Origin of the sequence: Tumebacillus flagellatus, from assembly GCF_000714935.1 — a bacterium.
In the GTDB taxonomy this organism is placed as follows: Bacteria; Bacillota; Bacilli; order Tumebacillales; family Tumebacillaceae; genus Tumebacillus; species Tumebacillus flagellatus.
Map to the genome: position 1 here is coordinate 1 of NZ_JMIR01000044.1, position 46,925 is coordinate 46,925.

At 56.7% G+C, this 46,925-nt stretch carries 44 protein-coding genes; 26 read left to right on the forward strand and 18 right to left on the reverse strand.

The features are described from left to right. Window positions 1-238: 238 nt before the first annotated feature. The 7 genes from tig to EL26_RS21035 all read left to right on the forward strand — a co-directional run bounded on the left by tig (window position 239) and on the right by EL26_RS21035 (window position 9,544). On the forward strand, window positions 239-1,537 hold the full coding sequence (gene tig, locus EL26_RS21005) for a trigger factor (RefSeq protein WP_038093918.1): 1,299 nt from the start codon (window positions 239-241) through the stop codon (window positions 1,535-1,537). Window positions 1,538-1,651: 114 nt separating this feature from the next. Further along, complete coding sequence (gene clpP / locus EL26_RS21010; RefSeq protein WP_038093921.1) at window positions 1,652-2,242, forward strand: ATP-dependent Clp endopeptidase proteolytic subunit ClpP; 591 nt, start codon at window positions 1,652-1,654, stop codon at window positions 2,240-2,242. 17 nt (window positions 2,243-2,259) lie between these two features. Then, window positions 2,260-3,516, forward strand: coding sequence for an ATP-dependent protease ATP-binding subunit ClpX (gene clpX, locus EL26_RS21015; RefSeq protein ID WP_038093924.1), 1,257 nt, complete (start codon window positions 2,260-2,262; stop codon window positions 3,514-3,516). A 112-nt stretch (window positions 3,517-3,628) separates the two neighbouring features. Beyond that, a complete protein-coding gene (lonB, locus tag EL26_RS21020) occupies window positions 3,629-5,326 on the forward strand; it encodes an ATP-dependent protease LonB (RefSeq protein ID WP_038093926.1) in 1,698 nt (565 codons plus the stop codon). Window positions 5,327-5,533: 207 nt separating this feature from the next. Continuing rightward, window positions 5,534-7,879, forward strand: coding sequence for an endopeptidase La (lon, locus tag EL26_RS21025; RefSeq protein ID WP_038093928.1), 2,346 nt, complete (start codon window positions 5,534-5,536; stop codon window positions 7,877-7,879). Window positions 7,880-7,891: 12 nt separating this feature from the next. Further along, window positions 7,892-8,524, forward strand: coding sequence for a ribosome biogenesis GTP-binding protein YihA/YsxC (gene yihA / locus EL26_RS21030; protein ID WP_038093930.1), 633 nt, complete (start codon window positions 7,892-7,894; stop codon window positions 8,522-8,524). 117 nt (window positions 8,525-8,641) lie between these two features. Then, complete coding sequence (locus tag EL26_RS21035) at window positions 8,642-9,544, forward strand: DUF4097 family beta strand repeat-containing protein (RefSeq protein ID WP_038093932.1); 903 nt, start codon at window positions 8,642-8,644, stop codon at window positions 9,542-9,544. A gap of 67 nt (window positions 9,545-9,611) precedes the next feature. Here EL26_RS21035 and EL26_RS21040 read toward each other — a convergent pair whose 3' ends face one another. The 5 genes from EL26_RS21040 to EL26_RS21060 all read right to left on the reverse strand — a co-directional run bounded on the left by EL26_RS21040 (window position 9,612) and on the right by EL26_RS21060 (window position 13,875). After that, complete coding sequence (locus EL26_RS21040; RefSeq protein ID WP_038093934.1) at window positions 9,612-10,532, reverse strand: DMT family transporter; 921 nt, start codon at window positions 10,530-10,532, stop codon at window positions 9,612-9,614. 248 nt (window positions 10,533-10,780) lie between these two features. Continuing rightward, window positions 10,781-11,071 (reverse strand): hypothetical protein, encoded by a 291-nt coding sequence (locus tag EL26_RS21045; RefSeq protein WP_152559355.1) that lies wholly within the window; start codon window positions 11,069-11,071, stop codon window positions 10,781-10,783. A 55-nt stretch (window positions 11,072-11,126) separates the two neighbouring features. Beyond that, complete coding sequence (locus tag EL26_RS21050) at window positions 11,127-11,930, reverse strand: ABC transporter permease (protein ID WP_038093937.1); 804 nt, start codon at window positions 11,928-11,930, stop codon at window positions 11,127-11,129. After that, complete coding sequence (locus EL26_RS21055) at window positions 11,920-12,687, reverse strand: ABC transporter ATP-binding protein (protein ID WP_420802082.1); 768 nt, start codon at window positions 12,685-12,687, stop codon at window positions 11,920-11,922. The genes EL26_RS21050 and EL26_RS21055 overlap by 11 nt, the downstream gene beginning before the upstream one ends. Window positions 12,688-12,843: 156 nt before the next feature. Then, window positions 12,844-13,875, reverse strand: a complete 1,032-nt coding sequence (locus EL26_RS21060; RefSeq protein WP_038093939.1) for an ABC transporter substrate-binding protein — start codon at window positions 13,873-13,875, stop codon at window positions 12,844-12,846. 269 nt (window positions 13,876-14,144) lie between these two features. Here EL26_RS21060 and hemA point away from each other — a divergent pair, with 269 nt between their 5' ends. The 9 genes from hemA to EL26_RS21105 all read left to right on the forward strand — a co-directional run bounded on the left by hemA (window position 14,145) and on the right by EL26_RS21105 (window position 23,429). Continuing rightward, window positions 14,145-15,680 carry a glutamyl-tRNA reductase gene (hemA, locus tag EL26_RS21065; RefSeq protein WP_081857384.1) on the forward strand — a complete coding sequence of 512 codons (1,536 nt, stop codon included), beginning with the start codon at window positions 14,145-14,147 and terminating at the stop codon, window positions 15,678-15,680. Window positions 15,681-15,722: 42 nt separating this feature from the next. After that, window positions 15,723-16,544 carry a cytochrome C assembly family protein gene (locus EL26_RS21070; protein WP_038093942.1) on the forward strand — a complete coding sequence of 274 codons (822 nt, stop codon included), beginning with the start codon at window positions 15,723-15,725 and terminating at the stop codon, window positions 16,542-16,544. A gap of 12 nt (window positions 16,545-16,556) precedes the next feature. Further along, the gene (locus EL26_RS21075; RefSeq protein ID WP_038093944.1) at window positions 16,557-17,195 is read left to right on the forward strand and encodes a precorrin-2 dehydrogenase/sirohydrochlorin ferrochelatase family protein; all 639 of its coding nucleotides are present in this window, start codon (window positions 16,557-16,559) and stop codon (window positions 17,193-17,195) included. After that, complete coding sequence (gene hemC, locus EL26_RS21080; protein WP_038093946.1) at window positions 17,192-18,121, forward strand: hydroxymethylbilane synthase; 930 nt, start codon at window positions 17,192-17,194, stop codon at window positions 18,119-18,121. The genes EL26_RS21075 and hemC overlap by 4 nt, the downstream gene beginning before the upstream one ends. Then, entirely contained in the window at window positions 18,121-19,005 is an 885-nt protein-coding gene (locus EL26_RS21085) for a uroporphyrinogen-III synthase (protein ID WP_052036653.1), read from the forward strand. Before hemC ends, EL26_RS21085 begins: the two co-directional genes overlap by 1 nt. A gap of 2 nt (window positions 19,006-19,007) precedes the next feature. Next, window positions 19,008-19,997: a porphobilinogen synthase gene (gene hemB / locus EL26_RS21090; protein WP_038093997.1), complete on the forward strand. Its 990-nt coding sequence runs from the start codon at window positions 19,008-19,010 to the stop codon at window positions 19,995-19,997. Between the two features lie 19 nt (window positions 19,998-20,016). Next, a complete protein-coding gene (gene hemL / locus EL26_RS21095; protein WP_038093949.1) occupies window positions 20,017-21,306 on the forward strand; it encodes a glutamate-1-semialdehyde 2,1-aminomutase in 1,290 nt (429 codons plus the stop codon). Window positions 21,307-21,389: 83 nt separating this feature from the next. Beyond that, window positions 21,390-22,067: an HAD family hydrolase gene (locus tag EL26_RS21100; protein ID WP_052036654.1), complete on the forward strand. Its 678-nt coding sequence runs from the start codon at window positions 21,390-21,392 to the stop codon at window positions 22,065-22,067. A 42-nt stretch (window positions 22,068-22,109) separates the two neighbouring features. Then, window positions 22,110-23,429, forward strand: a complete 1,320-nt coding sequence (locus EL26_RS21105) for a purine/pyrimidine permease (RefSeq protein ID WP_052036655.1) — start codon at window positions 22,110-22,112, stop codon at window positions 23,427-23,429. A 35-nt stretch (window positions 23,430-23,464) separates the two neighbouring features. Here the strand turns inward: EL26_RS21105 and EL26_RS21110 are convergent, their stop codons facing one another. The 8 genes from EL26_RS21110 to EL26_RS21145 all read right to left on the reverse strand — a co-directional run bounded on the left by EL26_RS21110 (window position 23,465) and on the right by EL26_RS21145 (window position 30,308). Beyond that, entirely contained in the window at window positions 23,465-23,776 is a 312-nt protein-coding gene (locus EL26_RS21110; RefSeq protein ID WP_038093953.1) for a hypothetical protein, read from the reverse strand. A gap of 86 nt (window positions 23,777-23,862) precedes the next feature. Beyond that, window positions 23,863-24,327, reverse strand: a complete 465-nt coding sequence (locus EL26_RS21115; RefSeq protein WP_052036656.1) for a MarR family winged helix-turn-helix transcriptional regulator — start codon at window positions 24,325-24,327, stop codon at window positions 23,863-23,865. Window positions 24,328-24,360: 33 nt separating this feature from the next. Beyond that, window positions 24,361-26,130, reverse strand: coding sequence for a DHA2 family efflux MFS transporter permease subunit (locus EL26_RS21120; protein WP_052036657.1), 1,770 nt, complete (start codon window positions 26,128-26,130; stop codon window positions 24,361-24,363). A gap of 16 nt (window positions 26,131-26,146) precedes the next feature. Next, window positions 26,147-26,794: an HlyD family secretion protein gene (locus tag EL26_RS21125; protein WP_038093955.1), complete on the reverse strand. Its 648-nt coding sequence runs from the start codon at window positions 26,792-26,794 to the stop codon at window positions 26,147-26,149. Window positions 26,795-26,971: 177 nt separating this feature from the next. Next, entirely contained in the window at window positions 26,972-27,334 is a 363-nt protein-coding gene (locus EL26_RS21130; protein ID WP_052036658.1) for an SDR family oxidoreductase, read from the reverse strand. A 48-nt stretch (window positions 27,335-27,382) separates the two neighbouring features. Continuing rightward, a complete protein-coding gene (locus EL26_RS21135) occupies window positions 27,383-28,396 on the reverse strand; it encodes a permease (protein ID WP_038093958.1) in 1,014 nt (337 codons plus the stop codon). Between the two features lie 13 nt (window positions 28,397-28,409). After that, window positions 28,410-29,294 carry a TIGR03943 family putative permease subunit gene (locus EL26_RS21140; protein ID WP_161780768.1) on the reverse strand — a complete coding sequence of 295 codons (885 nt, stop codon included), beginning with the start codon at window positions 29,292-29,294 and terminating at the stop codon, window positions 28,410-28,412. Between the two features lie 15 nt (window positions 29,295-29,309). Beyond that, entirely contained in the window at window positions 29,310-30,308 is a 999-nt protein-coding gene (locus tag EL26_RS21145) for a metal ABC transporter substrate-binding protein (protein WP_038093963.1), read from the reverse strand. A 176-nt stretch (window positions 30,309-30,484) separates the two neighbouring features. Between EL26_RS21145 and EL26_RS26300 the strand changes: the two genes are divergently transcribed. Next, window positions 30,485-31,672, forward strand: coding sequence for a class I SAM-dependent methyltransferase (locus tag EL26_RS26300; RefSeq protein WP_238546162.1), 1,188 nt, complete (start codon window positions 30,485-30,487; stop codon window positions 31,670-31,672). Window positions 31,673-31,734: 62 nt separating this feature from the next. Further along, complete coding sequence (locus EL26_RS21155) at window positions 31,735-32,388, forward strand: uracil-DNA glycosylase family protein (protein ID WP_052036659.1); 654 nt, start codon at window positions 31,735-31,737, stop codon at window positions 32,386-32,388. Window positions 32,389-32,578: 190 nt separating this feature from the next. Here the strand turns inward: EL26_RS21155 and EL26_RS21160 are convergent, their stop codons facing one another. Then, entirely contained in the window at window positions 32,579-33,061 is a 483-nt protein-coding gene (locus EL26_RS21160) for a GyrI-like domain-containing protein (RefSeq protein WP_038094021.1), read from the reverse strand. Between the two features lie 157 nt (window positions 33,062-33,218). Between EL26_RS21160 and EL26_RS21165 the strand changes: the two genes are divergently transcribed. Next, entirely contained in the window at window positions 33,219-34,133 is a 915-nt protein-coding gene (locus EL26_RS21165) for an alpha/beta hydrolase (RefSeq protein ID WP_052036660.1), read from the forward strand. Between the two features lie 22 nt (window positions 34,134-34,155). On the opposite strand, the gene EL26_RS21170 is transcribed toward EL26_RS21165, so the two are convergent. Further along, entirely contained in the window at window positions 34,156-34,605 is a 450-nt protein-coding gene (locus EL26_RS21170) for a hypothetical protein (RefSeq protein ID WP_038093966.1), read from the reverse strand. Further along, a complete protein-coding gene (locus EL26_RS21175; protein ID WP_161780769.1) occupies window positions 34,602-35,546 on the reverse strand; it encodes an RluA family pseudouridine synthase in 945 nt (314 codons plus the stop codon). The genes EL26_RS21170 and EL26_RS21175 overlap by 4 nt, the downstream gene beginning before the upstream one ends. Before the next feature lie 103 nt (window positions 35,547-35,649). Here EL26_RS21175 and EL26_RS21180 point away from each other — a divergent pair, with 103 nt between their 5' ends. Further along, entirely contained in the window at window positions 35,650-36,075 is a 426-nt protein-coding gene (locus tag EL26_RS21180; RefSeq protein ID WP_038093969.1) for a thiol-disulfide oxidoreductase DCC family protein, read from the forward strand. Here the strand turns inward: EL26_RS21180 and EL26_RS21185 are convergent. Further along, a complete protein-coding gene (locus EL26_RS21185; RefSeq protein WP_038093972.1) occupies window positions 36,072-36,653 on the reverse strand; it encodes a hypothetical protein in 582 nt (193 codons plus the stop codon). The two genes, EL26_RS21180 and EL26_RS21185, sit on opposite strands and share 4 nt — an antisense overlap. A gap of 103 nt (window positions 36,654-36,756) precedes the next feature. Further along, window positions 36,757-38,229, reverse strand: coding sequence for a methyl-accepting chemotaxis protein (locus EL26_RS21190; protein WP_038093975.1), 1,473 nt, complete (start codon window positions 38,227-38,229; stop codon window positions 36,757-36,759). 128 nt (window positions 38,230-38,357) lie between these two features. On the opposite strand from EL26_RS21190, the gene EL26_RS21195 reads away from it, so the two are divergent. The 6 genes from EL26_RS21195 to EL26_RS21210 all read left to right on the forward strand — a co-directional run bounded on the left by EL26_RS21195 (window position 38,358) and on the right by EL26_RS21210 (window position 46,755). Then, on the forward strand, window positions 38,358-38,873 hold the full coding sequence (locus EL26_RS21195) for a GNAT family N-acetyltransferase (RefSeq protein WP_038093978.1): 516 nt from the start codon (window positions 38,358-38,360) through the stop codon (window positions 38,871-38,873). A gap of 180 nt (window positions 38,874-39,053) precedes the next feature. Further along, window positions 39,054-39,545 (forward strand): fibronectin type III domain-containing protein, encoded by a 492-nt coding sequence (locus EL26_RS21200; RefSeq protein ID WP_161780770.1) that lies wholly within the window; start codon window positions 39,054-39,056, stop codon window positions 39,543-39,545. Between the two features lie 18 nt (window positions 39,546-39,563). Continuing rightward, entirely contained in the window at window positions 39,564-44,939 is a 5,376-nt protein-coding gene (locus EL26_RS21205) for an RHS repeat domain-containing protein (protein WP_081857388.1), read from the forward strand. Window positions 44,940-44,962: 23 nt separating this feature from the next. Continuing rightward, entirely contained in the window at window positions 44,963-45,607 is a 645-nt protein-coding gene (locus EL26_RS25110; protein WP_152559356.1) for a hypothetical protein, read from the forward strand. A 116-nt stretch (window positions 45,608-45,723) separates the two neighbouring features. Then, on the forward strand, window positions 45,724-46,164 hold the full coding sequence (locus tag EL26_RS25115; RefSeq protein ID WP_152559357.1) for a hypothetical protein: 441 nt from the start codon (window positions 45,724-45,726) through the stop codon (window positions 46,162-46,164). A gap of 12 nt (window positions 46,165-46,176) precedes the next feature. After that, a complete protein-coding gene (locus EL26_RS21210) occupies window positions 46,177-46,755 on the forward strand; it encodes a hypothetical protein (protein ID WP_038093984.1) in 579 nt (192 codons plus the stop codon). Window positions 46,756-46,925 lie beyond the last annotated feature (170 nt).

Sequence of the window (46,925 nt, forward strand, 5' to 3'; positions counted from 1 at the left end):
CAAGCGGTAAGGCAACGGACTTTGACTCCGTCATGCGAAGGTTCGATCCCTTCCTCCCCAGCCAATTTCTTTCAAATGGTAAATCCTCGCTCTCGGGCGAGGATTTTTTGCATGTGTTTGAAAGTTGGTCTGTTTGTGTTATAATGTGATGGTCTATCCAATCAAAATACAACTCGTGGAGCCACGACCTACATATGGACGAGCTTTCGCACGGTATTTTTAAGGAGGAAACATTCAGATGGCAGTTGCTGTTAAGAACTGGGAAAAAGTTGAAAAGAACGTCGGCGTTCTCGAATTCGAGGTAGGCGCAGACGAAGTGAACCAAGCGCTGGATCAAGCGTTCAAGAAAGTTGTGAAGACCGTCGCGATGCCGGGCTTCCGCAAAGGCAAAGTGCCGCGCAACATCTTCGAAAACCGTTACGGCGTTGAGGTATTATACCAAGACGCGCTGGACATCCTGTTACCGATTGCCTACTCCCAAGCAGTTCGCGAAGCGAACATCATCCCGGTCGACCGTCCGGAAATCGATGTTGTTCAATTCGGCAAAGGCGAAACCGCGGTCATCAAAGCGACCGTCACCGTCAAGCCGGAAGTTGAACTCGGCGAGTACAAAGGTCTCGAAGTTGAGAAGAAAGACTTCGCGGTGACCGCAGAAGCTGTAGAAGCGGAACTCTCCAACCTGCAAAAATCCCACGCGGAAATCGTGGTTGCAGGCGACGACGCAACCGTTGAGAACGGCGACATCGTCTTCATGGACTTCAAAGGCTTCGTAAACGGCGAAGCGTTCGAAGGCGGCGAAGCGGACAACTACCAACTGGAGATCGGTTCCGGTCTGTTCATCCCGGGCTTCGAAGAACAACTCGTCGGCATGAAGAAGGGCGAAGAGAAGGACATCAACGTCAACTTCCCGGAAGAGTACCATGTGAAAGCGCTGGCTGGCCAACCGGCTGTCTTCAAGATCAAACTCAACGACGTGAAGCGCAAGCAACTGCCGACCCTCGATGACGAGTTCGCGAAAGACATCTCCGAGTTCAACACCCTCGACGAATTGAAGGGTGACATCTCGAATAAACTTCAAGAGAAATCCGAGCAAGACGCGAAGAACTACATCGAGGAAGCTGTGATCTCCAAAGCGGTTGAGAACGCGACGATCGACATCCCGCAAGCGATGATCGAAAACGAAATCGAAGTTCTCATGAACGACTTCAAACAACGCCTGCAAATGCAAGGCATTCCGTTTGATGCGTACGTTCAATTCACCGGCGCGTCCGAAGAGTCGCTCAAGGACGAATTCCGCGGCCAAGCGGAATCCCGCGTCCGCACCGGTCTCGTTCTCGAAGCGATCACCGATGCAGAAGGAATTCAAGCATCCGACGACGAAGTACAAGCAGAACTGGCGAAAATCGCAGAATCTGCGAAAATGGAAGTGGAGCGCGTGAAGTCGATTCTCGAATCCCGCGACCCGGAACTCTCCAACCTCAAAAACGACATCAAGACCCGCAAAACGGTCGAGCTGCTCGTTGCTTCCGCGAAGTAATTCCTGCAATCACATAGCTTGTTGGATCGAAAACAAGGCACTTTGCAAAAGTGCCTTGTTTTTCCAAACATACATAACCCAACCCATTCCCCACAGTGAAGGAGGATCTCACACATGAACTTGGTACCGATGGTAGTTGAACAGACGAGCCGCGGGGAGCGCGCGTACGACATCTACTCCCGCCTGCTGAAGGACCGCATTATTTTCATCGGCACGCCGATCGACGACATGGTGGCCAATGTGGCGGTGGCCCAGCTTCTGTTCCTCGCAGCCGAGGATCCGGAGAAGGACATTCACCTGTACATCAACTCGCCGGGCGGTTCGGTGACCGCCGGGATGGCGATCTATGACACGATGCAATACATCAAGCCGGACGTCTCCACGATCTGCATCGGTCTTGCTGCAAGCATGGGTGCATTTCTCCTGAACGCCGGGGCCAAAGGCAAGCGCTACGCGCTGCCGAACGCCGAGATCATGATCCATCAGCCGCTGGGCGGCGCACGCGGCCAAGCGTCCGACATCAAAATCCACGCTGATTGGATCTTGAAGACTCGCGAGAAGCTCAACCAGATCATGGCGGAGCGCACCGGCCAACCGCTGGAGCGAATCGAGCGAGACACCGACCGCGACAACTTCATGTCGGCGGCGGAAGCAAAAGACTACGGTTTGATCGACTCCGTGATCGAGCGGATCGACCAGATGTAATGTAAGGGGGGAATCCGATGTTCAAATTCAACGACGACAAGGGCCAGCTCAAGTGCTCGTTCTGCGGCAAAACGCAGGATCAAGTCCGCAAGCTGGTCGCCGGTCCGGGCGTCTACATTTGCGACGAGTGCATCGAACTCTGCAACGAGATTGTAGAGGAGGAGCTCGGGGAAGAGGAAGAGTTTGAAATGAAGGATGTCCCGAAACCTCGGGAGATCCGTGAAATCCTCGACCAATATGTCATCGGCCAAGACGCGGCGAAAAAAGCGTTGGCGGTCGCTGTTTACAACCATTACAAGCGCATCAACACCGGCGCGACGAAAAACAGCGAAGATGTGGAACTGTCCAAGTCGAACATCTTGCTGATCGGCCCGACCGGTTCCGGCAAGACTTTGCTCGCGCAAACGCTCGCCCGCATCTTGAACGTACCGTTCGCGATTGCGGACGCAACGTCGCTGACCGAAGCGGGTTACGTGGGCGAGGACGTCGAGAACGTGCTGCTGCGTCTCATTCAAGCGGCCGACTACGATGTGGAGAAAGCACAGAAGGGCATCATCTACATCGACGAAATCGACAAGATCGCCCGCAAGTCGGAGAACCCGTCGATCACCCGCGACGTGTCCGGCGAAGGCGTGCAGCAAGCTCTGCTGAAAATCCTCGAAGGCACCACCGCTTCCGTTCCGCCGCAAGGCGGCCGCAAGCACCCGCATCAGGAGTTCATCCAGATCGACACCAAGGACATCCTGTTCATCTGCGGCGGTGCATTCGACGGCATGGAGCAAATCATCAAACGCCGCATGGGGGACAAGGTCATCGGCTTTGGCACCGACCCGGCGAAGAAGAAGGAAGACTTCGTGTTGACCAAGCTGATGCCGGAAGACCTCCAGCGCTACGGCTTGATCCCGGAGTTCGTCGGTCGTCTGCCGGTTCTGACGTCGCTTGAACCGCTCGACACCGACGCGCTGATCCGCATCTTGACCGAGCCGAAGAACGCCATCGTGAAGCAGTACCAACGTCTGCTGAACATGGACTCGATCGAGCTTGAGTTCACGGAGGAATCGCTTAAAGCGATCGCCGATGAAGCGATCAAGCGCAAAACCGGCGCTCGCGGCCTGCGCGCGATCATCGAGTCGACGATGCTCGACGTGATGTTCGACCTGCCGTCCCGCGAGGAGGTCACGAAGTGCGTGATCACCAAGGAGAGCGTCGACGGCGAAGAGAAGCCGCGCCTCTACACCGCCGAGGGTCAACAGATCCTCACCGAATCCGCGTAACAGAATCGACAAAAAAAGAACCGATCCTCGTCTGAGGGTCGGTTCTTTTTTTGCTTCAAACTGGACATACTACAACCATTACTGGGAACGTGAACATGAGGGGGTTACGGCAGTGTTTACTTTTACGTCCATTCTCAGCCTCGTGCAAGTGTTCTTTGCTGTGGTGATTGGCTTGTATTTTTGGAACCAGTTAAAAGCCCAGCAAGGCAACCGCTCTGCCATCGAGTCTGAATCGAAAAAGGAACTGGAAAAGCTTCGCAAGATGCGCGCCGTCTCTCTGACCGAACCGTTGGCGGAAAAAACCCGCCCGAGCAAGTTTGAAGAGATCGTCGGTCAAGCGGACGGGTTGCGCGCCCTGCGCGCCGCTCTCTGCGGCCCGAATCCGCAGCATGTGATCATCTACGGCCCGCCTGGCGTGGGCAAGACGGCAGCCGCCCGCTTGGTGCTTAATGAAGCCAAACGCAACGCGACGTCGCCGTTTGGACAAGAAGCGAAGTTTATCGAGCTCGATGCCACCACGGCGCGCTTTGACGAGCGGGGCATCGCCGACCCGCTGATCGGCTCCGTTCATGACCCGATCTACCAAGGGGCAGGGGCGATGGGCATGGCGGGCATCCCGCAGCCGAAACCCGGCGCTGTGACGAAAGCGCACGGAGGCGTGTTGTTCATCGACGAAATCGGCGAGCTGCATTCGATTCAGATGAACAAACTGTTGAAAGTGTTGGAAGACCGCAAAGTGTTCTTGGAGAGCGCTTATTACTCCTCCGAGGACAACCAGATTCCCAGCCACATTCACGACATCTTCCAAAACGGCTTGCCTGCCGACTTCCGCTTGATCGGAGCGACCACCCGCACGCCGGATGAAATTCCGCCGGCGATCCGCTCGCGGTGCGTGGAAATCTTCTTCCGCTCGTTGAAGCCGGAGGAAATCATGTCGATCGTGCGCACCGCCGTGAAGAAGATCTTCTTCGACATCGACGAAGGCGCGGTCGAGACGATTTCGAAGTACGCGACCAACGGCCGCGAAGCGGTCAACGTCGTGCAAATCGCCGCCGGTGTCGCGCTCGGGGAAGCCCGCAAGCGCATCATCACCGCGGACGTGGAATGGGTGATCAACTCGTCGCAGATCTCCCCGCGCCCCGAGAAGCGCGTGCCCGACAAGCCGCAAGTCGGCTTCGTCAACGGCCTCGCCGTCTACGGTCCGAATCTCGGGATGCTCTTGGAGATCGAAGTCACCGCGCAACCGGCGTGGGAGAAAGGCAAAGGCACGATCAACATCACCGGCGTCGTCGAGGAAGAACAGACGAACGGCGGCGCGCGCAGCACCCGCCGCAAGTCGATGGCGAAAGGTTCGGTGGAGAACGTGATGACCGTTCTGCGCCGGATTATGGATGAGGACCCGCTCGATTACAACTTGCACGTCAACTTTCCCGGCGGCATTCCGGTCGACGGACCGTCTGCCGGTGTGACGATGGCGACGGCGATCTACTCGGCGATCAAGGGCGTTCCGGTCGACAACTGCGTGGCGATGACCGGCGAAGTTTCCATTCGCGGTTACGTCAAACCGATCGGCGGCGTCGTTGCCAAGATCGAAGCGGCGCAGCAAGCGGGCGCCACCCGCGTGATCATCCCGAAGGACAACTGGCAAGACATGTTCAAGTCCTTTGAGAACATCGAGATCATCCCGGTGGAGCGCATCGAACAGGTGCTGGAATTGTCGCTGCAACCGGAGACGCAAGAAGAGACCTCCCGCGTGGCAGCTCCGGCGACCGGACTGCTCTCGGCAAGTTCCCTCCCGGCGCAAGCGTAAGGGTTGCCAACGGCAAATTCAAAAAGCAGGGAGAGCGACTCTCCCTGCTTTTTGACTGCCGTGACTCCCTTAATGCACAGCTAAACGTTTGAATTAGTCAGGATTAGACAAAGCGAATTCGGTAGGGTACAATGAAAAAACATATGGACCCTGCGCTCTGGGAATCCTAAGCAGGGCTAGTTGTTGAAGGTAGTGGAGGTGAACTTGATGGGAATCGCTCGTACGAATCGCAGACTGCCTTTGCTCCCGTTGCGCGGGCTGTTGATCTATCCGACGATGGTGATGCACCTGGACGTCGGCCGTGAGAAATCGGTCAAAGCGCTGGAGAAGGCGATGGTCGGCGACAACCTGATCCTGCTCGTATCCCAAGTGGAAACCCATATTGACGACCCCGAGCCGGATGAGATTTTCGAAATGGGTACGATCGCCCGCGTCAAGCAGATGCTCAAACTCCCGAACGGGACGATGCGCGTGCTGATCGAGGGCCTGAACCGCGCGAAGATCTTGGAATATCTCGATTCCGACGAGTACTACTTCGTAGAAGTCGAAGAGTTGCCGGAAAAGGAAGAACATGATCCGGAGATTGACGCCCTGATGCGCGCCATCCTCCATCAGTTTGAACAGTATATCAAGATCTCCAAGAAGATCACGCAAGAAACGCTTGCGGCGGTCACCGACATCGACGATCCGGGTCGCTTGGCGGACGCCATCGCGTCGCACTTGACCTTGAAGATCAAGGACAAACAGCTCATACTCGAAGCGGTCGATGTGAAAGAGCGCTTGGAGAAATTGCTGAAGATCCTCTCCGACGAGCGTGAAGTGATCGAGCTGGAGCGCAAGATCAACCAGCGCGTGCGCAAACAGATGGAGAAGACGCAGAAGGAATACTACCTGCGCGAACAGCTCAAAGCCATTCAGAAGGAACTGGGCGAGAAGGAAGGCCGTGCCGGCGAAGCAGACGAGTTGCGCGAGCAGCTCGCCGCAAAGCAACTGCCGGACGAAGTCCGCGCCAAGGTTGAGAAAGAAATTGAACGCCTGGAGAAGATGCCCTCCACTTCGGCGGAAGGCTCCGTCATTCGTACATACATCGACTGGATGCTCGCTCTCCCGTGGAGCGAAGAATCCGAGTCGGAAATCGACATCAAGCGTGCGGAAGAAGTGCTCGACGAAGAGCACTACGGCTTGGAGAAAGTCAAGGAGCGCATCCTCGAATACCTCGCCGTCCAAGCGCTCGTCAAGAAACTCAAAGGCCCGATCCTCTGCTTGGCGGGACCGCCCGGCGTGGGCAAAACCTCGCTGGCCCGCTCGATCGCCAAAGCGCTGAACCGCAAGTTCGTGCGCGTGTCGCTTGGCGGCGTGCGCGATGAAGCGGAAATTCGCGGCCACCGCCGAACGTACGTCGGCGCGATGCCGGGCCGGATCATCCAAGGGATGAAGACGGCGGGCGAAAGCAACCCGCTGTTCCTGCTCGACGAAATTGACAAAATGACGTCCGATTTCCGCGGCGACCCGTCGTCGGCGCTGCTCGAAGTGCTCGACCCGGAGCAAAACTCCACGTTCAGCGACCATTACATCGAGACGCCGTTCGATCTCTCCAACGTGTTGTTCATCACCACGGCGAACGTGTTGCACAACATCCCGGGTCCGCTGATGGACCGGATGGAAGTGATCAACCTCTCCGGCTACACGGAAGTCGAGAAGTTGCACATCGCCAAGAACCACCTGTTGAAGAAGCAAGTTGAAAACCACGGCCTGACGATGGAGCAAGTCGAGATCTCGGACGACTCGCTGTACAAAGTCATCCGCGGCTACACCCGCGAAGCGGGCGTGCGGAGCTTGGAGCGGCAAATCGCCGCACTCTGCCGCAAAGCCGCGAAGCAAGTCGTCTCAGGCGTTGCACAGAAAGTTGTGATTACGCCGGAGACAGTCGAGGAATACCTCGGCGGCGAACGCTTCCGCTTCGGCATGGCGGAGAAGGAAAACCAAGTCGGCGTCGTGACCGGTCTTGCTTGGACCTCCGTCGGCGGCGACACGCTCTCCATCGAAGCGGCGCTCTATCCGGGCAAGGGCAAACTGACCCTCACCGGACAGCTCGGCGACGTGATGAAAGAGTCGGCGCAAGCGGCGTTCACGTACATCAGAAGCCGGTCGGACAGCCTCGGCATCGACCCGGACTTCTTGGAGAAAAACGACATTCACCTGCACATCCCGGAAGGCGCGATTCCCAAGGACGGTCCGTCGGCGGGCATCTCGATGTGCACGGCGCTGATTTCGGCGATGACCGGCATTCCGGTCAAGCGCGAAGTGGCGATGACCGGCGAGATTACTTTGCGCGGTCACGTGTTGCCGATCGGCGGCGTCAAAGAGAAGTCGATGTCGGCGCACCGCGCGGGCATCACGACGATCCTCTTGCCGATCGACAACAAGAAAGACATCGAAGACATCCCGGAATCGGTTCGCGATGAATTGACCATTCATCTCGTCGAGCACATGGACCAAGTGTTGGAACATGCGCTGACCCGCCTGCCTGTACCCCAAACCGCTAAAGAATAGAAGTGATACACCATGATCATTAGAGACGTAGAATTTATCATCTCCGCCGTCAAACCGGACCAATACCCGGTCACGACGATGCCGGAAGTGGCGATGGCCGGCCGATCGAACGTCGGCAAGTCCTCGCTGATCAACAAACTGCTCAACCGCCGCAGCGTCGCGCGCGTTTCCGCGACGCCCGGCAAGACGCAGCAGATCAACTATTTCCTGATCAACAACGACTTCCATCTGGTCGACTTGCCGGGCTACGGCTTTGCCAAAGTTCCGCTCGACGTCAAGCGCCAGTGGGGCAAGATGGTGGAGACGTACCTCAGCCGCCGCGAGAACTTGCGTCTCGTGCTGCTGTTGATCGACATCCGCCACGCGCCGTCCAAAGAAGACGTGGAGATGTACCAGTACCTCGCGCACTACAACCGCCCGCACGCCATCCTCGTGACCAAAGCGGATAAGATCTCGCGCGGGAACTATCCGAAGCATCTCAAAATTATCAAACAAACTTTAAACGTGCTCCCGAACACGCCGATCATCGTCACCTCGTCAGAAACCGGCCTTGGCCGCGACGAAGTGTGGGATCTCGTCGAGAAGCACTTGGTTCCGCTCCCGGAACCAGAATTGGCCGCAGAAGCAGACATTCCCTCCGAATAACGGAGGGAATTTTTTTACTCGTAGGCATTTATTTTTTTGAAAAAAGTGAAGGGCTCGCAGCGGTCGCAACGTCTATAGGGGCAAATGACGGAAACCAACAGGGGGCGTGAAGAATAGATGAACAAGAGAACGGCAATCGGGTGGACGGTGATCGCGCTGGGCGTGATCGGATTGATTGGGGCGGGAGTCACGTACTTCAAACCCCAGAACGTGATTGCACAGAAGGTCGCGGGCAACTTGCTGTCTAAACTGGACCATCTGGGCGAACACATCGGCGAGGATGCGGGGTCGAACCTCGGCAGCACCGTCACCGACTGGTCCTCGGAGGGCATCGACACCAAAAGCGAGGAAGGCGACCTCGCGCTTGACGTGCAAAACGCCAAACAGCTCCTCGTGACAAGCGAAGTCGGCACCATCCACATCGTCGGCAGCACCGGCACTGCCGACGGCAACCTGCATTACAAAAAAGGGTATCAAGGAAACGACAACGAGGGTGCCCAAGCCCTCCAAGACATCCGCATCGATGTCAAGCGCGACGGGGACACCGTGCGTGTCAACGTGCACAACTCGAAATCGGGCTGGCTCAACCTCATGCATGCAGACCTCGACATCTCCATCCCGGACGCGCTGGCGGTGGAGGTGTCGAATAAAGTCGGAGCGATCAAAACGGAAAACCTCCAAAACACCGTGAACGCCACCAGCGATGTCGGCTCCATCCACATCCAAGGCTACAAAGGTTCCTGTGAGGCTCATTCCAAAACCGGGCAATTGGAGATCAGCGGCGGGCAGGACATCCAATCGATCCAAGCCGACACCAACGTGGGCCGCGTGCGCCTCAGTCTTCCGGCGAGCGCAAGCCTCAGCGTGACGGCTTCGACCAACACGGGGCGTGTCACCAACGCGTTGACGCTCGCAGACGCCAAGATCGAAAAACAACGGGTCAGCGGACGTCTCGGCGACGGCAAAGGCAAGGTGAGCCTTCGCAGCAACGTCGGCTCCATCGAAATCACGCAGGAATAAACCCCAAGGCGGAACACCAAAAAGACCGAACCCGCGCGACAGACACGGGTTCGGTCTTTTTTTGAAGTCAGGAGGAACTGGGTACCGGTTCGGATTGCGGCTTGTCATCGTGACCTCCGAGTTCCGCAAACAGCGTGCCGGCCAAGATCAGGAGGCAGCCGACCACTTGCTGCAGATCGAGCCGCTCGCCCGCCCAGAAGAAAGCGGTGAGGGCGGCAAACACCGGCTCCGTGGAAAAAATCAACGCGGTGCGCGTCGGGGTGGTGAACTTCTGGAACTGGTTTTGCGCCACAAACGCCACGGCGGTGGCGAGCACGGAGCAGATCAACAGCGCCCAGAGCACCCAGGGATCGAACAGCACGTCCGGTGAGAACACGACGGAGATGTCTTCGAACAGCAAGGAACCGATCAAGTTGAACACGCCGCAGAAGAAAATTTGCAACAGCGCCAGAGTAAACGCGTGATAGCGCGGCGCATAGCGTCCGACCAGCACGATCTGCAACGCGTAGGAGATCGCGCACAACAGCACGAGCAAATCGCCGATGTTGACGCTCAAATCGCGGGTTAACGACAGCAGGGCGAGGCCGACTGTGGCGACTCCGGAGCCGAGCAGGGCGTTGCGCTTGAGTTTTTGCCGCAACATCCACAACGCCAGAAACGGCACGAACACGACCGACAACCCGGTGATGAAGCCCGCTTTGGACGAAGTGGTGAACTCCAAGCCGAACGTCTGGAACGCATACCCGGCAAACAGCCACAGCCCCAAGGCCGCGCCGCTGAACCACAACCGGCGGTCGATGCCGCGCAGGGCGTCGCGGGCGAAGAAGAGCATGAACAAGAACAACAGCAACGCCGCGAACAAGAAGCGCACCGCCAGGAACGTGAACGGAGGCATGGTGTTGATCGCTTCCTTCACCAACACGAACGTGGCACCCCATACGAACGTCACGCCGAGCAGGATGGAGTCTGCCAGGATTGTTTTTTTCATCGATGTTGAGTCCTCCGAAAAATATTCTGACTCATTCTTTCATAAAAGAGTTGTCCGCGTCAAGTCCATGAATATACATGAATCGACAACGGAGCACGACTGGCGGAAGGGGGCGGTGAAGTGGAGGTCTTGGGCCTTCTGTTTCTGGCGTCTTTCTTGTACGTGATCGTCAAGATTTGGCAAAAGCAAGAGCAATGAAAAACGAGGGAAACCGCGTCGGGCGGTCTCCCTCGTTTTCTCTTCGTGTTCTAAAATGTGTAGTTCCCGCCGCTCCTGCTGCCGTCCACCACAATGCCGATAATCACGATGACCGTCATCAAGATGGCGATCAAGAGCCCGATGATGCTCGTCACGAGACCGGCCACCGCCATGCCTCGCTCGCGGGATTTCATGCCGAACGAGGAGAGGATGAGTCCTGTCAAGTTGACGAGAAAACCGAAGAAAGGAATCCAGCTGAGCACCAGTCCCACGATCCCGACAATCATGCCGGCGATGGCGAGACCGCCGCCGCCTCGTTTCTGTTCATTGGGATCTTCCATGTCGTACAAACCATTCACCTCAATTTGCTTTCGTGGATAGCTCCATTGTAATCGCCTAATCCTTCCATTTCAATGCGCGTTTTTCAAGCAGAGAGACGGCGTGGTACATCACGGTGGAGACGAGCAGCACGAGGATCAGCGAAAGCATGACCAGCGTGAGGTTGAACACTTGGAACCCGTAGATGATCAGATAACCCAGACCCGCTTTGGCGACGAGGAATTCGCCGACGACGACGCCGATCCAGGAGAGGCCGACATTGACTTTCAGCGTGGAGAGAATCGCGGGCAGGGTGGACGGAAACACGACTTTGCGAAACACTTGCCAGCGCGTGCCGCCGTACGTGCGGACGAGCTTGATCAAGTTCGGATCGACGTCGCGAAACGCCGTGTAGACGACGATGGTGGTGATCACGACCGAAATCGCCAGCGCCATCATCAAGATCGACAGAAAGCCTTGCCCGAACGCCACGATGAAGATCGGGCCGAGCGCCACTTTCGGCATCGAGTTGAAGATGACGATGTACGGATCGAGCACGCGGGCGAGAAACGGCGACGCCCAGAGCAAGATCGAAAGCAGTGTTCCGGCGATCGTGCCGAGCAGAAAACCGGCCAACGTTTCGTAGACGGTGATCCACGTGTGATGGAGCAGCGAACCGTCGTGGAGCATGGAGAGAAATTGCGCCCAGATCTTCGAGGGCATCGAGAAGAGAAACGGGTTGATCCAGTTCAGCCGCGCTCCGATCTCCCAGACGGCGAGGAGCAAGACGGCGATCAGCACTTGGACGGCGAACACCAGCCGCGTGTCCCGACGCTGGCGGCGCAGGTAGCGGCGGTATTCGGGCGTATGCTTAGTACTCATCTTGAAGATCCCCCCAAATCGTGCGGAAGAGGCTGTGGAACTCCGGCGTCTCCCGTGCCGCCAGCGGAGAGAGCGAGCGCAGCGATTCCGGGACGGAGAGCACGCGCTTGATGCGGCCGGGGCGGTTGCGGAGCACGACGATGCGGTCGCACATCGCCACCGCTTCGCCGAGGTCGTGCGTGACGAGCACGCCGGTCAGACGTCGCGCTTTCAGCGTGTCGGCGATCAGCTCTTCAAGCTGCAATTTGATCTGGTAGTCGAGGGCGGAAAACGGTTCGTCGAGCAACACGATGCGCGGCTCCGTCAACAGCGTGCGCCCGAGCGCCACGCGCTGGCGCATGCCGCCGGAGAGTTGGTGCGGGTGTTTGTGTGCCGTGCCGGAAAGCCCGAGTTCGTCGAGCAACGCCAGCGCCCGATGTTTCAGGGCGGGGGTGACGGTGCTGGTGATTTCCGCGCCGATCAGCACGTTGTCGAGGATCGTGCGCCACGGCAACAGATAGTCCTGTTGAAACATATAGCCGCAGTCCGGCGACGGACCGGTACCTTTTTGGCCAAACACTTCGACGGTGCCGCTGGTCGGGGGGAGCAGTCCCGCCGCCAGCGAGAGCAGCGTGGATTTGCCGCAGCCGCTCGGCCCGACGAGGCCGATCAGTTCGCCTTCTTCGATGTCCAGCCAGATCTCTTGCAAGGCGGTGGTCTCGCCGGACTTGGTCATGTAGGTTTGGTTGACGCCTTCAAACGAGATGGCCGTCATGATTTTTCACCTGCCCGAAGGAGATGGGTATAAAGAGGAGAGCGGGAGGAGAAGATAGGGATGAAAACCCATATTTCTCCTCTCCTTTTTCTTTTGAAGCCCCTGTGCGAAGTTGTGCGCAGGGGTTCTTTTTTGTGCCGGTTTTTTGTGACGCAGCTTCTAGTTTTGCTTGGCTTTTTCTGCGAAGCTTGGTTGGACGACTTTTTCATACGGGACGTCTTGCTGGAGCTGACCGGCGTCTTTCATGATTTTTTTCATGTTGTCGAATTCCTGTTGGTCGATCAGCGTGTCGGTCGGCCAGGAATCGGATTGTTGGTAGCGTTTGATGACGTTGACGAGGATGTCTTGGTCAACGTCGGTGAAGTACGGCTTGATGACGGTTGCCGCTTCTTCGGGCGACGCCGTGTGCAAGTAGGTTTGGGCTTTTTGCACCGCGTTGGTGAATTTTTGCGCGGTTTGCGGATGAGACTTCAAATAACTGTCTTTCGCCATGAACACGGTGTACGGCAGTTTGCCGCCGTCTTGGCCGAACGACGCGACGACGCGGCCTTGGCCTTGCTTCTCCAAGAGCGACGCGGCCGGTTCAAACGCTTGGAAGAAATCGCCCGTGCCGGACGCAAACGCCGCGGCTTGGTTGTCGAACGCGATGTTCTGGATGATCTCGTTGTCGGTCAGCGGCTTGATGCCGTGTTGCTTTTGCACGTATTCGGAGACCATCTCCGGCATCGAACCGGCGCGGGAGCCGAGCAGCGACTTGCCTTTGAGCATAGACCAATCGAAGTTCGTGACGTTTTGGCGGGCGACGAGGAAGGAGCCGTCGCGCTGCGTGCACTGCGCAAACGAGACGAGCGCGTCCGGCGAGCCTTGCTGCTGGACGAAGATCGTGGTTTCCGCCCCGACGAGCGCGACTTCGTCTTGGCCCGCGAGCACGCGGGTCGCCGCTTTGTCGCCTCCCCAAGCGGTGTCGAGTTTGACGTCGAGCCCTTCATCGCGGAAGTAGCCTTTTTCAATCGCCACGTATTGGGGCGCGTAGAAGATCGAACGGATCACTTCGGTCACCCGGACGGTTTCTGCTTTTTGCGCAGGGTCTGCGGTGTTTGGAGCGGTGGAACTCTCACCTCCGCAAGCGGTCAAGGTGAACAGCATCGCGCCAAGGGACGTTGACATCGCAACTTTTTTCCAATGCAACATGTGGTTTCCCCCTTGGAAAGTTGTGGTGGGGACTGCTGGTGGTGTTACAGGGTATGCATGGGCTTTTGCCACGGTGAATCGGGCGCTCTTCGCGATCTGTGTGTCGAGGAAAGACATACTCTTGTCAAATTTCGTCGCCTGATTCTGGACAGGCTATGGTATAATGAATATGTTTGACCGTTCGGATTTCGTTTTTTACGCAATCTTTGCTTGACATAGAGGGCGGAAACTTTGAGATGGGTTCTGAGTAGATGGGGGAGTGAGAAGGGATGTACATCATGGTCGTGGGTCTGAATTACCGTTCGGCCCCTGTCGAGATCCGCGAACGATTCGCCCTGCAGGAATCTCAATTGGAAGAGGCGCTTTCGAAGTTGCGCGCATCGGGTGCTCTGCACGAAGTCGTGCTGGTGTCCACGTGCAACCGTACAGAAATTTACGCGGTGGCGCAAGACCGCCAGCTCGGGGAAGACACCATTCACGGCTTCCTGTCCAAACTGTCCGGTGTGCCGCGTGAATCGTTTGTGCCGCATCTGTATCAGTACGGAGAGAATGCGGCCATTCGTCACCTGTTCCGCGTGACGGCAGGTCTGGACTCGATGGTGCTCGGGGAAACGCAAATTCTCGGACAAGTCCGCACCGGCTTCTTGCTGTCGCAAGAGATCGGCGCGACGGGTACTGTGTTCAATAACCTGTTTAAGCGCTCCGTCACCGTGGCGAAGCGCGCGCACAACGAAACCAAGATCGGCGAGAACGCCGTGTCGGTTTCTTATGCGGCGGTGGAGCTCGCGAAGAAGATCTTCGAGTCGCTCGACCACAAGACGGTGCTCGTCATCGGGGCGGGCAAAATGTCGGAGTTGACCGCGAAACACTTGAACGCCAACGGCGCAACCCGCGTCCTCGTGGTCAACCGCACGTACCAGCGCGCCAAGGAGTTGGCCGACAAGTTCAACGGCAAAGCGCTCGACATGAACTCGCTGGACTTGGCGCTCAAGGAAGCGGACATCGTCGTGTCCTCGACGGGGGCGGACGGCTATGTCGTGACCAAAGCGCACGTCCAAGCGACGATGAAGACGCGCCGTCACCGCCCGCTGTTCTTGATCGACATCGCCGTGCCGCGCGACCTCGACCCGGAGATGTCGAAAGTGGACAACGTGTTCCTCTACGACATTGACGACCTTGAGGGCGTCATCGCGGTGAACATGAAGGAACGCGCCAAGGAAGCGGAAAAAGTCGAAGGCATTATTGCCGAGGAAATGATCGCGTTCCGTCAATGGCAAAACGAGCAAAACGCCAAGCCGCTGATCATGAAATTGCGAGAGACGGCGATGGCGCAACAAGCGCAACTCGTGCAGAACTTGATCAACAAAGTGCCGGGCTTGACGGAGAAGGACGTGCACACGGTCAACAAACTGACGTCGGCGATGGTCAACCAGATGATTCACGGCCCGATCAAGCATGTGAAGGAAATGGCCGCCGAGAAGGAAGCCGAGATGTACTTGGAAGTGTTCGCCCGCATCTTCGACCTTGACCTCGACGTAAGTGTCGAGCAACAGGATGCCAAGGGAGGGCGCAAGGACGCTGACCAGCAGGGTCCTTCGAACTCCGGGAGCGAGGGCGGCCAAGGAATATCGCTGGAAACGGCAGCTGCGGCGAAAGAGTCCGCTCCGAAAGTGCAGTCGATCGGTCTGGGCGAGGGCGTCGTCACCAAGATCGCCGTCACCAAACAACTGGAGCAAACCCGCCAAGAGGAAGCGCCGGCTGCAGCACGCACTCTCGGTCTGCGCGGACGCTGGGGAACGCACTAAAGCTCCGGAAGTTTCGGTTCGTGGAAAGGAGGAACGTGCACCATGCCAAGGAGTCTCTTCTTATATGACCTCATGACGTTTCTGTATGCGGTCTGCATCGTCTTGTACTTTGCCGATTTTGTTACGCACAAACGGGTTCTCAACCGCATCGCGTACGGGCTCTTAGCGATCGTATGGGGGTTGCAAACGTCCTTCTTCCTCACGAGGATGACAGAAGTGAATTACGTGCCGCTCTTGACCACATTTGAGACCACGTTGTTTTTTTCGTGGTTGTTAATCACGTTCTCCTTGGTCATCAACTACTTCTACAAGCTCGATCTGTTTGCGTTTTTTACGAACGTGATCGGGTTTTCGATGGTCGTGTTTGACTTGTTTACCGGCGAAGGGGCTTCCAGCGTGGTCAGGGAAGGGTTGCAGGGGAACTTGCTGATCATCCACATCACGCTCGCGTTCTTGAGCTATGCGGCGTTCTCGCTGTCGTTTATCTTCTCGGTCATGTATTTGATCCAGTCGAAGATGCTCAAGGAAAAGCGGTGGAATTCGTGGTTCCGCCGGTTGCCCGCGCTCGACAAGCTCGACGCGTTCACGTACCGCTTGATCATCGTCGGCTTCCCGATGCTGCTCTTGGCGCTGATCTTGGGCGTGAACTGGTATTACAAAGTGTTTGGCTCGATCTTGGTGTTTGACGCGAAGCCGCTCGTCTCGATCGTGCTGCTCGGGTTCTATGTCGCGTGGCTGTACCTGCGCAACTCCACCGGCTGGTCCGGGCGGAAACTGGCGTGGTGGAACGTGGCGTCGTTCTCGCTGGTCGTGGTCAACTATCTGTTTGTCGGGACGTTTTTCTCCGGCTTCCACCGTTGGTAGGAGGCGCGCGGCATGGCGTCCTATGGTGTTTTTTTGAATCTGACAGGACGGCGGTGTCTCGTCGTCGGTGGGGGCCCGGTGGCGGAACGCAAGATCACCGGGCTTCTCGATTGTGCGGGCGAGGTGACCGTCGTGTCGCCCGCTGTGACCGATGTCATAGCGGCGCTCGCAGAATCTGGTAGACTCAAGTGGGAAAAGCGGGCGTACCGCACAGGGGACGCCGCTTCTTTCTTTTTGGTGATGGCTGCGACCGACTCGCGGGAGTTGAACGCCGAGGTGTACGCCGAAGCGGAGCGCGCGGGACGGCTGTGCAACGTCGTCAACGACCAAAGCCTCGGGAATTTTACGGTGCCTGCGGTTGTGCGGCGGGGCCGTTTGCAAGTGGCCGTCTCGACCGGCGGAGCGTCGCCTGCTGTTGCCAAACGCATCCGCCGGGAGTTGGAGGAACATTTTGGAGGGGAATACGCCGCTTTTTTGGATCAAATGGCAGAGATTCGCCATGACTTGCTGGGCACAGTAAGGGATGAGAAGCGGCGAACGAAGATCTTGCAGAGATTGGCCGAATCGGAGCTTTTGACTTTGTTGCGCGAAGGGCGCGAGGAGGAAGCCCGGCGGCTGGTGGCTGACTGCATAGGAGGACAAGAGACATGAAGCGAATCGTCGTCGGGACCCGCAAGAGCCCGCTTGCATTGACGCAGACGGAATGGGTGTTGAACAAACTGCGCACCGCGTATCCGGAGCTTACGATCGGCATGGAACAGATCGTCACGAAGGGAGACCGCATCCTCGACGTGACGCTCTCGAAAGTCGGGGGCAAGGGCCTGTTCACGAAGGAATTGGAGCAAGCGATGTATGACGGCACGGTGGATTTCGCCGTGCACTCGCTGAAAGACATGCCCAATGAGATGCCGGAAGGGTTGATGATCGTGGCGATCACGGAGCGCGAAGACCCGCGTGACGTGCTGATCTCCCGCAACGGCTCGAAGTTTGAAGACTTGCCGATCGGAGCGCGCGTCGGCACGTCGTCGCTGCGCCGTTCCGCGCAATTGCGCGCGGCTCGTCCGGACTTGGAGATCGTCTCTCTGCGCGGCAACATCAACACGCGCTTGGCGAAGTTGGAAGAGCAAGAGCTCGACGCCATCGTGTTGGCGGCGGCGGGGCTTCTGCGCATGGGCTGGGGCGATAAGATCACCGAGCGCCTCTCTCCGGAACTCTGCATCCCGGCGGTCGGCCAAGGGGCGCTGGCGATCGAATGCCGCGCCGCAGACGAGGAAGTTCGCAAACTGCTCTCCGTGCTCGATAACCCGGCGACCCGCAAGATCGTCACGGCGGAGCGCACGGTGCTCGGCAAGCTCAACGGCGGCTGCCAGATTCCGATCGGCGCGTATGCCGAGTCGATCGGCGACGACGAACTTCGTTTGACGGGGATCGTCGGTTCGGCGGACGGCTCGGTGCTGCTCCGTGAGACCGCGACCGGCCGTGATCCGGTGGAACTCGGCACGCTGGTTGCCGACCGCCTGATCGAGAAGGGCGCGGGCGCGATCCTCGCGCAAGTTCGCGAGGAGCTGAACGCGTAATGGAGCCGCATGCGCACCGGGAGTGCGAGCAGGCGGGACGTTCGGAACAAGCGCGCAGGGAAAGCGCAAGCGGGCGGGACGTTTGCACCGGGCCGGGGCTTCCTCTGGACGGCCGCTGCATCGTCGTCACGCGCTCGCGGGCGCAGGCAAGCGAACTGTGCCGTCAACTGGAAGACCTCGGGGGCTCCGCGTACGAGTTCCCCGTGATCCGTATCGAGTGGCCGGAAGACCTCGGGCCGCTCGATACCGCCATACATACGATGGAAAGTTTTGATTGGGTGGCGTTCACGTCCCCCAACGGGGTGGAGATGTTTTTTGAACGGGTGCAGGCGCTGGGGCGGGACGTTCAAGCGTTGCAAGATGTGAAAGTCGCCGCCGTCGGCCCGAAGACCGCCGCTCTCTTGGAGCGCCGCGGGCTGACCGTCCACGCCCTCGCCGGAGAGTTTGTCGGCGAAGGCTTGGCGGATACGCTGGCGACCCAGACAAATCCTGGGCAAAAAATTCTCCTGCCGCGGGCGAATCTTGCCCGCAAGCAACTTCCGCAAGCGCTCCGTGCGATGGGGTTGCAGGTGGAAGAAGCGGAAGCGTACCGCACGCTTCCGGTGACGGAGGACGCGTCCGATTTGGCGAGGAAGTTGCAAGCCAAGCAGATCGACGCGGTGACGTTCACGTCTTCGTCCACGGTGACCAATTTCGTGGAAGCGTTGAAGGAGTTCCCGCTGTCCGACCTGCTCGCGGGCGTCACGCTCGCCGCCATCGGTCCGATTACCGCCGAGACGGTGGAGAAACACGGTTTCGCCGTGGACGTCATGCCCGCAGACTATACCATCCCCGGACTGGTCGAAGCGCTGGTCCGCCACTTTCAGAAGGGACTGACATCATGAACATGAACTTGTTTGATTTCCAACGTCATCGTCGCCTGCGCCGCAGCGCCGGCATCCGCGCGATGGTGCGCGAAAACCAACTGTCTGTCAACGATATGCTCTATCCGGTGTTTGCGGTTGAGGGCGAAGGCATCAAGGAAGAAATCCGCTCCATGCCGGGCGTGTACCACTTCTCGCTCGACACGCTGAAAGTGGAAATCCAAGAGGTAGTCGACCTCGGCATCCCGTCTGTGATCCTGTTCGGCGTACCGATGCATAAGGACGAGTGCTCCTCCCAAGCCTATGCGGAGAACGGCATCGTGCAACAAGCGATCCGCATGATCAAAGCGGAGCATCCGGACCTCGTCGTCATCACCGACGTTTGCCTCTGCCAATACAACCCGGCGGGCCATTGCGGCGTCGTCGACCAAGCGACCGGCAACATCTTGAACGACCCGTCGCTCGAACTGATCGCGAAAACCGCTCTGTCGCACGTGCAAGCGGGCGCTGACATCGTGGCGCCGTCCGACATGATGGACGGCCGCATCGCGGCGATCCGCCACATCCTCGACGAGCACGGCTACACCGACATTCCGATCATGTCGTACTCCGTCAAGTACGCGTCGGCGTACTACGGTCCGTTCCGCGAAGCGGCGCACTCCGCTCCGGCGTTCGGCGACCGCAAAACGTACCAGATGGACCCGGCAAACGCCCGCGAAGCTCTGCGTGAAGCGGATTCCGACGTGATCGAAGGCGCGGACTTCCTGATGGTCAAACCGGCGCTGGCGTACCTCGATGTGCTCCGTCAACTGCGCGACCGCTACGACCTGCCGATCGTGGCGTACAACGTCTCCGGCGAGTACGCGATGATCAAAGCGGCGGCGTTGAACGGCTGGGTCGATGAAAAAGCGATCGTCATGGAGACGATGCTCGGCTTCAAGCGCGCAGGCGCGGACATCATCATGACCTATTTCGCCAAAGACGTGGCGCGTTACTTGAAAGAAGGCAACTAATCCCCGCGAGGTGACTCCGATGCACAAAGGCTACACTTCTTCCGAAGCGGCATTTGCCGAAGCGAAAAAACTCATTCCGGGCGGCGTCAACTCCCCGGTCCGCGCCTTCCGCGCTGTCGGCGGCACGCCGGTGTTCATCGAGCGCGGTTCCGGCTCGAAGATGTACGACATCGACGGAAATTCCTACATCGACTACTGCTTGTCCTGGGGTCCGCTGATCTTGGGACACGCCCATCCGGAAGTCGTGCATGCGATCAACGACTACGCCCTGCGCGGCACGTCGTTCGGCGCTCCGACCTTGCTGGAGACGGAAATGGCGAAACTGGTCACCGAACTGGTGCCGTCCGTCGAAGTCGTCCGCATGGTCAATTCCGGCACGGAAGCGACGATGTCGGCGCTGCGTCTGGCACGCGGCTACACCAAGCGCTCGAAGATCGTCAAGTTTGAAGGCTGCTACCACGGCCACGCCGACTCGCTTTTGATCAAAGCGGGTTCCGGCGTCGCCACGCTCGGCCTTCCGGATTCGCCGGGCGTGCCGGAGTCGGTGGCGACGAACACGCTGACCGTCCCGTACAACGACGTTGAGTCGCTGAAGCTGGCGTTCGAGAAGTTCGGCGACGACATCGCGGCGGTGATTCTCGAACCGATCGCCGGCAACATGGGCCTCGTCAAGCCGCGTGAAGGCTACCTGCAAGCGGTTCGCGAGATCACCCGCCAATACGGCGCGCTGTTGATCTTTGACGAAGTCATGACCGGCTTCCGTGCGGCGCTCGGCGGCGCACAAGCGATTTACAACATCGACCCGGACCTGACGACGCTCGGCAAAGTCATCGGCGGCGGCCTTCCGGTCGGCGCGTACGGCGGCAAGCGCGAGATCATGGAGATGATCGCACCTGCCGGCCCGATCTACCAAGCGGGCACGCTGTCCGGCAACCCGCTGGCGATGATCGCGGGCTACACCACGCTGAAGATGCTCAGCGAACCGGGCGCGTACGACCGTTTGGAAGCGATGGGCAAACGCCTCGTCGAAGGCTTCCTCGCGGCCGGCAAGGAATTCGGTCTTCCCGTCACCGGCTCGTACGTCGGCGGCATGATGGGCATGTTCTTCGCGGAGCAAGAAGTGGTCGACTACGACACGGCAAAACTTGCGAACTTGGAGCGCTATGCGAAGTATTTCTCGCTGATGCTGGAGCGCGGCGTCTATCTTGCGCCTTCGCAGTTGGAAGCGGGCTTCCTGTCTCTGGCGCACACCGATGCGGACATCGACCGCACGCTCGAAGCGGCGCGCGATTCGATGAAACTGCTGTAAACTGATCAGCAGCGAGAACTCCAGAGAGGCCGTCGGAGCGGAAGCGACCGGCGGCTTTTTTGGCAAAAAAGGGGGAGCCGCGCATGGCGTTGCAAGCGATTCTGTTTGACCTCGACGACACGCTGATCGACCGCATGGCGACGATGCCGTTTTATGCAAGGAAGTTCCAAGACGATTTTGCGGACCAATTGCCGGAGCTGCACGTCGACGAAATCGCGCGGGCAATCGTCGAGACGGACGGCGGCGGCTACCGAGGCCGCGACAAGTACCACGATCTCTTGGAGGCGTTGCCGTGGAAGGAGCGCCCCGCCGTCGAGACGCTGATTCAACATTGGAACGAGGTTTTCCCCGCCGTGGCACAGGGGATGGACGGCCTGTTCACGCTGCTGAACACGCTCACAGGCCGAGGATTGCGGCTCGGGTTGATCACCAACGGGCAAAGCAAACGGCAAAACGCCAAAATCGACCTGCTCGGCATCCGGGATTTTTTTGAGGTGGTTTTGATCTCGGAAGAAGTCGGCTATGAGAAACCCGACCCGCTGATTTTCCTGCTGGCGCTCGAATCGCTCGGGTTGCAGGCGGAAGAAGTGATTTACGTCGGCGACCACCCGCGAAACGACGTGGGCGGAGCGGAGTTTGCCGGCATCACGCCGGTGTGGCGGCGCGGGTGCCATCCGTGGCCGGACGACCAACCGGAGCCGCGCCACCAGTTTGTCACGTTGCCGGAATTTCTTACGTGGCTCGAAACATATGGTTCCTAAGGCAGAGATCTTAGGAGCGAGAAACAAGAAGGGGGACTCCTGATGAAAGACAACGTAGAACTACACCCCCGAGGCGCATTGCTTGGGTTGCAGAGTTTGCAGTGGATGATCTTCTTGCTCGCCAACACGATTGCGGCGCCGATCGTCGTGGGCGCGGCGTTTGACTTGCCGCCGTCCGACGTGTCGTCGCTGGTGCAGCGGATGCTGTTCGTGTCCGGAGGCGTTACGCTCTTGCAGGTGTTCTTCGGGCACCGCTTGCCGCTCTTGGAAGGTGCGGCGGGGATGTGGTGGGCGCTGTTTCTGACGCTGGCGGCGGTCGCCACGGGGGGCGACAAAGGCGCGGTGTTGCAGCAGTTGGAGATGGGCTTGCTCGCGGCGGGCGTCGTGCTCGTGATCTTGAGCCTCTTGCCGATCATGGCGCGTCTGCGCGATCTGTTCACGCCGCTGGTTACCGGCGTGTATCTGGTTCTGCTGGTGGTTTCGCTGACAGGGTCGTTTTTTAAAGGGATGCTGGGCGTGACCCGCACGGGGGAGATCGACGGCACGGTGGCGTTGCTCTCGCTGGTCGTGATCTTGCTGGTGTTGATTCTCTCGCTGAAGGGACGCGGGCTCTGGCGGAGCATGGGGCCGCTGATCGGCATCGCGACGGGCTGGATTCTGTTCGCCGTCTGCGGTTTTATCCCGAAGGAAACGAACGCAGACCCGACGCCGATCTTCGCGCTGCCGAAATTCTTCGCATGGGGCGCTCCCGTCTGGGATACGGGGATCGTGCTGACGTCGGTGCTGACCGGACTGATTCTCATCTCGAACGTCGTCGCGTCGATCCTCGTCATCGCGCGGACGCTGAACGTCGACGTCACGGCGGACACGTATCGCCGCGGGCTGTTCGGCAACGGCGTCGGCGCGTTGCTTTCCGGGGTGCTGTCGTGCATCGGCCCGGTGCCGCTGTCCGTCTCGGCGGGCTTCATCTCGACGACGGGCATCCGCTCGAAGCGGCCGTTTTGGATCGGGGCGCTGTTGGTGTTCCTAAGCGGGCTGTTCCCGCTGGTCGGGAACTTTTTTGCCACGTTGCCGTCGGAAGTGGCGTATGCGGCGCTGTTCGTGCCGTTTGCGCAGATGATGGGCTTTGGCATCCGCGACTTGATGGCGCTCGTCCCGAGCCAGCGGAATTTGCTCGTCATCGGGCTGTCGCTGATGGTCGGCATCGGCGTGATGTTCTTGCCGCCGGCGGCGTTTGCGTCGCTCGCCCCGTGGCTGCGAAGCGTCGTCGCCAACGGGTTGCTCGTCGGGTTGATCCTCTGCCTGTTGCTTGAACACGTGATTTTCCGTGAGAATGAAAAAAACAATCCTGCCTCGGAGTGAGGGCAGGATTGTTTTTTTGTGTATGGCAGGAGGGCTTACCAGTAGTAGCCGTAACCGCCGTAACCGTAACCGCCCCAGTACCACGGGGAGAACGCCGCGAGGGCAACAAACGGGAGGAAGAGCAACGGCCAGAACACCGTTTCCCCGTCGACTTGTTGGTCGCCGTCCGCGTGGTGAACCGTCAGTTCATCGGCGCGGCCGGACGCTCCGCCATACGGAGCGCGTCGGAGATAGACGCCGTCGCGGGTGACGCTGTGCAACACGCCGTAGTGGCGGGTGCCGTCATGGCAAGTGAGGCAGACGTGACGGCCGATGTGTTTTTTGAGTTGGCAGGACATGCAGGCCATAGGTGTGGAAGTCTCCTTTCTCGCAGGTTTTTTCTATATCCTACGAGTGAAGGGACGGACATGTCCTCCGCGCTTTCCTCAATTTGCTAGTCAGAACCTTCCGTGCCGCGCAAACGGGCCAACATCCGCTGTTGAACACCCAGCATCAAGTTCAGATCTTCTTCGGGCAACTCCAGCGCGTACGACATGCGCTGCAAAAACAGGGAGCGCTCCGGGTGGAACGCTTCCCGATACTTGGAGAGCCCTTCCGCAGAGAGATGCAGCTCCAAGTTGCGCCGGTCGCGCTCGGAGCGCTCGCGCACGAGCAACCCCGACTTGACCAAGCGGTCGACGATGCCGCTGAGCGTGCTCGGCGAGAGTTGCATGCGATCGGACAGCTGTTCCAGACCGCCCGTCGGGTTGGTGGCGATTTCGAGCAGCACGATCAACTGCTGGGTCGTCACGCCGACGCGCTCGGCGTCTTGGCGGACGAGGTTCATCAATTCCTTCTGAATGTCGCGAAACGGCAAGGAGACGGCTTTGATCTTCTCTAAGTTGGGAATGTGATTCATGGGGCTTAGCCTCCAGAGTTTCATGAAGAGCGATTATACGGTGAGGGGGTCTGCCCCCTGTTCAGCCGCCGCCGGAGTTGCATTCGGCGCGGACGGAGTGGTCGCAGCCGCTTTGCGGCGGCGGATGAAGAACGCGAAGAACAGCGCCACCGCCGTCAACACCGTGCCGACGACAAACGCGTCGTTGATGCCGGAGATCGTGGAATCTTTCATGGCGAGTCCGTACACCAGTTGCGTGACCAGCCCGTTGCCCGTTTGCGGGGAGAGCCCGGTCATCGCCGCCACGCCGCTGCCCAAACGCTCGAACTGTTGGTACAACAGCGGGTTGGTCGACGTGATGTCGTTGGAATACGACGCGACGTGGAAGAGGCTGCGGTTCGACATGACGGTGACGAGCAGCGCCGTGCCGAGCGACCCCGCGACCTGTTGCAACGTGTTGGAAATTGCCGTGCCGTGGGAGTTGAGGCGCGCCGGAAGCTGGTTCAAGCCTTCGGTGGTGCCCGTCATCATCATCAGCGCCAACCCCGCCATCCGCACGCAGTTGATCAAGAGCACGGTCGAGTACGACGTGTCGTTGCTCAAGTGCGCGAACTGCCACGTGGTGATCACGTTGATCAAAAGCCCCGTGACGACGAGCGGACGGGCTCCCAGTTTGTTCAGCAGGCCCCCGGCGATCGGCGAGAACACACCCATCAACAGCGCGCCGGGCAGGAGGAGCAGGCCGGATTCCACAGGCGAGAACCCGCGAATGTTTTGCAGATAGATCGGAAGCAGCACCATCGCCGCCATCATCGACATGTACATCAGCGACGAGACGAAGACGGTCAGCGAGAACACGCTGTAGCGAAACGCCCGCAAGTCGAGCATCGGTTGTTCGGCGGTCAACTCCCGCCATACGAACAAGATCAGGGACAGCACCCCGACGGTGATCGGCAGGGTGACTTCAAGGCTCGACCATCCGGCGGAACCGGCTTTCGAGAAGCCGTAGAGCAGCCCGCCGAAGCCGAGCGTCGAGAACAGCAAGCCCGGTATGTCGAGCTTATCCTTGGCGCGTTCCGTGACGTCGCGCAGCCACGCAAACGCGAGGAACAGGTCGATCAGCCCGATCGGGATGACGAGGATGAACAACAGACGCCAAGAGTAGTTCTGGACGAGCCAACCGGCGAGGGTCGGGCCGATCGCCGGAGCGAAGATCATCACGATCCCCATGACGCCCATCGCCACGCCGCGGCGTTCCGGCGGGAAGACGGTGAGAAACACGGTCATCATCAGCGGCATGATGCAGCCGGCGCCCGCCGCTTGGACGAAGCGTCCGATCAGCATGATCGTGAAGCTCGGCGACGCGGCGCAGATCAGCGCGCCGAGCGTGAACAGCGAAATCGCCGTCAAAAACAGATTGCGCGTGCCGAAGCGGCGGATCAAGAAGGACGTCAGCGGAATCGTGACGCCGTTCATCAGCATGTAGCCGGTGATCAGCCATTGAATCGTCGTGGCGGAAACGCCCAAGTCGTTCATCATGTGCGGCAGTGCGATGTTGAGCAGGGATTGGTTCAAGATCGAGACGAAGCCCCCGAGCAGAAGCACGGCGAGAATTTTCCCGATGGACAGGTTCGCCACGTGAGGAGCGGGGGTGCTTGACGGTTCCGTTTTTTTAGAAGCGGCCGGAAGAGGTTCCGGCGAGTTCAGCGTTCCCGGTGCGGCAGCAAGCGCGGCGGAAGCGGTGCGGCGGCGGGCGATCAGCAGGTTCGCCGCCAAGAGCAGCACCACCGCAAACACGCCGTAGCCGAGGAGGAAAAGCGACATGGAGTTCACTCTCCTCTTATTTGTGGATGCGGACGGTGGTGTTCATGCCGGGAGCAAGTTCGAGACCTTTGTACTCGTCGATTGCGATGGTGACCGGGATGACTTGCGTGACTTTGGTGTAGTTGCCCGTTGCGTTCGAAGTCGGGAGCAGCGAGAACGTGTTGGCGGTTGCCAGGCCGATCGTGGTGACTTTGCCCTTGAGCGTGGTGCCGTTGAACGCGTCGACGTAGATGTCGACGTCCTGACCTGCTTTGACGTCGTTGATGTCGGTTTCCTTGACGTTGGCGGTGACGCGCAGGTGGTTCATGTCAAACGCGTAGCCCAGCGGCATGCCCGCTGCTACGAACGAGTTTTTCACCGCGCTTTGCGCGACGAGGGTGGCGGCGGCCGGAACGGTGATGTCGACTGCGCCTTGCGCGGTTTCGACGGTGCCGATCTTTTGACCGGCTGCGTACGTTTTGCCGATCTCGCCGTTCCATTCTACCAGTTTGCCCGATGCAGGCGGCGCGATCGAGATCGATTGGCCGTCGATCTTGGCGTTGTCGGTGGACAGGTAGCTGACAGATTGGTTGTAGAAGTAGTACCCGGCGAACCCGCCGCCGATCAGGACGATCAGCAAGACGATGTTTAGGATGATGATGCGACGAAAGTTTTGAGCGGTCATCTGTTTTCTCTCTCCTCTTGATAAGAACGTTTCGAATGTAAATGATTCTCGTGCGAATCCTTCGCATACGAAATATTAAACGTTTCAGAGGGCTCTGTCAACAAAAACAGCCGGTTCTTCTTAGGAGAAGAATCGGCTATCTGCAGAGCGGTTTTGAAAGCGTTTTTTCAGAGGGTTCTACAGGTCCATCAGCGAGCCGACGTTGACGCTGGTGTAGGAGCTGGTCATGTATTTGGAATCGTCGCTGGCGAGGAAGGCGATCACTTTCGAGAGGTCGTCCGGTTGGCCGAGGCGGCCGAACGTCGCGAGGGTTTCGTCGACGAGCTTTTGCACGTCGGCTTCCACAGTGACGTTGGCTTGGACGGCGTGCGCTTGCCCGCCGGCTTTTTGGATTTCTGCCACGACGGAGGCTGCCGCTTCCGCATTGCCGACATAGTTGACGATGACGTTGGCGCCTTGGGCGCCCAGTTCGAGGGCGGTCGCTGCGCCGATGCCGCGCCCGCCGCCGGTGACGATGGCGGTTTTGCCTTGCAGTTTCATTTTTGATCTACTTCTTTATCTTCCGTGTCTCTCACTTTTTATCATAGTTCAGGACAAGAGGAGATTGCAAGCGATTCCCAGCAGCAGGGTGGAGAGCAGCGCCATGACGAACGTCCGCACCGTAACCCAACGGGGGAAGACGCGCGGCAGGAGCAACAGGTTGCGGGCGTCGACCATCTGGCCGATCACGAGAAAACTCAGCACGCCGCCCGTCGTGCTGAGCGGGGCGAGCGAACGGGCGATAAACGAATCCGCTTCCGAGCAGAGGGAGAGCAGAATGGCGAGCACCATCATCCCGACAACGGAAAAAATGGAATGGTCCGACAGCAGGGAAAGCGCCGATTTCGGCAGCCACGTTTGCAAACAGGCCGCGACGGCGGCGGAGAACACGACGAACCCGCCGACTTCAAAAAGTTCGAGGACGGCGTGTTCGAGAACGGAGCCGACCACTTGGCGGAAGGAACGTCGGGAGTGGTGGGCGTGTGCGCCGTGATCGTGATGATGTCCATGGTGCTCATGGTGCTCATGGTGCTCATGGTGCTCATGGTGCTCATGGTGCTCATGGTGCTCATGGTGCTCGCGGGCCGCCGCCATTTCGATCATTGGCAAGTGCAGATGTGCAGGCGGGCGGGGAATGCTGCGTTTTTTCCGCCGTTCGACGGAGAGCAGGGTCCACCCGATGGCGATGGAAATCACCAACGTGGCGAAGACGCGCATCCACATCATCTTGGCGTTCAACCCAAACGCCGCATACGTCGCCGCCATCGTCAGCGGATTGACGACCGGCGCGGACAAAGTAAACGTCATCGCCGCCGAGAGCGGCACGCCCTTGGAAATCAAAGCACGCGCCACCGGCACCGTCCCGCAATCACACACCGGGAGCACAAATCCGAGCAGAGAAGAGACGACGACAGCGAAGGCTTGGTTTTTTGGCAGGAGGCGCATCAGCACCTCTTGGGAGATCAACTCTTGGATCAGAGAGGAAATCAGCACGCCGAGCAGGACGAACGGCAACGATTCCAACACGATGGAGAGAAACAGGGTCTGTGCGGATTGCCACATGAGAGAGGTCGCCTCACTTTGATACGGGTTTGCCCAGATACGGGATTTTCGGTTCGTCAATCGGCTTGACGTTTTTGGCGATGACGGCAGGCTTTTTCTTGGACATCTGGTACCATGCGATCGGCACAATTTCATCGGCGTCCGCAATCTCGCGCAACGACAGCGTGCCTTCCACCGTCAGCCACTGGTCGTTTTTGTACTTGTCGGCGTCCTTCCACTCCACCGTCACGCCAAGGGGGGTGGCGTCGGCGGTGCAACAGGAGATCATGTAGCGCAGAAGCACCAGACGATTTTGGGGCCAGCCCGGCGGATGGTAGACGAAGCCGGTATATTGGTAGGTTTGGTTGTAGTAGTACTCCGGCGCAACCAAGATGTTGAACATCAGCTCATCAAGCGGCAGATCGGACCCAACTGGGCGGTGAACCGGTTTTTCATACTCGCCGCCGTCCGCGTGGGGGACGGTCGAGAGGTCGACAAGGTCGTCGGAGGGAGCAGATTCCTGGGCTGCGGGTTGTGTTGCTTTTTGCGAAACGGCTTCCACAGGCGGGCGCGGGGTGTTTTTCAAGGCGGTCGTGAGCATGGCGGTGCCCAGCGCGTGTGTCGGCAGCACGAGGCCGACCACGACGGGAGCGGTCAGGACGAGCCAGCGCAAACCCGGTTTGACGCTGTGTGAATGCCCGTGATGGTCATGCTCCTGAACAGGACGAAAGATCCGGCTCAACGTAAAAAACGTAAGCACTCCGAAGACGCCTGCCGTGATCCACAACAGAACAACTAGGTAAGGGGCGACGAGCGCGTACACACCGCCCGTCACCAAGAACTTCAGCAGAAAAATCGTAAACCCTAAGAGAATCACGCCTTGCACAAAAGTCCCCGCTTCAAACTTTGGGCTTTTCATCGCGCTCATCTCGCCTCACTTCGCCGGAACCAAGAGTGATTTTTTCAATGCTTCCAAGTTGCGCTCCATCACCGACACGTAATCGAGATGTTGTGCTTGCTCTTCGTCCGACAGCCCTTCCAGCGGATCGAGGACTTCGGTGGTGCAGCCGATTTCCTGCGCTACCCTCTCCGCAACTTTCGGAGAGACCAGCGATTCAAAGTAGATCACGGGCGTCGCATGGCTTTTGGCGAGTTTCACGACGTCGGCGACTTGCGCGGTGGTCGGTTCCACTTCGGGGTTGAGGCCGGAGATCGGAATTTGTTGCAGGCCGTAGCGCTTCGCCAAATAGCCGAACGCGGCGTGCGACGTAACGAATTCCTTGCGCGGGGCCGTGGAAGTGACAGCGCGGTAGGACTTGTCGAGGTTCTGCAACCGTTGCTGATACGCTTCGCCGGACGCTTGGTACGCGGCGGCATGGGCAGGGTCGACTTCGGCGAGCGCTTTTTCAATCGTGCTCACTTGCTGTTCGGCGAGCACAGGGTCCAGCCAGACGTGCGGGTCGAGCTGAGCCTCGCCCGGATGCGCGGACGATCCTTCCTCCTCAAATTCCCCTTCCAGCAACGGCAGCCCCTTCGAGGCTTCGACGATTTTCAAGTGGTTGAGGTTCAAGCTTTGCAGGGTTTTGTCCACCCAGCCTTCCAGCCCGGCACCGTTATAGATGAAGACATCCGCTTTTTGAATCTTGATCAAATCTTGCGGCGTCGGCTCCCAGTCGTGCGGTTCAACGTTCGACGGGATCAAGAGGGTCACGTCCGCTTGATCGCCCGCGATCTGCTTGGCAAAGTCGTACATCGGGTAGAAAGTGGTGACGATCTGCAATTTGCGGTCCTCTGAGCCTGTCGCGGACGAAGCGGCGGACGTGGTTGCGGCATCCGATTTCGGCACCAGTTTGGATGCGGAGCCGCACCCGGTCGCGGTCGTCAAGATCACGGCCAGCGCCAAGAGGCTGCTTGTTTTTTTCCAGGTAGGCATGTATGGAGAACCTCCTAAATCAGAATAATTTCGTTTTATGTGTTGTCACCAGCATACAGAAAGTGCACCCGTATGTAAATAGTAATATTTCTGATTTGTGGATTCTTGTGCAAGAAGCGAAGTTCGGATAAGCTAGAACGAGGAAAAAAAGTACGCACGCTGAGGTGACTGCATCCATGGCACACTTGCAATGGCATTTGGTACATACGCTCGTTTCCGCGCTGGAAGCGGCGAGCATTTCTTATATGTTGGTGGAAGAGTCGGCGCTGTGGGCGCAAGGGGTCGACGGGATTGAGCCTGCGACGTTGAAGGTGGAGATTCAGTGGGACCAGTTTCCGGACGCGCGGGATCTGTTTGCGAAGTATGACCCGCAGGAGGACGAGGGCAAGGGCTGGTCGAGCCTCGCTTTTGCGGTGGAGGGCATGCCGGTCGAGGTGATCTGCCGCTACAACACCGTGATCGTAACGAACGTCGACCGCTGGAGTGTCCTGCACGACGAGCGCAAGGTCTACGTGAAGTCGTTTGACTTTTACCGCCGCGAATGGGGGGCGGACGACCCGCGCACGGTGTTGATCACGGCGTTTCTGCGCAAACTTCAGCGCGAGCACAGCCGGATCAACGAAGCCGCGTGGAACCAGAGCACGTACGACGCGTGGGTGCATCGCTACGGCATGCCTGCGGAATCGGCGGAATGGATTCGAAGAGACCCACATGCGCGGCTGGCCCCGCTGAATCCCTATCTGGGCGATCTGCGCGGGAAGAAAGCGGTCAACCTGTTGGGCTCGCACGGAGCGAAGGGGATCGCGATGGCGCTGCTCGGAGCGGACGCCGCCGTCGTGGACATTTCGATGGAGAACGCCGCGTATGCCAAGGACGTGGCACGGGAAGCGGGCGTGGAGTTGCATTACATCGTGTCGGACGTGCTGGAGATGCCGCCGGAAGAGTTGAGCGGGGATTATGATCTGGTGTTGATGGAGCTTGGGATCTTGCATTACTTCATCGACCTGTTTCCGCTCGGGGACGTGGTGCGCAAGTTGTTGAAGCCGGGTGGGCGGTTTGTGCTGCACGACTTCCATCCGATTTCCACGAAGCTGATCACGTCGAAAGGCAAGAAGCACAAAGTGACGGGCAACTACTTCGAGAGCGGCTTCGAGGAAGCGGACGTGGCGTACGGCAAGCACTTCCCGGACAACCGCGATCTGAAAAAAGTACGCCATCGCAAATGGACTCTCGGGGAGATCGTCACGGCGTTTGCACAGTCGGGGTTGGTGATTCGGCTGCTGAGCGAGGAAGCGAACACGAAGGTGGACGATATCGGGCTGCCGAAGACGTTTACGCTTGTGGCGGAGAAGGCGGGAGAGTAAGGAAGGATGCGAATGAAAGTTGCGACGTCCTCGTTGGGAGTCGGAGGGGGAGCGAATCTGCGATGAAGAGGGAGACGATGATCTCCGCACGGGAAGAACGGACGCTGCGGCAGATGTTTGACGAGATTGCGGAGAGCTTCCGCGTGCCGGACTTGCTCCCGGACAGCGCCCGCATGGTTTTTTTATTGGAGAGCCCGCACACGCAAGAGTTGGCGCACGGCGTGCCGGTCGCAGGACTGTCGGGCGGCTCGATGGCGAAACATCTCTTGGGAACGGGCGGCAAGCTCGGGCCGGTGGTTGGGCAGGACCCGGAGCGGTACGGAATCGGGCTGATGAACGTCTGCCCGATCCCGATGCAGACGGCGGCGTATGCGAACGATGCACAGCTTAGGCCGGAGGAGTACGGTGATTTTTTTCCGCTGCTGGAAGGGCTTCGGGCGAGCCGGAAAAAAGGCTTGGAGCCGTCGCGGTGGAGTGAACTCCAAGCGTTGATCATGGACCACCTCCGCGAACGACTGCAAACGCTCGTCAACCGCCGCATCACCCTCGTCCCGTGCGGAGCGTTCGCGCAGAAGTATTTCCAACTCGCGGGGGTGACGTCCCCGAACTGGAACGTGCTGACGGACGTGCCGCATCCTTCGTTTAACAACTGGGATAAGGAGCGCTACCAAGGGAAGATTGCGGAAGTGGTGGCGACGTATCGCGGAGAGGCATGAAGGTATAAAGTCATAAAGTCATGAAGGCATGAAGGCATGAAAAAAGCCAGTACCCTTGAGGGCTGGCTTTTTCCCTTACTCTTCTATTCGTAAAAACGCCTCCACCAACACATCGGCTCGTTCCAATTCCTCGCGAATCCGCAGCGCACGAATCCTGCGAGGGTTCATGCGTCCTTTGTTCATTCCGGTGTTACCCCTTCCGAATCGGCACCCAAATCTCGTACGCATTCTCCGCGCGTTCCTTCTCGTGGAGAGTCGGGTTGTAGCGTTCATCGTACCGCTCAAAGCGCAGCACCGACGTATCTTGCGCATACCCGTTCTGCGCCAACCAGCCGAAGACCGCTTGGTACGTGGCAGGCACGGTCGACATCGGGCCTTGGTGGGTGAAGACGGCGTACTCGGTGGACGGGAGCGTGAAGCCGACCATGCCGACGGGGATGGCCGTGAACGCTTCCACTTCGACGGCGAGGAACTCCGTGTACATGCGGTGCTCGAAATTCTCATCGCTCACGCCGTACTGCACCGACGGAGCGATCACGCCCGGAATTTCCTCGATCCGCGGCATGTACTTCTCCCACAGCTTCGGCATCTCCACCCCCAACAGCTGGAACGGGCCGGAGAAGTACATGCCGATCAAATGCTTCTGCCGCATCGTTTTCAATTCGGGTTGCATGAAAAAAAACACCCTTTCTCCTTGGTAATCGCTTGGCAACCATTCCCAATATAACACAAATGAGGATGTTTTTTGACAGAATCATTCAAATCCTTGTTCGACTTGTAATTGGAAGGTAAGATGAGGGTGAAACTTCCATTTTAAGGAGGACTCTCCCATGTACGAAACGGAACTGCTCTCCGATGTGCAATACGGGGAAGGCGACGGCCATCCCTTGTTTCTCGATATCGTCCGCCCGCTCGGTGCGCCGGCGCACCCCCTGCCGGTCATCGTCTACATTCACGGCGGCGGCTGGATGTTTGGCGACAAAGCGGCAAGCGGCGGCAAGCTGAACAGCCTGTACGCGAAGCAGGGGTTTTTTACCGTCAGCCTCAACCACCGCCCTTCCAAAGTCGCGCCGTTCCCCGCGCAAATCCATGATGTGAAAGCGGCGATCCGCTGGCTGCGAGCCAACGCGGACACGTACGGCATCGACCCGAACGCCATCGGCGTCTGGGGGCATTCCTCCGGCGGACATCTGGCGGCGCTCTTGGCGACGTCCGGCGATGTGCCGGAACTCGAAGGCAACAGCGGCTCGCCGGGCTACTCGTCCCGCGTCCAAGCCGCCTGCGTCTCGGCAGGCCCCGTCGACTTGCTGCGGATGGGCGGCTGGCACGACCTGCCCGATTCGCCGGAAGCGGTGCTCTTGAACGCCAAGTACGCCCAAGACAACCCGGATCTCGCCAAAGTTGCCAACCCGATCACCTATATCAACGGTGACGAGCCGCCCGTCCTGATCCTGCACGGCGACCAAGACTGCATCGTTCCGGTCAACCAAGCGGAACTGCTCTTCCACGCCCTGACCGACGTCTCGCTCGTCCGCATCAAAGGCGGCGATCATGATGATTACAACGGCGGCAACCTCGTCATGGACGACGTTTTGCATCTGGTGCTGAGTTTCATGAAACGCAACCTCCTCGGCCCGAAGCCGACGCCGGAGGAAGTCCAAGCCCGCCGCGAACCGATGGAGCGCGCCGTGCAGTCGATGTATGAAAAAGCGGAGCAAGACCTCAAGCGCGTGATCGAAAACTAAGTGCACAAAAAAAGAAGCCCGCTCACTGGGGCTTCTTTTTTCCTTGTCTCGACGCGGGCGGCATCGGACGCTCTGGTTGCGGTTGGTTCACGGCGTCAAGCGTTTTGCGCAACACGCGCATGACCAAGAGCGTGAACAGCGCGCCGACGAACCCGACCACCGACAACAGCGTCGCCGTCGTCAGCGTATGGTTGTAAAAAACGCCGTACTGCTTAAACGTCCCCCACTGCAACCCGAGCGACAGAAACGAGTACAAAAACGTCACGACCATGCCCCAATACATCGCCCGCTGTTGATAGAGCAACATCCCCACGATCCCGCCCAGCACGGCGATCGTCGCCGGATTGACGAGCAGAGCTTTGATCAGCGGCAGATTCTTGGGCGGTGCATCGGAGTAGTAGTTGTAGCCGAGAAGCGAGAACAGGACGGGGAGAAGAACGATGAGCAGCAAGAGGAGATAGCGTTTTTTCATGGGCCTTTCACCTTTCGTAGCAAGTCGGAAAAATCGGGTGGTTCCGGAGCTTCAATTTCCAAGTCTTCGCCGGTGATCGGATGCGTAAAGCGGAGGAACTTGGCGTGCAAAGCTTGTCTGTGCATCCAATTCGTCGGGCCGCCGTACAGCTCGTCGCCGAGCAGCGGGTGTCCGAGATGGGCGAAGTGCACGCGGATTTGGTGCGTGCGGCCGGTGCGAAGCGTCGCTTGCACCAGGGTCGCCTGTGCGCCAAAGCGCTCGACGACGCGAAAGTCGGTCTGCGCGGGCTTGCCCGTCCCCGACACGCGTCGGCGTGTGGCATGGTTGCGGTCGCGTCCGATCGGCGCGTCGATCGTGCCGTGCGCGACGCGTATGTATCCCTGCACCAACGCCCAATATTCGCGCTTGATCTTGCGCTCTTGGAGCATTGCGTCCAACAGCTTTTGCGCCACGGCGTGCTTCGGGAAGAGGATCGCGCCCGACGTCTCTTGGTCCAGGCGGTGCAGCAAGCGCACGCGCGTCTCCAAGCCCTGCATCTGGTAATGCCACGCCAACGCGTTGAGCAACGCGCCGGTCTCGCCCTCGTCGTTGGCGTGAACCTTCTGACCGGCCGGTTTGTTGACGACGAGGAGATGATCGTCTTCGTAGAGCACGTCCAAATCGAGCATCTCCGGTTCCACGCCGTAGGGCTCGTCCGGGAACAGTTCCATCCGCACGCGGTCGCCCGTTTTGACAGAGTCGTGCAGCGAAGCGGTCTCCTTATTCAGCGCGAGATGACCAACGCGTTCAAGTTGTTCGATCAGCGGGGAAGGCAGCCCGACTTCGCTCTCCAAAAACGAAAGCACCGTGCGGGTGTCCCCGTCGCTTTTGCCCTTGGCGCGAATTTCCCACCACGGGCCGATCTTCTCTCCATGCATCTTGCATTCCCCGACTTTCATCATATCGTGTTTAGACTCTATTGTACTCGAAATAGTTTTTGAACACAAAACAGTTCCGCGTTTTGTGATATGCTGGAAACAGAAGCAGGAAGAGGAGGAGATCTCCATGCAAGTCGTGTTTGACGGACACTGCGGCATCTGCACCGCCGCGATGGTGCGCTTGGTCGAGATGTACGGCACGCGCATCGAACCGGTCGATTTCCGCAGCTACGGCGACGTTTCCGAAATTCACCCGAGCCTGCGCGAAGACGCGTGCAAAGCCCGCATGCACGTGATCCGCGACGGGCGCGTCTACGGCGGAGCGGAAGCGGCGGTGCAGCTGATGCAGTTGCACAAATTCTACCGCTGGCCGACCAAACTGTATTACGTGCCGCCGATCGGCTGGTTGTCGGAACGCCTCTACGACTGGGTTTCCCGCAACCGCTTCAAACTCTCCAAGCTGTTCGGCTTGAAAGTCCCGGCGTGTACCGACGCCTGCAGCGTCCACCCGCCGTCTCCCTCCAAATCCAAGTCGAAACAAAAAAGGGACTAGCGATTCTGCAAGTCCCCCGGCCGGATCACGCGGTACCGCCGCCCTTTGATGTGGATGGCGACGTACAAATCGTCGCCCACGCTCTGCGACATGCGGATCGCATCAATCGTATGTTGAAAAAAATACCACGGCAACTTCTCGCCGTCCTGCTCGACGAGGGACAAAAACTGCGGCAGTTCCTCTTGGGTGAGGTAGCCGTAGCGAATCATCGTCAGCGGCGAAATCGCGTGGTCGAACAAGTAGCGACCGTGCGTGAGATAGCTCCAGTAGCGCTTGAGCAGGCTTTTTTTCGGCAAGCGGAGCAGGGCGTCGTGGTAGTCGATCTGGTAGTCTTTGTCGTCAAAAAAGTTCCGGCAGCTCGGCAACGCCCGCACGATATGGTTGAGGGCGTCGTTGTAGAGGTCTTCGGCAAACAGTTCGTGATACAGCAACCCGTCTTGGAGGACGGCGCGGCAGACGGTCAGCAGTTCCGGGTCGTGCTCCAGCATCTCTTGCAGTTTGTGCAGCAGGCCTTTGTCGTCCGACCCGATCGCTTCGTACAACTCGCCGATCTGAAACGAGTAATAATAGATGCTCACCGCTCGTCACCCCCTTCCATCCAGTATGGTCAAAAAGCCCCTGCTCAAAAATTCAACTTTGGGCGGGGGCTTTTCTGCGTTCAGGCGGGCGAGTGAGGGCGCCTTAGTACGAAGTCAACTCGCGAAGGCGGTGCGTCAGTTGCTCCAATTCGGTAAACGACGCCACCACTTGCGCGACATGGCGGTTTTGTTCCTCGATGTTGGCGAGAATCTCTTCGACCGACGCGGCGTTCTGCTCGGTCATGTCGGCAATCGCGCCGATCTCGCCGGCGATTTGCACGGACGATTGCTGCAGATGTTGGTTCATGTTCTCGACGTGGCTGGCTTGTTGCACGACGCGGGTCGTGTTGTCTTGAATCTGGCCGAAGAATTGCGCCACGCGCTTCATCGCGGCTTGCGACGTGGAGACGGCCGTTTGACCGCTTTGGACTTGGTGTGCCACTTCGGCGGTCTTGCTTTGGATTTCGTGCAGGACGGCGGCGATCTCCTTGGTCGATTCCAGCGAGTTCTCCGCCAGCACGCGGACTTCGTGGGCGACGACGGAGAAGCTGCGTCCTTGTTCGCCCGCGCGGGCGGCTTCGATGGCGGCGTTCAGTGCCAGCAGGTTGGTTTGGGCGGCGATTTTGTCGATCGATTCCACGATGTTCGAGATGCGTTCCGTTTGCTTGTTGAGGTCGTTCGTGATCTGCACGGTGACGTCGATGATGAAGTCGACGTTCTGCATCTCTTGGGAGAGCGTCGTCATCTCGCGGGAGCCCTGTTCGGTGACGGAGGCGGTTTCCGCGGAGAGTTCGCGCATCGTCAGCGACGCTTGGTTTGCCGAATCGACGCGTTCGCGTACCGCTTTCATCGTTTCGGAGATGTCGGTGACGCTTTCCGCTTCCAGTTCCACGGAGCGGGCGATGTCGGAGAACGTCGCGGCCACTTCGTCGGAGATGGTGCGGGTGACAGCGATGTTTTCGCGCAGGTTGTCGGAGAATTGGGTGACGATCTGCACGGAGTCTTTGATTTGGTGGAACAGCTCTTCGATGCGGGACTTGATTTCCAGCGCTTCTTGATGCTTTTGGTCGACCTGTTTGCGCAGGCGTTCGGAGAAGACGCAAGAGAAGACGAGCAGGCAGGTGACGAGCAAAACGAACATGTGCAAGGTCTGGAGGTCGGTGTCGACGAACGCTTTGAACATCGTGTCGCGGTAGTTCATCCAGAAGTATTGCGTCATGCCCATGCCGAGCGCGCCGGAGACGATCAGCGGACGCCAGTTTTGGTAGAGCGCGACGGCGGCGAGGTTGTAGAAGATCAGAAAATAGTTCGTGAAGCCCTCGGTGAGGAAGACCATCGTGAACGTGACGGACGCGCACATCAGCGCGACGAGGTACATGATCTTCGTCGTGAACACGCGGCGCCAGTTCAAGGTCGTCAGCAACACGGAGTTGAAGCCGCCGACGGCGAGCAGGATCAGCGTGGGTTTGAGCGGCATGTGCGCCGCAAAAGAACTGCCGACGCCCAAGACGAGCGAAAACCACATGAGGTTCGCCAGCAGTTTGTTGCGCTTATGAATGATTTCCAGGTGTTCCATTCAGGGGTTACCTCTTTCTGTCGTGGAATGTATACTCGACGATATAAGGACTATTCCTTATCAGGGAGGGGGTTTTCCTGCTAGCCGTTCAATAAAGAAGAAAAATTTTTGGGAGAGAAGGGTTCTATATGATTACATATATTGAAATTCAAGATCGTGAGAACGCGGAGAAGATGTTGGGTTTGCAGATTCCTTCTTATAAAGTAGAAGCAAAGTTGATCGGCTTCGACGGCATCCCGCCGCTCCACGAGACGGTGGAGGAGTTGCAAGGGTGCGGGGAGAGGTTTTGGGTGTATGAGATCGACGGACGGTGGGCCGGGGCGATTGCGTATGAGGTGGAAAAAAGTGCAGGAGAGCGAGAAGCGAGCGGGGTTGGCGGGCCTGGGGGTGACGGCGGGAGCGCCGTGGTGATTTCCCGCATGATGGTGCACCCAGACTACTTCCGGCGAGGGATTGCTCGTGCGCTGTTGCGGCATGTCCTTCAAGTCGCGGAACCGTCCGCGCAGCTCTATCGGGTCTCGACCGGCTCCCTCAACGAACCCGCGCTGCAACTCTATCGAAGCGAGGGCTTCCACGAAACCCGCCGCTTAGAAGTTGCCCCGGGCGTGGAGATTACGTTTTTGGAAAAAGGCTCTTGCACTTGAATGTGCAGGAGTCTTTTTTATTTGCTTCAGATTAATGGAATCAAAATATTGTTGTCGAGATAATTATTTCTATTTTGTAATTGTTTTGACTACTTAGCATCGGGGTGATACGATGGATTTGTTTGCGGACATTTATGAAGTAATAAATTATGGAAATGGTGATAATTGATGAAAAAGAAAATGGCTTGGCTGATACTTAGTGCATTCGCCTTCTCCATGTTTCCAAGCGCAGCACAAGCAACGACTGGTTACACGTACATCTACGACAAAAACAACAGGCTGACCCGCATTGATGTGAACGGAGTGGCGACCTACAGCTTTACGTACGACAAAAACGGCAACCTGCTGAAAATCGAGCAAGTCACGGGACGGGTCTCGAACTTAACCGTGACGACCGGAAACGGCACCGCGACCCTCCAGTGGGCACCGCCTCAGACCGGAACGGTCACAGGGTATCGCGTTTATAGAAAAGGGGTGCTCGTAACCACACTCTCCGCAGTCACCAGCTACACTTTCACAGGTTTGGTTACCGGGCAATACACCTTCTCAATAACTCCTGTATTTGATTACGGGGACGGTGTGACGACGACCACGGAACCGATCCAAGTCTATCAAACGCTTCCCAATTCGGGCGGCGGCATGACGCCGGGCGACCCGACGCCTGCCAGTTGATCAGAAAGGAAGACGATCATGAGACGAAAACTTCGATCGATCGCGGCTGTCACCGCAGTCACCTTGTTCACATCCCTTGTAAGTCCCGCGTTCGGGGCGCTAGACAAACGAGGGCAGGTTACGACTGATGAGTTGGCGATTCTCAGTGCAGAGTTTGGATTTCCCCTAGAAGTCTTACAAAAAGAGTTCGACCACGGCTACACGGCATCAGAGCTCCGCAACGCGCTTTCCGTTGCCAACAGTTCCAAACAAGAACTCCACAAACAGTTAAAATTCCAAAAACAAAAACCGGCAACCGCCGTGCAAGCAACAGCTCCCGCGCTCGTGAACGAGATTGGCGAGACCACGAGACCGTTTTTGAAAGACCAATCCGAGGCCCAAAGTCTTACAGCCGCGACGGATACGTCCTTGGACCCGACGCAAAAGCCGCCTTCTGTTCAAACCCAGATGGATAAAGCGCCCTATCAAGTCATCCTTTCCACATCCAACGTGTCCCCCCTGTATGGGGAGGTTACCGTGAAAGAAACCGACATGACGCTGATCGGTCGCAACGGGTTGGATTTTACCCTCACACGCACCTATCAAAGCGGGGAGTCTCAGTACTTTGGAACGTTTTATCAAGACAATGCACAGAGTGTCTATAAGTACTATGTAAATTTTAGTAGTACAGTCACCAACGAAGCACTTGGATATCGAAAGACGTGGACCAAGGTTGAAGACATTGAAAAAGACTTCAACGGAGACGGCATCGCCGATGAAGGGTACACCGGCGGGGCACATGTTGCGTCTGTTACGGATACATCCGAAATCCTGTACACGGATGATGACAGTGCCAATCTCGACAAGAAATTGGCCTCCAAAACGTACTACCCCCGCACAGACGCTTGGAAGTGGCAGGAACCCTATACGATCCAAACTCCCAATGGTCCTCAGAGCTACCCAGGCTATTACTGGCGGTACTACTGGACGGTCGACACCTCCACCATCGTGGACAACCCCCCTGCTGAGAACGCACCGATTCGAATCATCCAACAATACAACACCTCGGATCGCAAGGGTCCATACGATCAACAAAAAGCAACAGATACTCTACACTCGTTGACCGCCGGAACCACGTATTCGCTTAGTTCGGTCTATTCGTGGAACGGGTACAAGGCTGTTCGCAGTCGATATCAGTATGCGACCCCGCTTCAAGCGACGATCAGCACAGAGTCGGCAGGCTCTACACACAACGCCACGAAGACAACGTATCAAGAGCAAATGTTCCCGATAGGAACGGGGTGGTCCTGGAACATCCCTTCGATTGAATGGGATACAGACGTAGGGACGAAATACCTTCACCTTGGCGAACAGGGTACCTACGTGTTTGCTGGCGACTATGACATTTCCGGATTCAAAGGCGACCAACCGGTAATCAATTACAGCGACTATTCTCCGGAGCTTCTAGACACGTGGCCGAATTTCTCCATCAAGTTCCCGCGCGAAGGGAAGAAGTACTTTTTTGACAAAAAAGGGAAAATCCAAGAAATTCAGGATGACTACGGCAATTACATCTTGTTCAAATTTTCGGAAGTGGCGCCGTATGGCAATGTACTGACTCAAGTAACCAATTCCATCGGCAACACGATGAACATCTCGTACTCCACATCAGAAGTCAGGCTGACACAAGGTGCTAGAACGGTTGTCTACAGCAAAGGCATCACAACCGATATCTACAAAAAAGAGTACCTTGCCAGCGTCAAAGATGAAGCGGGGCGGGTGGAAAAGTATGGATACGACTTCAAGCCGGCATTGTTCAGTATGGAGGGATACATTCCCACAACCTCAAACCCCTATGCTTTGTTAACGCAAGTCAACCATCCTACGGGGGCGCAAACCCTTTTCCAATATGAGGACTCCCCTGTCACACGTTCGTATTACGACCGGGTGAACCAAGCGTACCGGGTTCATGCCGTCTCCAACCAGATCTCCTATCTAGATGGCAGCACGCAAACGTTTAACCAAAATACCCTGACGTACACCGGGGATATCGGTCAAAGTTCCAAAGTGTCGACCACATTGAGCAATGGGTTGACGAACACGACCTATGACTATGAACGAGTCGGCGGCGCAGTTCTGGGGAGCGGACAGATTTACAACAAAAAAATCACGACAACGGATACCTCTGCTTCGCCAACGGTCACGGTCATCACGAATGAATTCGACCAAGCAAACGACATTCCGATTCCGACAAAAGAAACCAAGCAAGTCACCCAAGGCGGACGGAATTCGGAACCCGTCACGATCTCGCGCACCTTCGACAAAAACGAAAATTTGCTGACTGAGACGGACCCTTTTGGAAAAACAACCACCAACACGTATGACACCAAGACCCATCGGTTGAAAACGACGAAAGAGCAAATCTCAAGCACGCAAACCATCACCACGACCTTTGAGCGCAACGAATTTGGAAAACCGACCAAAATTACAACCCGCGCAGACGCCGACCAGAGACTGCTGAAGCAAGAGATCTACGACTACGACAGTTTCGGGAACATCACAGCCGTTCACCAGACGGACGGCACCCGGGATCTCCGTGTTGCATCGTATGAATATTCATCGGCAGCCCCGTACTTCAGCGCGTTTGTCACGAAAAAAACGCAGGACGTAACAGATGTGGACGGGGTCAAGTCCAAGCTCACCGAGACGTACGAGTACGATACGGCGCTTGGCAAAATGACCAAGAGCACAGATGGAAGATCCAATTCAACGACCTACCAATACGACATCTTGGGCAGATTGAAAAAACAAACCAACCCGGACCTGAGCACCGTTACACTCACCTACGACGATCTCAACAACAACATCGAAATGGTGAACGAAACAGGTCTGAAAACCCGCATCCGATGGAACCAGCTGGGGCAAAAAGCAGGAACCGACGTATTCCAAAACGGAGCCTACCAAACCACCGTCGCCAACGCGTACGACTCCTACGGACGGCTCGTCAGCACGGAGGATGCAAACCACAACATCACACAAACCGCGTACGACCTGTACGGCAGACCTGAGCTCGTCACCTTGCCCGATCGCAACGCGTTTCGTTACACGTATGATGACGTGGCGCATACGAAGACCACGATCGATCCTGAGCAAAACAAATTTCGCGAGACGTATGACAAACAAGATCGCCTGACGAAGAAAGAACTTCTCAAAGCGACCGATGCTGTTCTTCTGACACAAAACTCGTATGACTGGGCTGGAAATTTGGTTTCCGTTACGGATGCGAACCAACGAACAACCAAGTATCAATACGATGCTCTGAAACAACTCACAGCGGTTACGGACGCAAGTAATACAACCACCAATTATTCTTACGACGTACTCGGTCACATGACCCTTCTTACTTATGCGGACAACAGCACCGTTCAGAAGAAATACGACGAAGCGGGTCGCTTACTTCAACAAACCGACTCGCTTGGCCAAGTGCAAAAGTACTACTACGACGCCAACGGAAACCTGATCCGTCAAGTAGACCGCAACGGGAAGACGACCACGCTCACGTACAATTCCCGGAACCAACTGATGACAAAAACGCCGGACGCTGCAACGAGCACGACCCCGATCTTGTACGAATACGACTTGAGTGGTCGCCGTACCAAAATGACGGATGAAACAGGGACGACGAGCTACAGCTATAATGCTGTCGGCAAACTCGACACCGTTACGTATCCGGACGCCAAGACGCTCAAGTACACGTATGACGCCAACGGCAACGTCGTCACTCTGCAAGAACCGTTTGGCAAAACGATCACGAACGACATCGACAACAGAAACCGACTCCAAGATGTCAAAATCGGTCCTGCTTCCGCAACGCCCGAAGTACAGTACACCTACAAAAAAAACGGCGCTGTTGCCACGCTGCAACTGCAAAACGGCATGACGACTTCCTATGATTACAACGAATTCAATTTCGTGAAGTCCGAAGTGCAGAAAAAAGCCGACAGCACCGTCACGAGCACGTTCGCCTACACCTACGATCTAAACAACAACCAAACGAGCAAAACGGAAAACGCGGCACAGTACAACTTCGGATACGATGCGTTGAACAGAATTTCGACGTCCTCCCAGTTCAACGAAGCGTATACCTACGACTCCCGCGGCAACCGTCAAACACAGCAATCCGACAAGCTCAATCTCCCAAGTTTGAACGTCTACGAGTACGACGGCTACAACCAATTGAAAAAAGTGACCACTCCCGAAGGAAAAGTGGTCACCTACAAGTACAACGGAGACGGCCTGATGACCGAACGTACGGAGAACGGGGTTACGACGCGTTACTATTACGACGGCAGCAACATCATCGCCGAAGCGACGGTCACCAACGGAACCTCGTCCCTGAAAGCCCGCTACTACCGCGGCCAAGCAGGTCAACTGATCTCCCGCGAAGACGCCAACGGAACCAAAGCCTTCTACTCCCTCAACGGTCACGGCGACGTCACGGAACTGCGCGACAGCACCGGAAACGTCCTGAACACCTACACCTACGACATCTGGGGCAACCCGCAAACCGCGCAAGAGTCGGTCTCCAACCCTTTCCGCTACTCCGGTGAGTTTTGGGACGATGTGACCCAGTTACAGTATCTTCGTGCACGTTGGTACAACCCGCAATCAGGTAGGTTTGTTAATGAGGATGGGTACGAGGGTCAGCTTAAAGATCCTATGAGTCTGAATCTCTACACATACGTTGAAAGTAATCCTTTGACCTACTGGGACCCGTCAGGAAATACTCAAGTTGTGACAGATACTGCGAGTGACGGATGGCATCCAGATTCCTCTTATGACTGGCTGTTAGACACACCGAATCAAATTTTGATACATTCCTATCAGACGTATTGGCAGTATTATGATTCAATTGGGGATATTGTACAAAGGGACAGCTATGCTACTCTTGCTGGAAAAATTCGTTCCAATCCATGTAGTTATGCCCCTGGCGGATGTAATAATATTGATACAGTGGTGGCACAAGCCAGTTTCATTCACAACCCTGACGGAGCGTTTGCAGTAGTAGTTCTATATACAGGCTATACTGTCGTGGTGAATTCTGTTGGGCAAATCCACCATTTGCTTTCAAATAAAATTATGAAAGCATTGAATGATCATGCGAAACTAAGAGGCATATTCAATCGTAATGACCCAGATCTGATGTACCGTGCGGCTGATGAGGATTCCCATAAGGGATATCAGTCCTGGCACAGAGAGTATGATGAAGAGGTTGTAAAATGGTTGACCAACAATCCCGGTGCTACTAAAGATGATTTTCTGGATTTTTTACAAAGTTTATATGAGAGGCCTGAAATCAAAGCGCGTATTCCAGGTGTCAATGTGAAGAAGGTTCCTGGTGATTCTGATCACTAAGTAGTTTTTGTGGAGGAGATAATATGGAGTTTTTCATTCTTGATTCAAAATTGTTTGATGATAGAGACTTTGCCTATGGAGAACAAGTAGATCAGAAAACGGCTGAACCAGAAAAAAAAGACATTTGCTCCGCATGTGGTGTAGCAATGGGTCCTAGGAAATGGTTATCTCCACGTCGAGTTAAATTATCAAAACCAAGTTATGGAGATGTAGTTCATGGATCTTTCTCAAAGTTCCTCGTTTCCAGCCGTTTTAAGGAGCTGTATGAAAAGTCTGGTCTCCAAGGTATAAATCGTTTTGACTCTGTCGAAATAGCCAAGGTCTTGCGGAAGAAAGTTTCCTCTCCTGAACCACCTGATTATTTTCAGGTTCAGGTCGATCATGGGGAAACGTTGATGATTCCAGAGCGGTCTCCTGGCTTTATTTTTACTAGAAAACCTTCTTGCTCCGCTTGCAGGATCGGCACCATCGCAACGTATGATGGAATTTTTTTAGATCCAGACACATGGGATGGAAAACATATCTTCATACCAAATGGATTGCCAGGGACAATTGCAGTGACTGAAGAGTTTCTGGCTTTTCTAAATGAAAGCCAACTGACTAACATGGTGTTCGAACCTGCCATCTCTTACAAAGCACCGTGGTCTCGGAACAGAGCATCGAAATAATTGCGCGAATCAAAACAGAAAAATCTCGTTTACACCATAAACTGACGATGAAATTATTAAGGAATCAGTTTATTTGTAAGCGTAAAACAGCCTCGCAACGCGAGACAAGGTGAGGGTTGTTTTACGCTTACTTAATGTTCGGAGGGTATTCAACAATAAAGGCTGGAGTTCGATACTCTACAAGTTCTGCATTAGAATTTTTAATGGGAGGAGGAAAACTTGCTTTCAGCGGTGGTACGTCAGCGGAGCTTTTCCTCGCGACATTGTTTGATGTATCTACCGAGAATACAGGAAAGTATTTCTCTACTTCACTAGGCGGTAGGTATGTTGATGTATACAAAGATGGGATCGCTCATGAATCAAAGGTAGGGTATACATACCTTACGGATTTTGTAAAAAAACAAGTATTGAAAGATTACGAATTAAAACAAGATGGAGTAATTGACGGAGTAGTTTGTCATTTTTTCAGAAGTGCGGATACAGGTAAGGTAGGAGCTTCCGAACCTTTATTGAGATTATTGGATAGCTGTGGCATCAAGTATATTATTCATGATTGAGGTGAAGCACAGATGGAGTACAGAATGATGGCACCTCCTTTTGAGGTCAAAGCGTTTGAAGAAATGAGTAAAAAGGAAGCGCAAAAAAATTTTGATTGGTTTGTAAATGAAATCCCTGATCGAATCGGACAACTTGATAGATATTACAAATTGACCAATGGTGCTGGAAGTTTAGATTATGAGCCTGAATCTCTTAAAAACCTTTGGGAGTGGTTTGTGCAACATCTCGAACTGGTGAAAAAATCCAAGGAAGAAATGAAAGAGGAAAAAAGACACCTACCTGAACAATTCCGGAACATCATTAAGGTAGAAGATGTCAAACTAAGTTTGCAGACACAAATGCTAGTAGTAGATGTAGCCATATACTTCGGTGAAGTTTTTGCGATAAAACATAATTTAAAATGGGGATTTGTGACCCAACCCAAGCAATTGGTGTATTTGAACAAACCAGTAATTATTGGGTTTGGGTTAAAGCATCTGGAACCCATTATGATTGTTCAAAATCTGGTCAGGAAAACTCTCCGAGGAGAAAGTAGCCCCAAACTACTTTTAGAGATTTATGAAGTTTGGAGAGGCCACATTAGTAATTGAGAGATATTCGGGTCACCCCCCTAAAACTTGAGTTGAGCAACCTTATTTTCTTGTCTTTTGTTGCTCAGATGTGTTTCGCAACTGAAAAGTGCAGAGTATCGCGGCAAGGGAATATTTTCCTTGCGGTATAAAAATTCGTACTTTACATGGAGCCTCTATGGGCGTGATTG

Bases quoted from the DNA above. Each gene is read 5' to 3' on its own strand.
- EL26_RS21190 (WP_038093975.1), bottom strand. From the start codon at position 38,229: ATGGAACACCTGGAAATCATTCATAAGCGCAACAAACTGCTGGCGAAC.
- EL26_RS21160 (WP_038094021.1), bottom strand. From the start codon at position 33,061: ATGCAACCCGAATTGAAAACGATGCGGCAGAAGCATTTGATCGGCATG.
- hemC (WP_038093946.1), top strand. From the start codon at position 17,192: ATGAAGCGAATCGTCGTCGGGACCCGCAAGAGCCCGCTTGCATTGACG.
- yihA (WP_038093930.1), top strand. From the start codon at position 7,892: ATGATCATTAGAGACGTAGAATTTATCATCTCCGCCGTCAAACCGGAC.
- EL26_RS21050 (WP_038093937.1), bottom strand. From the start codon at position 11,930: ATGAGTACTAAGCATACGCCCGAATACCGCCGCTACCTGCGCCGCCAG.
- EL26_RS21075 (WP_038093944.1), top strand. From the start codon at position 16,557: ATGGCGTCCTATGGTGTTTTTTTGAATCTGACAGGACGGCGGTGTCTC.
- EL26_RS21140 (WP_161780768.1), bottom strand. From the start codon at position 29,294: ATGAAAAGCCCAAAGTTTGAAGCGGGGACTTTTGTGCAAGGCGTGATT.
- EL26_RS21135 (WP_038093958.1), bottom strand. From the start codon at position 28,396: ATGTGGCAATCCGCACAGACCCTGTTTCTCTCCATCGTGTTGGAATCG.
- EL26_RS21170 (WP_038093966.1), bottom strand. From the start codon at position 34,605: ATGAAAAAACGCTATCTCCTCTTGCTGCTCATCGTTCTTCTCCCCGTC.
- EL26_RS21120 (WP_052036657.1), bottom strand. From the start codon at position 26,130: ATGTCGCTTTTCCTCCTCGGCTACGGCGTGTTTGCGGTGGTGCTGCTC.
- EL26_RS21040 (WP_038093934.1), bottom strand. From the start codon at position 10,532: ATGAAAAAAACAATCCTGGCAGACTCCATCCTGCTCGGCGTGACGTTC.
- EL26_RS21200 (WP_161780770.1), top strand. From the start codon at position 39,054: ATGGCTTGGCTGATACTTAGTGCATTCGCCTTCTCCATGTTTCCAAGC.
- clpX (WP_038093924.1), top strand. From the start codon at position 2,260: ATGTTCAAATTCAACGACGACAAGGGCCAGCTCAAGTGCTCGTTCTGC.
- EL26_RS21045 (WP_152559355.1), bottom strand. From the start codon at position 11,071: ATGGAAGATCCCAATGAACAGAAACGAGGCGGCGGCGGTCTCGCCATC.
- EL26_RS21195 (WP_038093978.1), top strand. From the start codon at position 38,358: ATGATTACATATATTGAAATTCAAGATCGTGAGAACGCGGAGAAGATG.
- EL26_RS21070 (WP_038093942.1), top strand. From the start codon at position 15,723: ATGCCAAGGAGTCTCTTCTTATATGACCTCATGACGTTTCTGTATGCG.
- clpP (WP_038093921.1), top strand. From the start codon at position 1,652: ATGAACTTGGTACCGATGGTAGTTGAACAGACGAGCCGCGGGGAGCGC.
- EL26_RS21125 (WP_038093955.1), bottom strand. From the start codon at position 26,794: ATGACCGCTCAAAACTTTCGTCGCATCATCATCCTAAACATCGTCTTG.
- hemA (WP_081857384.1), top strand. From the start codon at position 14,145: ATGTACATCATGGTCGTGGGTCTGAATTACCGTTCGGCCCCTGTCGAG.
- hemB (WP_038093997.1), top strand. From the start codon at position 19,008: ATGAACTTGTTTGATTTCCAACGTCATCGTCGCCTGCGCCGCAGCGCC.
- EL26_RS21180 (WP_038093969.1), top strand. From the start codon at position 35,650: ATGCAAGTCGTGTTTGACGGACACTGCGGCATCTGCACCGCCGCGATG.
- EL26_RS21085 (WP_052036653.1), top strand. From the start codon at position 18,121: ATGGAGCCGCATGCGCACCGGGAGTGCGAGCAGGCGGGACGTTCGGAA.
- tig (WP_038093918.1), top strand. From the start codon at position 239: ATGGCAGTTGCTGTTAAGAACTGGGAAAAAGTTGAAAAGAACGTCGGC.
- EL26_RS21165 (WP_052036660.1), top strand. From the start codon at position 33,219: ATGTACGAAACGGAACTGCTCTCCGATGTGCAATACGGGGAAGGCGAC.
- EL26_RS21035 (WP_038093932.1), top strand. From the start codon at position 8,642: ATGAACAAGAGAACGGCAATCGGGTGGACGGTGATCGCGCTGGGCGTG.
- EL26_RS21155 (WP_052036659.1), top strand. From the start codon at position 31,735: ATGAAGAGGGAGACGATGATCTCCGCACGGGAAGAACGGACGCTGCGG.
- lon (WP_038093928.1), top strand. From the start codon at position 5,534: ATGGGAATCGCTCGTACGAATCGCAGACTGCCTTTGCTCCCGTTGCGC.
- EL26_RS21105 (WP_052036655.1), top strand. From the start codon at position 22,110: ATGAAAGACAACGTAGAACTACACCCCCGAGGCGCATTGCTTGGGTTG.
- EL26_RS25110 (WP_152559356.1), top strand. From the start codon at position 44,963: ATGGAGTTTTTCATTCTTGATTCAAAATTGTTTGATGATAGAGACTTT.
- EL26_RS21100 (WP_052036654.1), top strand. From the start codon at position 21,390: ATGGCGTTGCAAGCGATTCTGTTTGACCTCGACGACACGCTGATCGAC.
- EL26_RS21115 (WP_052036656.1), bottom strand. From the start codon at position 24,327: ATGAATCACATTCCCAACTTAGAGAAGATCAAAGCCGTCTCCTTGCCG.
- EL26_RS21130 (WP_052036658.1), bottom strand. From the start codon at position 27,334: ATGAAACTGCAAGGCAAAACCGCCATCGTCACCGGCGGCGGGCGCGGC.
- EL26_RS21060 (WP_038093939.1), bottom strand. From the start codon at position 13,875: ATGTTGCATTGGAAAAAAGTTGCGATGTCAACGTCCCTTGGCGCGATG.
- EL26_RS26300 (WP_238546162.1), top strand. From the start codon at position 30,485: ATGGCACACTTGCAATGGCATTTGGTACATACGCTCGTTTCCGCGCTG.
- EL26_RS21110 (WP_038093953.1), bottom strand. From the start codon at position 23,776: ATGGCCTGCATGTCCTGCCAACTCAAAAAACACATCGGCCGTCACGTC.
- EL26_RS21145 (WP_038093963.1), bottom strand. From the start codon at position 30,308: ATGCCTACCTGGAAAAAAACAAGCAGCCTCTTGGCGCTGGCCGTGATC.
- EL26_RS21175 (WP_161780769.1), bottom strand. From the start codon at position 35,546: ATGATGAAAGTCGGGGAATGCAAGATGCATGGAGAGAAGATCGGCCCG.
- EL26_RS21210 (WP_038093984.1), top strand. From the start codon at position 46,177: ATGGAGTACAGAATGATGGCACCTCCTTTTGAGGTCAAAGCGTTTGAA.
- hemL (WP_038093949.1), top strand. From the start codon at position 20,017: ATGCACAAAGGCTACACTTCTTCCGAAGCGGCATTTGCCGAAGCGAAA.
- EL26_RS21205 (WP_081857388.1), top strand. From the start codon at position 39,564: ATGAGACGAAAACTTCGATCGATCGCGGCTGTCACCGCAGTCACCTTG.